Here is a 57,671-nt window from a genome sequence, read left to right on the forward strand (position 1 = left end):
CCTGTTGTTCTCGCATACACCGTTCCTGAGCTGTTTACATCTGCTGTAAAGCTGCCATCAGTGATCGACGTGCTGAAATCTGAATTCAAGGAATATTCTACTCCATCAAGCGCAGTGAACGTGATTGTTACTGTAGTAGCATCACATGCAGGAGCAGGAACATCTAGTACTGGTGCTGCCGGTGAAACTGGAGCTGGAGCTACTTCGTAGCCTGAGCTGATCACACAAGTAGTACCTATAGTTCTCGCATACACCGTTCCGTTACTGTTTACATCTGCCGTGAAGCTGCCATCAGTAATCGACGTGCTGAAATCTGAATTCAAGGAATATTCTACTCCATCAACTGCAGTGAACGTGATCGTTACCGAAGCCGCATCACATGCAGGAGCAGGAACATCTAATACTGGTGCTGCTGGCGTCACAGGTGCTGGAGCTACTTCGTAGCCTGAGCTGATCACACAAGTAGTACCTGTTGTTCTCGCATACACCGTTCCTGAGCTGTTTACATCTGCTGTAAAGCTGCCATCAATGATCGTAGTACTGAAATCTGAATTCAAGGAGTATGCTACTCCATCAACCGCAGTGAATGTGATCGTTACTGTAGTAGCATCACATGCAGGAGCAGGAACATCTAGTACTGGGGCTGCTGGTGTTACTGGTGCTGGAGCTACTTCGTAACCTGAGCTGATCGTACAAGTAGTACCTGTTGTTCTCGCATATACCGTTCCTGAGCTGTTTACATTTGCTGTAAAGCTGCCATCAGTGATCGTAGTACTGAAATCTGAATTTAAAGAATATTCTACTCCAACAACTGCAGTGAACGTGATCGTTACCGAAGCCGCATCACATGCAGGAGCAGGAACATCTAGTACTGGTGCTGCTGGTGTTACTGGTGCTGGAGCTACCTCGAAACCTGAGCTAATCACACAACTAGTTCCTGTTGTTTTCGCATACACCGTTCCTGAGCTGTTAACATCTGCTGTAAAGCTGCCATCAGTGATCGTAGTACTGAAATCTGAATTTAAAGAATACTCTACTCCATCAACTGCAGTGAACGTGATCGCTACCGTAGTCGCATCACATAATGGATCTGGAACTTCTAATACTGGGGCTGCTGGTGTTACTGGTGCTGAAGCAACTTCGTAACCTGAGCTGATCATACAAGTAGTACCTGTTGTTCTCGCATATACTGTTCCCGAGCTGTTTGTAGCTGCTGTAAAGCTGCCATCAGTGATCGTAGTACTGAAATCTGAATTCAAGGAATATTCTACTCCAACAACTGCGGTGAACGTGATCGTTACCGAAGCCGCATCACATGCAGGAGCAGGAACATCTAGTACTGGTGCTGCTGGCGTCACAGGTGCTGGAGCTACTTCGAAACCTGAGCTAATCATACAACTAGTTCCTGTTGTTTTCGCATACACCGTTCCTGAGCTGTTTACATCTGCTGTAAAGCTGCCATCAGTGATCGTAGTACTGAAATCTGAATTTAAAGAATACTCTACTCCATCAACTGCAGTGAACGTGATCGCTACCGTAGTCGCATCACATAATGGATCTGGAACTTCTAATACTGGGGCTGCTGGTGTCAGCGGAGCTGGATCAACTGTATAATTTGAATTGCTAACACAAGTAGTAGTACCAATAGTCCTTGCGTATACCGTTCCTGAGCTATTTACGTTTGCTGCAAAGCTACCGTTAGTGATTGTAGTAGTGAACCCTGAATTTAAGGAGTATTCAACTCCTGTAGCTGCAGTGAAAGTGATTGTTACTGAAGCTGCATCACACGTTGGTGCTGGCACTGTTAATACAGGAGCAACTGGTGTTACTCTAGCTGGCCCCACGGTATAAGTTGAATTACTAGTACAGGTGGTACCTACTGTTCTAGCATACACCGTTCCTGAGCTACTTACATTTGCTGTAAAACTGCCACCCGTGATCGAAGTACTGAAATCCGAATCTAAGGAGTATTCCACCCCGGCAGCTGCAGTGAACGTGATTGTGACCGAAGATGCATCACACAATGGGGTAGGAACTGTTAATACTGGCGCAACTGGTGAAATACCGTATAGTGTAACGGTCTTTTGAAGTGATTTGACAATACCCCCGCTAGTTACTTGAAGAGTAACATTATAAGAATTAGCAGATCCAAAATCTACATTTTGAGGATCAGAAGCTGCAGAGGTTGCTGGATTACCACCGGTAAATGACCAAGAATAAACATAATCTGCAGGATTTCCGCCAGTTGTCAAATTCTCAAAATCTACTGTGAAATCATTACAATTAGTTTCAAAATCAAAATTTGCTACTAGAGGAGTTCTTACTAAAAAAACAACTCCTGGGTAGGAGCATTGAGCGTTTCCTGCTGAAGTAGGGCAGGATTTATTGTTTGCTTGAGCACTTCCTGTATTCCAATTGATATACAAATTCTTTACTTCAAGCTTATCACCATATTCCCATGAAAAATTACCGATTTTGAAAACTTCATTGTTCACAACATTTCTTGTGTTTCCGCTGGCATCTTCTAGAACAACACAATTTGCCTGCGATGGGCCCTTCACATCATTGACATAAATATCATATTGGATATGCGGGTTATAGCCGTTACCACTGACCTGCCACTTCGCCCAAATACCCCCTACAATTACTGTCCCTATTGCAGTTCCATCCAAAGCATTTGGATCAAAAACATTACCGTTACTATCCCGAAATTCAATTTCGATAACCTTCAAGTTCTCTTGATTACAACCAGGATTGTTTAATACAAATGGTGTAGCAGGTGTGATAATCGTAGTCTGGGAAAATGCCTTGTTTGGCAAAACTGACCCAACGGCAAAAAAGAAGAATAAGGTTAAAAACCAAAGACTGCTTTTTTGAAATACACCCCTTTCGAAAAATCCACTGGATTGTGGTCGGGAGCCTAATTGACAATTGGAAATCCTGTCCATATCGTTATTATTTAAAATTTTTTGCTTTCGTAAACCTATTCTCTATATGGGATCGTTTTTGGATGGCTCTTTTAGCAGCCTAAAACTTTTCCTTTTTCCTTCAAAATTCTACCTAAAAGTTTGACGTGATGACTTAAAAAGATCGAATTAAACTTTGGTATTATTAATTATGCCCTAAAAATACACTTTTATGACTTTCATATCCAAACATTTACGCAAATTATTTTTACGTAATGCGTTTTTTTTTATGTGAAAATATTTTTAAGTGTGTTGAAAAGTATTTTTTGACCTATTTTATCATAATTCACCAGTACAAAATTTTACGTACAAAAAATCAAATCTCCTCATATCTATTGGCTTAGTTCAAGTTCTAGCGAAAAACATTTGTACCTTAATTACTCCCACAGGTACCTAATCGAAAATTTAAGACTTATAGAAATGCTCAATCACTCCATCTCAGAACAAAACAACACTGATCTTGAACATCTTTTTAAAAGCCAGCTCTTAACTTCTACCTTATGGAGGTCTTCATCTGCTGATGACAGAATAGCTAGACTAAAAAAAATAAGAACTTGGATAAAAGATCATCAGCAAGAAATTCGTAATGCATTAAAAAACGATTTTGGAAAGCCCGAATCAGAAACGGACCTCAGTGAAATATTTCCGGTAACAGCTGAAATAAACCATAGTATCAAAAAGCTGCATAAATGGATGACTCCAAAATCGGTGTCTACTCCTCTTCCTATGCTAGGGACTTCTGGTAGTATTTACCATGAACCCAAAGGAAGATCCTTGATCATTGCTCCATGGAACTATCCTTTCAATCTTTCGATTGGCCCGTTGATTTCTGCTTTGTCAGCAGGATGTCCTGTGATTCTCAAACCGTCAGAGATGACTCCTCATACGTCGGAACTCATATCAAAAATGATTTCCGAGCTTTTCGCCCCTAAAGAAGTAGCTGTCGTTTTGGGTGGCATAGAAACATCACAAGCCCTACTAAAGCTTCCTTTTGATCATATTTTTTTCACAGGAAGTCCTACAGTTGGAAAAATCGTAATGAAAGCAGCAGCAGAAAACCTAAGTTCTGTGACTTTGGAATTGGGAGGAAAATCACCTGCGATCGTAGATGAGGATGCAGACTGTAAAGATGCCGCTGAGAAATTGATTTGGGGGAAATATGTCAACTGTGGCCAAACCTGCATCGCTCCGGATTATCTTTTGGTTCATGAATCCAAACTGGAAAACCTCTTTTCGGAAATGAAAGTCGCCATTCAAAAAATGTACGATCCTGACTTTAAAGGAATCGAGAAATCTCCTGATATGGCTCGCATAGTTAATGACAAACATTTCAACAGACTGACAGAGAATATTGAAGACGCCTTATCAAAAGGAGCTCAACTTGTTTTTGGGGGAAATAGCGATCAACACACACGTTACATAGAACCAACTATTTTAAGAAATGTGTCTGATGAAATGCAGGTTATGGAAGAAGAGATTTTCGGCCCAATTCTCCCCGTTAAATCATATACCTCCTTAGGTGAAGCCATTGACTATGTCAATTCCAAACCAAAACCGTTAGCACTATACTTTTTTGGAGTAAATGCAGAGCAATCTTCGAAAGTACTTAGAGAAACAAGCTCTGGAAATGCCGTAATCAACGACTGTGTGCTTCATTACCTACATATGGAACTACCTTTCGGAGGAGTAAATAATAGCGGAATAGGCAAAGCACATGGCTATCATGGTTTTTTAGCCTTCAGTAATGAGAAAGGTGTGTTGAAGCAACGAGTGGGTCTAAACAATGTAACACTACTGAGACCTCCTTATGGAATCAAGGCAAAGCAAATCATTGCATCCTTAATCAAATGGTTTTAAACATGTACAAAAACACAATGAAGCTTTTCTGGAAATCATGCTTATATATAATAGCCATTTATACCCTCAGTAGCTGTATTTCGGATAAAGATGAAAATCCAACCGAGAATCTAGCGGCATTAGACTTATTTGATCAATCCTACGGGGCGGAGCAAAATCAGATTTTTGACATTTATTTACCTGCAGGAAGGTCCATCGCAAAAACTCCACTCCTTATATATATACATGGCGGTGCTTGGGTAGAAGGAAGCAAGGAGGAATTTAATCAATTCAGACAGGCATTATCCAGAGAATTCACTGAATATGCGTTTGCTTCAATAAATTACAGGTTGTACAACTTCAGCCAAGGAAACAATAAATTCCCCGCTCAAGAGGATGATGTCTTAGAAGCCCTAAGCTATTTTCAAAGCAAAGCTTCTGAATGGAATATTTCAGACAAATTAATCCTAGCTGGCGCAAGCGCCGGTGGACATTTGGCTTTATTACATGCCTACAAACATCCAACTGTAGGCAATGTCAGAGCGGTAATTGCCTTTTTCCCTCCCACCAATCTGGCCGAATTATATGACTTTAGTTTCTTCACCCAAACCGGCCTAAGTGGAATGCTGGGAGGAAACCCCAAAGATAAACCAGAAGCTTTTGCCGCTTCCAGCCCAATTACATTCATTAATAGTAAATCAGTTCCTACGATCTTTTTCCATGGCACTTCAGATATAATAGTACCTATTTCTCAAAGCCAGCTTTTAAAAAAAGCACTAATTGATGCAGGCGTGAAGTATGAATTTACAGAAGTGCCAAATCAAGGACATGGATTTACCTTAGACACCTATCCTAGTTTATTTCAGCAAGCTGCAAAGTTCGTTAAGGAACAAATGTAAAAAGGCTACGATTGGAGCCTTTTTACAATTCGTTTAGACACTACTAAAGAAGTTCATTTGCAAGATTTGCCAATTCAGACCGCTCTCCTTTTTCTAGTTTGATATGTGCATAAAGCGGATGGTCCTTCACTCGATCTATTAAATAGGACAAACCATTGGACTGTGAATCTAGATAGGGCGTGTCTATTTGAAACACATCTCCAGTGAAGATGATTTTGGTGTTCTCTCCCGCTCTTGAGATAATCGTCTTGATCTCATGCGGTGTCAAATTCTGTGCTTCATCCACTATAAAGAAGATATTTGACAGTGAACGTCCTCGTATATATGCCAATGGCTGAATTACTAGTTTCTCCTGATTTACCAATTCTGTAATCTTCTGAAATTCCTTATCTGTCTCCTTATACTGGTTTTGGATAAATTTCAGGTTGTCCCAAAGCGGCTCCATGTAAGGATTCAACTTTGACTTGATATCTCCTGGTAAATACCCAATATCCTTATTACTCAAAGGGACAATCGGCCTAGCCAAGTAAATTTGCTTATATTCTCTTCTTTGTTCCAAAGCTCCCGCCAAAGCCAGAAGTGTTTTACCCGTTCCGGCAACTCCTTGGATAGAAACTAAGCGGATATTAGGATTGGTAATCGCGTGAAGCGCAAAAGTCTGCTCGGCATTTTTAGGCTTGATATTATATGCCAGTTTTTTGTCAACTCGCTCTAGAATACTCTCATCCGAATTGTAATAAGCTAGAACTGAATTCTTATCACTTTTGAGGATATAATAGGCATTCGACTTTCTTTTTCGTGTTCCTAAGACAGTCTTCGCTTCAACATACCCCTGCTCGTATAGTTTATCAATATACTGTGGGTCAATATCATCCAGAATATACTTCCCTGTATTCTCGAGTTCGGTAATATTCTTAATCTTTCCTGTCTCGTAGTCTTCAGCAAGAAGGTCAATGGATTTGGCCTTTAAACGAAGATTAATGTCTTTGCTGACCAAGATTACTTTTCTGCCCTTTTCATGCTGTTTGAGGTAAAGCGCACAGTTCAGAATCTTGTGATCGTTCTTTTCCTCACCAAAAATCTCATTGGCGTTGATCTGATTTTCTGGATTCATCAGCACCCTAAAATTCCCCTTGGTCTTCCCGTTCAAAGGAGTCCAATTATGAATCATATGATCCTGTGATAGTTTATCCAGCAATCGGATAAATTCTCGCGCTTCAAAATTCTTGGTGTCATTGCCTTTCTTGAACTGGTCAAGCTCCTCTAGCACCGTGATCGGGATGACCACATCGTGCTCGGCAAAGTTCATAATGGAGTTGTGTGCGTAGAGGATCACCGAAGTATCCAGCACAAAGATTTTCCGATCTTTATCGGATTTGGCTCTAGGCATGCGCAGGTAGTGTAGTGGAACTATGTTATTTAATTTAGAAAAATAATCGGGCTATTGTCAAAGTTTAGATAAGAATTTATGGTTAATTAAATGTGACCATTCTCTATACAGTTGACTATCAATCCAATAAAAAAAGGGTAGAATTTATCATCCTACCCTTTTTAGAAAAATCTAAGTTTTTCAATCCAGCAATGCTGCAATATCATCCTGTCCAAGACTCTTCATAAAGCTTTCTTCGGTATTAATCAGCTCTCCAGCGAGTGCTAGCTTGCGGTCCTGAAGCGCCATGATTTTCTCCTCCACAGATCCACGCGTGATAAATTTATAGATAATGACCTTATTTTCTTGACCGATTCTATGTGCCCTATCAATTGCCTGAGCCTCCACAGCAGGATTCCACCATGGATCAAGTAAAAACACATATTCAGCTTTGGTCAAATTCAAACCAACCCCACCTGCTTTTAGGGAAATCAAGAACACTTTGATGTCTTCGTTTTCCTGAAATTTCTCAACCTGAGCCTGACGGTCTTTAGTGCTTCCATCCAAGTACGCATACGGAATCCCCTCTTTCTCTAGGTATTCCTTCACAATACCTAAATGCCTCACAAATTGACTAAAGACTAATACTTTATGACCTTCTGAAATAGTAGATTGAAGCATATATGTCACATCTTCCAGCTTACCTGATTCACCTTCATAATCATCTCTGACTAATTTCGGATGATTGGCAATCTGACGAAGCTGGGTTAGACCACGAAGCAATGTGAACTGCTGATTATTTCTACCTGTACTCTGGATGTCAGAAATAATCTTCTCTCGGTAATAGTTCTTAACTTCTTCGTAAACCTCCTCTTGCTCAACCGTCATATCAGAATACTTCACGTTGGTGATTTTTTCTGGTAGGTCAGTTGCAACTTGAGATTTCAGTCTTCTAAGAATAAATGGCTTAATCATGGCATGGAGCTTAGCAGATTTATTTGCGTCACCTTGCTTTTCTATAGGCAGTAAAAACTGCTTCTTAAACGAATTCTGATTGCCCAATAATCCTGGATTGATGAAATTCATCTGAGACCAAAGATCCATCGTGCTATTTTCCACAGGCGTACCTGTCAAAATCAACTTTTGCTTGCTCTTAAGCTGATTAACAGCTGCCGCAATATTACTCCCTGGATTTTTGATTGCCTGGGATTCATCTAAAATGATATAGTTGAAGTAAAAGCCTTTCAGCACCTCTACATCCAATCGGGTAATTCCATAGGATGTCAATACCAAATCGTATTCACCAAATCTCCATGGATCTTTGATACGCTGAGTACCCGAATAAACCAGAATCTTCAATTCAGGAGTAAACTTCCTCGCTTCAAGCTCCCAGTTATAAATCAGAGAAGTAGGCATCACCAGAAGTGAAGTTAAACCTGGATTTTCCTCCATCTCATGTGCTAGCAGAGCAAGAGTTTGAACAGTTTTACCCAAACCCATATCATCGGCCAAACATCCACCGAACTTAAACTCATTCAAAAATCTAAGCCAATTATATCCCGCATGCTGATAAGGACGTAATGTTCCCTCAAAACCAGTTGGCAGGGTATACTCTTCAATAGATTCAAAATCTCTAAGTCGCTCCAACTTCCTACTCAATGTAACCTGAACAAGATTACCTATCTCCATTTCTCTGGCTAGCGCCAAATGATGCTTGCGCAATACCATGGAATTCTCATCCCCACGATCTTCCATGAAGTTGAAAAGTTCAGAGTAATTCACAAACCAAGAGGCAGGAATCACAGCGATTTCGCCGTTTGGCAATTCAAATTCGGCCTTACCTTGAAGCAAAAGCTTTCTTAGCTTCGCAAAAGGCACTAGGTAAATCCCAAATTTGATTAGTGCTTTGACATCAAACCAATCAATATTTTCATTGACTTCTATAGAAATCTGGGCTTTACCTATATTATACACCTTGCCCTTAGCATTAGGCTTTTGGACGATCTTAATTTTCTCAGTTTCAAGAAATTCTTCATTTTCACCAATCCACTCAAAGGCTTCAGTCTTTGGCAAAGCATCTTTACCTATTTTGAACTCAAGTCCCTTGTCGCGTAATAGTTTTAGATAGGCTTTTTCTTTCTGAGTGCTACGAATCGTTTTATAGAACGTGTAGCTATCGTTTCCTTCTTCCAGCCTGACAGAAGCTCCATGTTTTTCAGAACTTGGTGTCTGCACCGGAAAATCAATATTGCCGTACTTGAACCGAAGCTCGAAAGCAATTTTATCCTCTTCTAACTTTTCTCCATCTTCTCCAAAGAGATTCTTCCCTGATCCTCCAGGCAAATCACTGATGTTGATAAACACCTCTGGTGTGCCACGCTCTATATTAATATCGAAACCGACTGACTCCACATCAAACTGTGAAATCAAATTGGCCATAAAACCGCGATAGTAATTCGGCTCAATTCGTTTGTCAATGACAATAAACTTCTTGTTTAAAAAAGCTTTCAGCTTTTTCCCATCAATTCCTTTCTCGAAATGGAACAACTGCCCTTCAACAACTAGCCATCCTGGCTCATTACTAATGAAATAGCCATTCTTGTATTGCCAATCGAGTTTTTCCCCTTTGAATTTAATCGTTGGCCAATAATGGGTGTTTTCTTCATTTTTATGAAAATGGAATAGAACACTTGCACGCTCTGCATTTACAGTTATTTCTTTCCAGACTGGATTACCATCACTTCCCATTTCAAATAGCCTTTTACCGATAAGTAAAGGCATTATTTTGGATCGCTTCTTCTCAATCACTTCTTCAATGGCATCCTGCGTCTTTTTATCTTCCGTTTTAGGATCAAAGATTTTCTCGAGGTATTGCTTCGGGCGAATATTTCCTCTTTTAATAAAAGGCTTTACCACCACTTCTGGGCTCATTGAATCCATGATCTTTATCAAATCATAATCTGCCTTATTCAATCCTGCGTCAAATTCGCTAGCATTAGCAGAACTAATATTTTGATAAGCCAAAGAGAGCCTTCCTTGAGGATCAATTTGTACCACAAAAGATTCTATCAGGAGACCAAGGGACTCGTGGCTGTAAATAGAATAAACTATCTGAAAAGGTTTATCAGAATCAACTATCATATAATTATCGGAATGACAAAACTTCCACAAGTCTGGGATCAAGCAAAAGGAAGTAAAGCCGGGGTTAAGTATCCCAAAAAAGGGAAAAGCAAGTTGCAAATTACAAAAAATACTGCTCAAATTCAGGATTTAAGCCAATTATCTCCCATAAAACAGCAAAAGTCTTCAAGATTAGATAATCTAATCTTGAAGACTTTTGGTGAAAATAACGTAAAAACCTACTCGGAAAGCTGATCTACTTCCTCTCTTACTGATTGGGTAGAATCGGCTGGTTTTTCAGGAAAAAATCTACTCTGAAACACCAAGATCATAGCAACGCCAATAAATATAGCTGCATCAGCCACATTGAAAATCGGCCAAAGTGCAGTATAACTACCTCCCCACACCGGAAGCCATTCGGGCAGATATCCTTCCCAAATATCAAAGTAGAACATATCGACTACCTGTCCATGAAACCAAGGAGTAGAAGCATTATACGGAGCATTATTTAGCCAAACACCATAGAAAACAGAATCAACTAAATTACCTATTGCCCCACCCAAAATCATAGCAATACATACTATATATAAGGCCGGCTGTTTTTTATCGATGATGTAGTATAGATAATACCCAATTCCCACCATCGCTACCAAACGGAATGAAGTTAGTAGCAGTTTACCATAGTCAGAGCCCAGCTCCATCCCAAATGCCATTCCTGGATTCGTAGTATAGTGCAGTTTAAACCAGTCTCCGAAAATTGGGATCTGCCCAGGTGAGCCAAAATCCATCTCGAAATGAACTAGCATTTTAACCGCTTGATCTATAAGGATCACCAATAGTGCGATGCCAAAGTATTTCAGGTATTTATTCATTATATACGATTAGCTATTAGGCTTTTTCCACCAAAACAGCGAGTTCAAAATCATCCATATCAAGTACTGTAGCACCATCCAACTCAGCAGATAGCTCTAGTTTCAACGCCTGTACTTCTGTTTGGATATATTCCCCAAAAGACTTTACCGCATTTTTCACTAATTCATTGTCATCTGCTAGGGTCACGTTGATCTTGTCTTGTACTTCCAGACCCATATCCTTACGAAGGTTCTGTATACGGTTCACCAAATCTCTCGCGATTCCTTCCTGCTTCAATTCATCAGAAAGTGTCACATCAAGCGCGACAGTTACTCCCTGATCAGAAGCTACAGACCAGCCTGGAATATCCTCAGACGAAATCAACACTTCTTCCAAAAGCAATTCTAGACTTTCGCCGTCCACATCAACCGAGATCTTACCTTCCCGCTCTATTTCAGCGATTTCGGCTTGTTCCCACTTGTTGATTGCAGCAACTACAAAGCGCATTTTTGGACCCAATTTCTTTCCTAAAACAGGAAGATTTGGTTTCACACTTTTCACCAAGATACCTGACGCATCATCGATGAACTCAATGTCTTTGATATTCACTTCAGATTTGATCAGTTCTTCCAAATGCAAAATCTGAGCTTTAGTTCTCTCCTTTAAAATCGGAATCAATATTCTTTGAAGCGGCTGACGCACTTTCATCTTCTCTTTCTTTCTCAGCGAGTGTACCAAAGAAGAAATCGTCTGAGACAACTCCATGCTTTCTTCCAGATCTTTATTGATCAACCCAGAATCAGCAGAAACCCAATCCGTCAAATGCACTGAAGCTTTGGAATCAGATCCCGACTCCGTCAAATTCTGATACAACCAATCTGCGTAGAAAGGCGCAAATGATGACATCAGCTGCGTAAGTGTCAACAAGGATTCATACAAAGTCTCGTAAGCTGCCTGCTTATCTGAATTCATATCACCTCTCCAGAATCTCTTTCTAGCAAGTCTCACGTACCAATTAGAAAGCTGATCGACCGTGTAATTCATGATCGCACGAGTAGCTCGCGTCGCATCGTAATTATTCATCGATTCCTCGACCTCCGCGATCAATGATTGAAGCTTAGACACGATCCACTGATCGAGCTCAGCTCTTTCTCCTACTGGTATCGCTTTGGATTTGTCATAGACAAAAGCATCCAAATTCGCATACAGCGCGAAGAAATTATAGGTATTCTGAAGTGTGCCAAAGAAGCGTCGTTGCACCTCAGTCACACCATCCAGATTGAATTTCAAGTTATCCCAAGGATTGGAGTTGCTTAGCAAGTACCAACGCACTGCATCTGGGCCGTATTCCTTAAGCGTTTTAAAAGGATCGACAGCGTTGCCCAATCGCTTGGACATTTTGTTACCGTTTTTATCCAGTACAAGTCCATTTGCAATCACGTTTTTGAAAGCCACGCTATCAAAAAGCATCACTGAAATGGCATGTAGTGTAAAGAACCAACCACGTGTCTGATCCACTCCTTCAGCGATATAATCCGCTGGATAGTTAGCTTTGAAAATATCCTCGTTTTCGAAAGGATAGTGCCACTGCGCATACGGCATGGCTCCAGAGTCAAACCAAACATCGATCAAATCAGCCTCACGGACCATTTTCTCACCCTTGGCAGAAACCAAAATCACATCATCCACAAATGGACGGTGAAGATCCAACTCGCGGCCTTCGTATGGAGATTTTTCCATGAAGCCCTTGGCAATGGATTCTTCAATCGCAGTTTCCAATTCAGCGATAGATCCGATGCAACGCTCTTCCGTTCCATCTTCTGTTCTCCAGATCGGAAGCGGCGTGCCCCAGAATCTAGATCTGCTCAAGTTCCAATCAACCAAGTTTTCCAGCCAGTTGCCAAAACGACCCGTTCCGGTAGCCTCAGGCTTCCAGTTGATCGTCTTATTTAGCTCTACTAATCTGTCTTTGTAAGCCGTGGTTTTGATAAACCAGCTGTCCATAGGATAGTAAAGCACAGGCTTATCAGTTCTCCAACAGTGTGGATAACTGTGCTCATATTTCTCAACCTTGAAGGCCTTATTTTCATTTTTCAGAATGATAGAAATGATCACATCGGTGCTTTTGAAGTCTGCTGCGCTCTCATCATCCTCTGTGTAGTTTTTCACATAGAAATCATCCACACCATATTCTTTATGGGCAGTGATCGCATGTTCAGCTACTTTATCCACAAGGTACTCACCCACCATCGTGATGAATTTTCCGCGTTTATCCACAATCGGAATATCTTTTCCTTGCTCATCTTTCACGAAGACGCCAGGCACATTATTCTGCGCCAATGTTCTAAAGTCATCCGCACCGAAAGCTTTCGCAAGGTGAACGATACCAGTACCATCTTCCGTAGTCACATAGTCACCAGAAACAACAGTGAAAGCTGGATGCGCAAGTGCCAAACCTGCTATCGGGAACAGTTGCTCATACTCCCAACCTAGCATGTCCTTTCCTTTAAACTCCTCGATTACTTCGAAAGGAATCAGCTTGTCACCACCTTTATAATCTTCCAATTTCAGCTCGGCTGCTTTTGGATTTAGGTATGTATTCATTCTAGCTTTCGCCAAAATCACCGTGCAGGCATCGAATGTATAAGGATTGAAAGTCTTCACTTTCACGTAGTCCAAATTCTCACCAATCGCCAAAGCCGAGTTGGCTGGCAAAGTCCAAGGCGTAGTCGTCCAAGCTATGATATAGGTATTTTCCTCACCTTTCAGTTTGAACTGAGCAGTGATGGAAGTGTCTTTTACATCCTTGTATGTACCAGGCTGATTCAGTTCGTGCGAACTCAAACCTGTACCAGCAGCTGGCGAATATGGTTGAATTGTATAGCCTTTGTAGATCAGATCTTTCTCGTAAAGCTTCTTCAGCAAACTCCAAACTGATTCGATGTAGTTCGGCTCAAACGTGATATACGGATCATCCAAATCCACCCAGTAACCAATTTTCTCAGTCAGGTCATCCCATTCATTTTTGAATCGCATGACCGTCTCACGGCACTTTTGGTTGTATTCTTCTACGGAGATTTTCTTTCCAATATCCTCTTTGGTGATACCCAATTCCTTCTCCACCTGCAATTCTACAGGCAAGCCATGCGTATCCCAACCGCCTTTTCGCTTTACTTGAAAACCTTGAAGTGTCTTGTAACGGCAGAAAATATCTTTCAAGGTACGCGCCATCACGTGGTGAATACCCGGAGTACCATTTGCCGAAGGCGGACCCTCAAAAAATGTAAATGTCTCCGCACCGTCACGGTTGGTTACTGATTGCTCGAAAATCTGGTTTTCTTTCCAGTACTTCAATACGGACTCCCCGATTTCGGGATAATCCACTTGTTTAAATTCCTGATATGTCTTCACTGTATCCTTTCTTAAGGGCAAGTAGGTAATAATTCATTCCAATTAGCCAGCCCCTATCCACAATGGATAAAGATTTATTTTGGCTGTTTTTATATACTTTTCAAGGGACTATACCCTCAAAAGCAGGCACAAAGATAGGAGAATTCCCCCTTTTTGGGAGGGTCAATTGGAAAAAATGGCAATACGTATTAGAAGGTAATCCAGCTTTAATATTTCAATCTTCAAATTTTGCAATCTTTCAATGCCTAAAGCACCAGCTTATAACTCACACTTCTTCCTCCACCCTGCGGTAAAAAGACCCCTAACTCTGCCAAGGCCTGCAAATCACGAGTTGCAGTGGCTTTGGAAGCTTTCGTGATCGCAATAAATTTCTTAGCGGTCATTCCTCCTTCAAAACCCGCTGGCCCTTCGGCAAGCATTCGATTGATGACTTTCACTTGGCGGTCATTGAGTTCACTTTTATAGCGATCAAAGAGTTTGACTTTTTGAAGTGTGAAGTTGATTAATCGCTCTGCGCTCAGCTGAGAATGATAAACTGTGTCCGAAAAGTAATCGAGCCAATCCGTAATTTCGTTAGCGCTTTGACCACTTTTCAGCGCATCGTAATACTCCTTTTTCTTAGCCTCTATCGTACTGGAAAGACTAATCAATGTGGCCTGCCCCAATCCTTGATGCAATGCCTTTTCTGCCAAAGCCCGACCAATACGGCCATTTCCATCTTCGAAAGGGTGAACCGACTCAAAATACAAATGCGTGATCGCAGACCGGATCAGCGGATTGTTTATCGTCGCTGTTTTCCCTGGAGCAGTTTCGTTAAACCAAGAAATAAAGGCGTCCATTTCAGCTGGAATCTGGGTAGAAGGAGGTGCTTCGAAATGCACGGTTTCCTTCCCCATTGCTCCTGAAACTACTTGCATTGGAGCAGAATCTGAACGCCACCGTCCTGCTCGAACGTATCGATTTCCTTCCATTAGCAATTCATGCCACTCGAAAAGTGCTTCTTCTGTCAATTCCTGCGCATAATCTGCTCGCACCTTGATCATCAATTTTGCGATGCCCTTAGCTCGCTGATCTTTGACTAATAAAGGCTGCTCCTCGTGAATGCCCAGGTTCTTTTTGATAGAAGACATCACGTCTGGTCGACTGAGAAATTCACCTTCGATCTCGGAAGTTTTGATTGCTTCCACTACCATCATTTCCAGTAGCAGTTCGGTCTGATTCCCCTCCGACAAACCAGTAAGCACGCCAGACATTTGTCCGGATTTCATGAGAAAATCAAGCAGTATTTTCCCAGACTTACCTTCTTTGTAGGTGAATTTTGGCCAATCCGACTGTTCCCAATTATAGCTCATGAGCCGAATATACAACTTATTCGGCTCATAATATCAAGTATTTTGAGCCGAATAAGAAGACTATTAGGCTCACGATTTAAAAAACTTCGAATTTCAGCACTTTTACTCCAGATGCACCAACATTTGAATCCCACTGCTTAAATTTCTAATTCATCCGATTTCTCTATGTATGAAATCGAGCCTCTCTTAGGCAGAAACATCATGACTTTTGAAAACAAATCTATGAAAAATAGCTACTCACTATTAGCGGGAAGTTTGGCTCTAGCTTTTGCCTGCTCCTCTCCAAAAACTACAGAAAAAACAGAAGCCCCTAAACTTTCTGGCAATCCTATTTTCGAAGGCTGGTATGCTGATCCAGAAGGAATTGTATTTGGAGACGAATACTGGGTTTACCCAACCTTCTCTGCTGGCTACACTGACCAATTGCACTTCGATGCCTTTTCCTCAAAAGATCTAGTCACTTGGGAAAAGCATGCAAATATCTTGGACACAGCTGCAATCAAGTGGGCTCGACAGGCGATGTGGGCACCTGCGGCAATCGAGAAAGACGGAAAATATTACTTATTCTTTTCTGCCAATGACATACAGCGCCCAAGTCGCGATGGCTGGGATCCAAACAATGACATCAATCATTTTGGTGGATTGGGAGTAGCGGTAGCTGATTCTCCCGGAGGACCATTCAAAGACCATATTGGCAAGCCTCTTCTTTCTGAATTCTATAATGATGCCCAGCCTATCGACCAGTTTGTTTTCAAAGACACGGACGGCACCTATTACATGCTGTATGGAGGTTGGAGTCACTGCAACATCGGAAAACTGAACGCTGATTTTACAGGATTTGAACCTTGGGAAGATGGTGAGCTTTTTCATGAAATAACTCCTGAAGGCTACGTAGAAGGTCCTTTTGTATTTATTAGAGAAGGAAAATATTATTTCCTTTGGTCGGAAGGCGGCTGGACAAATGACAGTTATAAAGTAGCCTATGCCATGTCCGACAATATCAATGGCCCATGGGATAGAATCGGAACTATCCTAGAAAACGATACCACCGTGGCTACCGGAGCTGGTCACAATTCAGTCATCCAAAAACCCGGTAGCGACGACTGGTACATGGTATACCATCGTCGACCAATCCCTAATGAAGGTCGTGACCATCGGGTGACAGCAATTGATGTAATGGAATTTAACGAAGACGGTACAATCAAGCCTATAAAGATGACTTTTGAAGGAGTGGAAGCGAATGCTATCTCACAATAAGTATTCTTTGAAAACTATTTCTACTTGTCCAGTTGTGAATTTCACAGCTGGACTTTTTTTTATTCCTTTTAATTCATAAAAAATATATATTTAAACTACTGAACGCCAACGCATAACTACACTTTTGTATCGAGAGCCATTAGTATTAAGATTTTGGCTCATTGTCAATTAAGATTGGTATTTTATGAAGCTTTTCCCAAAACTCCATTTGTGGTTAATACTACCATTTGTTATCACATTAATAGGATTTCAAGGCTACTGGTTTAGCTTTAAAAATGCCCCATTGCATTGGCATTTGCATGGACTCTCAGCCACTTTTTGGTATGTATGTTTGATTATTCAGCCTTGGATTTACCACAATCGACCTATTCAAATTCATAGAAAAGTAGGTATGCTTTCACTACTTATAGCTGGATTTCTCATTGCTTCTGCACTGAATATGATCCTGATAAGCTTACCTAACATGAGCGAATTCTCTCCTCTTTATCCTGTTAGGTACAGTCTTGCATTTGTAGATTTGATTTCAATTTCTGGCTTCACCTTGTCGATAGCACTTGCCATAGTCTACGCTCGAAATACACAAGTACATGCCCGATGGATGATTTCGACGGTATTTTGGGTTTTGGCTCCTGGCACTGTACGGTTCTCATTCATTCCATTAGATGCCATATTTCAGCCCAAGAAATTTTCTGACTTCCCATTTGAATGGACTGATGTTTTCATCTGGAATGAAGTACTAATTATTCTGATTATACTATTTCTGATGATTAGAGACTACATCAAAGATCAAAAAATCTATTTCCCCTATGTTTTGATCTTAATAGCAAATGTTCTTTTCATTCCCATCATCACTGGTTTAAAAGATGCAGCTTGGTTGAGGTCGTTCTTTGACTGAATAAAAAACTCATTAAAGTAAAAAGACATCCTAAAACAATGATTTTTAGGATGTCTTTTTTTTTAAAATCAAAAATCTATCACTCTTATAATTAGCTACTATAAAGTAACCTTCACTTCCTTTTTCTCCCCTCCTCTTTCATAACCAAGAAGTACTTCGTCCCCTTTCTGGAAAGCACTCAATGCTCGCATGTAACTCATCATATCCACAATAGTGGAATCGCCCATCTGAATAACTACATCACCTTTTAACAAACCAGCGGCTTGAGCAGGTTTGTCCTCTGACACACCGTCTATACGCATACCTTTTCCATCGTATAGATAATCCGGCACTACACCCAAGGAAACTGTAAATCGAGGAGAGTCGCCAGTGCTGTCTTTCGTCTTAGTGAAAGCAAGTTTTGGCTCAGCATCTAATTGATCAACCAAACGATCGATGTATTTCACCACAAGCAATAATCCATCATAATTGATCAATTCTGAATCGTCGGAAGGCTTGTGATAATCTTCATGCTGACCAGTGAAAAAGTGTAATACAGGCAAATCCTGAAGGTAAAACGATGTATGATCAGAAGGACCAACACCGGATTCTGAAGTAACCAATTTAAGGGTGTCCGTATTTGCCAATTCCAAGGAAGTAACGAAGCTCGGGCTAGTTCCAACGCCATTAATAGCTAAAGTTTTTTCACCATTCAAGCGCCCGACCATATCCATGTTGATCATGTAATTAACCTTGGTAAGGTCAATTGTAGGATTTTTCACGAAGTAATTTGATCCCCAAAGACCATTTTCCTCACCTGAGAAAGCTATAAAAAGGAAGTTGCTCTTGTGCTGCTCGTGCTTCAAGATTCTCGCCAAAGCTACCAACGCAGCTGTGCCGCTGGCATTGTCATCGGCTCCATTATGGATTGCGGAATCGCCTCGATGTAGAGATCCGTTTCCACCCATTCCCAAGTGATCAAAGTGTGCCCCAATCACTATAGTATTCTCAGACTTGTTATCGATATAACCAATCACATTTCTACCAGTCACACCTTCCCCATCTGTACCGATGACAGCTTCCTCATGTGGATTCGTTGGTTTTGACACGGTAAAAGGCTGAAAATAACCTTCAGTTCCTTTGGGCTGCAATCCGATTTCTTTGAATTCTGAGGCAAGATATTCCGCTGCTTTTCGCTCTCCGTCAGTACCTATAGCACGTCCACCAAGGTCATCTGCAGCAAGAAAAGTAACATCCGCTTTCAGGCTTGCTTTCAAACTTTCATCTGTTGGGGCAGTAGAACAGCTCCAAGTGACTAGGACCAGCGCTACTGCCACTACGCTATATTTAAGTAGATATTTCATGTCTTTTATCATATTTCGTCAAAGGTAATAAATGGTAACTTTGCGCAGCAATTCTAAAAATTCAAATCCATAATGAGACAAATCCTTGTTGCCCTGCTGCTACTTTCTTTTGCCTGCAGCTCAAAAACAGACGTTCAAAATGAAGCCCAAACTGAAGTGCATTCTGCTTCAGATTCTTTACTTCTGACTCCAGAAGAAATGAAGTATCTAAAAAACATCAAGCAACTGACTTTCGGAGGCAATAATGCCGAAGCATATTGGTCATTTGATGATTCTATGCTGGTTTTTCAATCTGACTATGCCGAGTGGGGAGTGGAATGTGATCAGGTTTATTATACAAATTGGAAAACCGATGATTTACAGAATAACAAGCCGAAGCTTCTAAGCACAGGTTTGGGAAGGACGACATGTTCTTATTTCCTTCCAGACAATAAAAGTATTGTCTATGCATCTACACATTTGGGTGGTGATAATTGCCCGCCTGTACCAGAGCGCAGAACGGATGGGAAATACGTTTGGCCTATCTATGATTCCTTTGATATTTTCACAGCAGACATGAATGGAAACATTCTCTCCCAACTGACAAATGAACCTGGATACGACGCTGAAGCGACAGTTTCTCCTAAAGGAGATAAAATCGTTTTCACTTCTTTGAGAACTGGTGATTTGGAGCTCTACACAATGAATATAGATGGTTCAGATGTGAAACAAATCACTTCTGATTTAGGATATGATGGTGGAGCTTTTTTCTCTCCTGATGGAAGTAAAATCATCTGGAGAGCCTCTCGACCAACTTCAGTTGAAGACGTCAAAGAATACAAAGACTTACTTAATGAAGGTTTAGTAATGCCAACAAGCATGGAACTATATGTAGCAAATGCAGATGGAACCGATGTGAAAAAAATCACAGATCTTGGCAAAGCCAACTGGGCGCCATTCTTCCACCCCTCTGGAGAAAAAATCATTTTTGCTTCAAACCATCAAACTGAAAGAGGCTATCCATTCAACTTATTTATGATCAACCTAGACGGAACCGGTCTTACGCGAATCACACATGACGGGACTTTCGATGCTTTCCCAGTGTTCTCAAATGATGGAAAATACTTGGTTTTCTCCTCCAATAGAAACAATGGAGGCACTAGAGACACCAACCTATTTGTAGCTGAATGGATTGGAGGCTGATCTCTAAAATCATCTTAATAACAAAAGACCGTCAGTATGGCGGTCTTTTTGTTTCTAATATTCTCTAACCTACTGGAAAGTCACTATGAAAGCTCTTACAACAGTATTTTTCGCATTATTAGTATGTGTAGCCTGCAAAGCTCCTAAAGAAGATTCCCCAATTGAAGTGGCATTTTCCCCAGATGCCGAACACATTGAAGAAATCAATACGGAATGTTTCAGATACGTGGGAAACAAAGACACTGTCCTACTTGCAACACATATAGATGGAACAAATATCACGGGTACCCTTGACTATGCACTGTTTGAAAAAGATAAAAACAGTGGAACAATAGAGGGAGTAATTAGAGATAATAGAATAATCGCAGAGTATACTTTTATGTCAGAAGGAGTTGCCTCAAAACGTCAAGTTGTCTTCAAGAATACTGACGAAGGCTGGAAAGAGGGTTTTGGTGAAATGAAAACTGTGGATGGAGTTCCTGTTCAGGTCAATATTGACTCACTGGATTATACTCACAAAATGGCCCTAACTCCAATTCCCTGCGACTAAAGTCCACTTCCATCAATTTGCCATTCTCACCTCAATTCCCTAATTTCTAAGCTCAACCCACCCATAACAACCTTTTTCAGTGGCTGAATTTTCAGTCCATATACTACTTATCCTTTTTAACTTGAGTTTATGAAATATTATACCCGCTTGGTTATCCCTTTATTGGTGACACTTGCTCTTGCCTTTTCCAAGCTTTATTATGGAGAAGAGTCGAAAGACTGGGAGGGAGTATGGTCTTATTTGCCTAATATCAATACTGTATTAATTATATGCGGCTTTACTTGGTGCCTGCTAGTATTAATGCAGATTTTGAAAAAACTCTTCATCAAGCAATATGATATTTCGCAAGAGGACAATCTAAAAGCTAGGAAGGTTCTCACTCAGATAAATATCCTCGTGAAGGTGGCTAATTTTATCATTATACTCCTTGGGATAGGTTTGATATTGATTTCTTTCGAATCAGTCAGAAAAGTAGGAGTCGGATTTTTTGCTTCTGCTGGTGTGGCTGGCATAATCATAGGTTTTTCTGCGCAGAAGGCTATCGGAACTCTGATTGCCGGCATTCAAATAGCTATCACACAGCCATTTCGTCTTGAAGATGCCGTGGTAGTGGAAGGTGAATGGGGATGGATTGAGGAAATTAACCTGAATTATATTGTAGTGAGAATCTGGGATATGCGGAGGCTCGTACTTCCGACTACTTACTTTTTGGAAACTCCATTTCAAAACTGGACCCGAACCTCAGCAGATTTACTCGGCTCAGTTTTCCTATACACGGATTACACGATTCCTTTCGATGAGCTACGCAAAGAGTTAGATAGAATTCTTGAAACCACTCCTCTTTGGGACAAAAAAGTGAAAGTCCTGCAGGTGTCTGATGCGAAAGAATTCACTGTAGAAACGCGTATTTTGGTCAGTGCCAAAAATTCACCTACTGCATGGGATTTACGGGTTTTTGTAAGAGAAAAAATGATAGAATTTATTCAGAAAAATTATCCTGAAAGCCTTCCTAAGACCAGAATTGAGATGACTCAAAAAGATATCAATAAAGCATGACGTACCAATTGCTGATGTATAGCCACTTGGCAACAGTAGTTCCCTGCATTTTTTTGGGAGCGTATATACTCGCTGCAAGAAAAGGCACCTATTTCATCGAAGTGATGTGAATAGTCGTGTTTAAAGGAAGTGATTTTCAGGATATCTCAAAGTATTTCCTGATCATGATCGGCTAAGCAGTGTTCTTTAATTTGAGCAATTCTAAATTATCGAAAGACTCCCTAAATCAATATTTAAAGCAAGGCATAGAGGTTGTTCTGCCAGCTCCACGCTTATTAGTAGCAAGGAAGCTAAAGCGTAAACTGATCTCATTTGCTCCGCCTGTGTTCGCGTTTCCCAAAGAAGACAAGGTGAAATCATGGCTATAGCCAATGTCTAAACCTCCACCAAGAGATATCCCTACTAGGCCAATGATAGCTTCGTGATTTGGCATATCATCTTTCTGTACAGGAATTCCTCTATACCAAACACCCAAAACAAGAGGCTGTATATTTATCTGAGCCCCCATATCTAGCTGAGAAAAAGCACCTTGATTCTTATAATTAAATGCTAAAGTCAATTCTCTTGTACCAGTTCTTTGGTTCAAAAGCTGAGATGAAGTACCACCAGAAAGGTCAAACTTCACCCCTCCATGTGCAGACACCTTAATAGGCAACTTGCTATTTTCACCATCGATGAAAGAGATGTTTGGCTGAGTCAAATGATGTCCAGCCAAGCCAAACCACATATTTTCATTGTGGTATACCATACCAAAGCTATAGTCCATAAACTGATGACTGATGCCGTCTCCAAGACTTTCTCCACTAGTACCTCCTACGGCACCAGTTTGGTCGTTGATCTGACTTCCAAAAACCATATCTCCAAAGTATGCATCGCGATCCATGTAGCTAACCTGACCACCCATTCTCAAGAATGACCTAAAACCCAATCTCATTCTATAGGAATAGGTAGCTCCGATCTCAGTCATGCTGAGATTTGCCATACTTTGCTCAGATCTGTTTACAATCAGACCCACTCCGCTATTTGCACTGAAGATATAATGATCAGCATACGCAGAATAAGAATTGAATGACTGATCAAGACCAGGCCATTGGTTTCGGTAATTGACACCAATCTGAGTCATTTCTGAAGCGCCAGTCATGGCAGGATTTAGATACAAAGGAGCAGCATAAAACTGCGAATACTGAATGTCCTGTGCACTTAAATTTAAGCTTAATAAGCTTAGGGTGATAAGCAAATAAACGTTTTTCATATTAACGAATTAGGGTAACTCCTCCTGTTCGGGTAAACAGTTGACCATCTCTAGAAGTGTAAGTAATCTGGTATAGGTAATTGCCAGGGGGTGAAACCTGACCTTGATAAACACCATCCCAGCCCTTGGATTCAAGGCCTGAAACGGAATACATTTTTTCTCCCCATGTATTGAAGATATCCATGGAGAAGGTGGAGACAGCTCTGAGTTTAGGGATAAACGTGTCGTTCAGACCGTCACCATTTGGGGTGAAAGCATTAGGTATGGCAATAAACTCTAAGGGTGTATTTACTTGGATGATATTTTTCTCAATACTAGAACAGCCATAAATATCATAAGCTGTAAGGGTGACTTCGAACATTCCAGAGGTTTGGAAAATGTGGATAGGGTCTTTCTCTTTAGATGCATTGCCATCTCCAAAAGACCATTCCCACCCTATAAAATCATCTGAAATAACGCTTTCAAAAATGATTTCTTCATCTACTTGAACTTCAGGCTCACTGCTGATTTCTAACTTTCTATAGTCGAAATCCAATCTTCCAGCCTTATTTATTTGACTCGGAAAATCTACGCGCACTTCAGTTTGAGAAGTACATCCCAAAGCATCTGTCACATTCACTTTCAAGCTGCCAGACGAATGGAAATTAATCTCTCGAGTAGCCTCTTCGCCTGAACTCCAGCTGATTTGGTAAGGCTGAACTCCTCCTTTGATCGAAACCCAAGCTACTCCAGTGATGGCACCGATGGCACAGTCAACATCTAAGACTGTTTCGATTCTTGCTTGTAAAGCTTGCGCTTCTGCAATAGTAAATGTCTTAGTCACATTGCAGCCACTTTCATCAGATACAGAGAGGTGATAGGTTCCTGCAGATAAATTCTCTCTATTTAGACCAGCTGATGGATCATCGGACCACTTAGTGCTATATTTTCCTGAAGCTCCTTTTATCGCTAAATGAATAGACCCAGCACTTGACCCAGCACACGCAGCTTTAGTTTGATCTAGAACCTCTAGCTCTAGAGCGGAATCGGTACCCACAGTAAATTTCTTTTCTACCGTACACCCAAAGGCATCAGTCACAATCAAAGAGTAATCGCCAGCATTCACATCACCTAATTTGGAAGTGCTCTGACCATTATTCCACTTATACATGTAAGGAGCAGTTCCTCCTTGTACACTCACTTGAATTGATCCATTACCAGCTCCAGCACAGCTCTCAGGCTGAACAGTTTCTTTAAGTCCCATCTGAGTAGCCGCCTTGACAGCATAAGATGCTTGGAATGAGCAACCCGTTTGATCTTTTATTATTACACTATAGTCTCCTTCAGTAATATTGATAAGATCTTTGGAAGTTGATCCGTTGCTCCATTGATAAGTATATGGTGCTTGACCACCTTTCACACTTAGGTTAATAGAACCGTTGCTTAGTCCTGAACATCCTAGGTCCTGAATAGCTTCAGAAACTTGCATTCCTTCAGAAGCGGCTTTGATTTCGAACGTAGTGGTAATGTCACAATTGAATTTGTCTGCCACAGTTACAGAATAAGATCCTGGCTCCAAATTAGTAGCTTCCCAAGTATCCGTCAGTCCATTGCTCCACGTAACTCTATAAGGCTCGCCTCTTCCTACTTTTACGCTAATCTTTGCAGAGCCATCATTACCCGAACTACAGCTAGCATCCGCCTTCTCCACTGGATTTAGAATCAAAGGATAAGGTGGCTGAACTACGATTCTTTCGGTATGGACTGTACCTACTGCATCAGTAATTACTACTGTGTATGTTCCTGAATAAAGGTCCGTACGGTCTTTGGTAGTTTGTAAGGTATTCCAACGATAAGTATATGGAGCTACTCCACCTTGCACATCAAGTATGATATGTCCTTTTTCAGCATGAGAGCAAAGAGCAAGCTTTCCCGAAACCCCAACTGTTATTCCTTTAGTAGCAAAAATTCTATTGTTATCAAAATTCAGTACTCCTCTTTCAATAGCATGCTGTGCTGAAACAGTAAAACTGATCATCACACTCCATAAGAGTGAGAGTATCATTAGGCAATATGTAGGATATACCTTTTTCAAGAGTTTTGTAGCTGTTGGAAGTTCGACGACTTTTCAACTTTCTTAATTTGTCTTACAAACGAGGATTAGTGTATTTCATTTTTAAGAACATTATTTTATGTAAATCATATACAACAAAATGATATTCTTAAATCAATAGCTTATACCGAAATAAGTGGAGAATTATTCTTAAAAACAACATTTGACAGAAAAGCACCTAAAACGAAATGCGACTTAAAAAAGTATTACTTTTCTTAAAATATTACCATAATCAAAAAACATGTGAAATGATGCTTTTTTGTGAACACCAAATAAAAAAAGCCTGTCATACAGGCAAATGAAAAAAAAGTATAAATATTTAAAGTTTTTTTCTTGAAAATCTATAATTGGTTACGAATCAGTTTAATACTTGAAACAAGGGATAGTTCTTCCTCTTTGGTTTCTGCTCTTAGCGTCACCCCACAAAAAAGTATAAGTAAGAGAAATCTCGTGCGCACCACCGCTATTTTTCAACCCTAGTTTTGAGATAGTTGCATCATAAGAATAGCCAATATCCAGCCCACTTTCAAGTGACACTCCCACCAAGCCTATGAATGATTCATTATTTGGTAGGTTATTTTTAGTTGGCAGTCCTCTATACCAAACACCCAGAACCAAAGGCTCCAGGTAAAACTGCGCTCCTACATCCAGCTGATTGAATGGATCCTGTTGCTTATAATTGAAAGCAAAAGAAACAGAACGCTCCGAATAGGCATGTGTGAAGTAATCCCTGCGACCACCACCCAAATCAAACTTTATACCCCCTTGAGCAGATAACTTCATCGGAAGCTTTGAGATTTGCCCTTCTACAAACGAAGTATTAGGCTCTGAAATATGATGAGCAGATGCTCCTAACCAGATTCTATTGGAGTAAAACATCCCCCCTACACTATAATCAACAAAACTATAATGGCTATCTATTGGCACTCCATTAAGTTCATCGGTAATACCACCAATTGTTCCATTGATAATATCGATCTGAGTTCCAAACACCAAGTCTGAGAAAAATGCATCACGTTGCATATAGCTCACCATCCCTCCAATTCTGAAAAACATATCCTCGCTTAACTTAAGCCTATACGCATAAGAAAGCCCTATTTCATTGGTTGAGAGATTTGCCATACTTTCCTGGCTCCCATTGAATATTAATCCTATACCACTATTGTAATCAAAAATGTAGTGATCAATGTAAGCGGAGTAAGAATTGAAATTATGATCTAACCCTGGCCACTGATTTCTGTAATTAACACCAACTCGTGTAAGCTCACTTGCGCCTGTAAGGGCAGGGTTTAGATAAAGAGGTGCAGCATAAAATTGAGAGTACTGGGTATCCTGAGCTATTACATTCGAAAAAATGCAACTAATAGCCCCTAAAATAATGAATACGCCGATTGTTCTCTTAAACATAGACAACTACCCCATTCCCACTCTCTAATTTAACAATTAGTAAAATGGCTTAGGTTAAATAATTATGATTTAAAGATTTGAAATTACTAGGGCTTATGATTGGGGCTTTCAATCATTCGAATTTCAAACCAATTCAAGCTGAGAAAGGCTACCCGTAGCACATTCTCGATTTGCCCCAGCAGTATTCAATAATTATACCAAAGGGGATAAGGAGTTGGAAAAGAGTTGGAATTAGAAAATTAAATATCCAAAATAACCTGGTGTCGGATCAAATCCTCAAAAATCTCTCGCTCACGAATCAGTTGAGCTTTGCCTTCCCAAACCAAAACCTCAGCTGGTCGCAATCTTGAGTTATAGTTGGAAGACATGCTAAAGCCATATGCTCCAGCATTTTTAAATACCAAGAAATCTCCTTTCGTAACCGAAGCAAGCATTCGATCTTTAGCAAGCGTGTCTGTTTCGCAGATATACCCTACTACGTTATATGGTTTTTGATCTCCCTCGGGATTGCTCAGATTATATACATCATGGAATGCATCATACATCATCGGTCTGATCAGGTGATTCAACCCAGAATCCACCCCAACAAAGGTGATCTGAGGCGTTTTCTTCACCACATTGGCTTCTACGATCAGGTATCCAGATTCACTTACAAGGAATTTCCCTGGTTCAAGCCATAGCTCAAGTTTTCGACCATATTTCTCACAGAATTCATTAAATGCCGCAGATACTTTTGCTCCAACTTCTGCAATGTCAGTAGCTGGATCACCGGACTTATACGCCACTTTGAAACCTCCACCAAAATCCAGAAAGGCAAGATCAGGAAAGTTCATGGCTGCTTCAAACAACACATTTCCTCCTCTTAAGAATATCTCTGCATCAAGAATATCGGATCCTGTATGAATATGAAGTCCTTTGATTTTAATATCAAAGTTCTTTACTACCTCTATAATCTCAGGAAGTTGTTGGATAGAAATACCAAACTTACTCTGAATGTGACCCACGGAAATCTTAGCATTTCCACCCGCCATAATATGTGGGTTGATTCGAATGCAGGCAGCAACCGTGTTTCCATACATCGCCCCAAACTCTTCCATCAGAGGAATACTGTCCAGATTAACGATGACTCCTAACGCAACAGCTTCCTCCACTTCGCGGAAATTCACCCCACTTGGAGTGTACATAATCTCCCCAGCGGTAAAACCTGCTTTCATACAGATCATAATTTCCTCGATAGAAACTGCATCTACTCCTTCTCCAGCTTTTTTTACCAACTTTAAGATATTGATATTGGAAAGAGCTTTAGTCGCATATTTGATTTTCAATGGAACAGTAGCGAAGGCAGACTGAAGCGATTTGATTTGACTTACTATCTTGTCTCCGTCATACACATAGACTGGAGAACCAAATTCTTGAGCAATAGTCTCGAGGTTTACTCCCTGGAGCTGAATAGGATGTTGAGATGCTGACATTATCTGAAATTTGCGGGCAAAGATAGCCAAATAACAAAAAAAGGAGGCCTTTGCCCCCTATTTTCATTAGTTATAGTGTAATTAAGAAAACGCAGTTTTCGAGCCTAAATATAGATGAAGGAGTTGAATATGAACTACTGTCCACTCTCCTTGAGGCGGTTAAATATTGTTAAGCTGCCTTTATAGCCTGATTATAGGTTTAAATTTGCACCATGTCGAAAAGTAATATCATCCTCATTGTCGTCTTGATGTCCCTGGCCAGCTTCGGTCTGATGGGATTCCAGTTCTACTGGGTGAAAAATGCAATTCGTATTAATAGGGAGAGGTTTGATCAAAATGTACATCTAGCACTTACCGGAACCATTGAACAATTGGAAAAAGGCGAGAATTCTGACGCCTTTTACAGTTTTCTGATTCAGGATTCTACTATTCAAAAGTCATTATTTGAAAGAATAGACCCGTTACAAATTCAATATAGGTCCAGACCCAACCCAGCTAATAGACCTTCTTTGGTTGATACATTTTTTCAGGAATCAGCTCCCAAAGTAAGCCCCACCTTCAAAAGAATTCTGGAATCCCGTGGTGTAGATAGCAATGTATTGGAAGATTTGGAGACTTTCTTTACCAATATGACACCTGAAGTCGCCTCAAAACTCTTTACACCTGATGAACTTGAGGTATTGCTCAAGGAAAAAGAACGTCGGTTTGAATACCTAAATAGAGTAGAGAACTCGACCAAGAAAAGAAATTCAGCCGCGTCAATGCAAAGCCTACAATATGGCTTGCCTGAAATGAACCTTACTCCTGATGCTTTAGAAAAAATCGCTAAAGCAAATAGGAAGATTGAATTTTTCAACAAAATGTGGGATGAAATGGCTGCGGGTCAGCAGGCCATTCTAGATAGACTAGACACGGCCCGTGTTAGACAATTATTGAGAGGATATTTACTTGAACAGAATATTTCTGAGGATTTCGAATTGGGCTTGCTCAAGGAGGACGGAAAAATCATGCCTATTGGGAACGTGAAAGAACAGTTTACTTTAGTGCAAAAAGGTATTCAAGCCAAGCTTTTCCCCAATGATATTTTAGGCAAAAACAATTACTTGTATGTGTATTTCCCAGAGAAAAGCACACACGTGATTCGTGAAGTCTGGTTGCCTATTTCAAGCTCTCTTCTTTTTATAGCAGTGATTATATCTTGCTTCATCTATGCCATCAAAGTGATCATTCGCCAAAAGGCGCTATCAGACACCAAGAATGATTTTATCAATAATATGACGCATGAATTCAAGACTCCACTGGCAACAGTGAGTCTCGCTGTGGAAGCACTTCAAGACCCTGAACTTTCCAGTCAAGACAAGTTTCGTTCGAGATATCTTGGCATTATCAAGGATGAAAATAAGCGCTTGGTATCACAGGTAGAAAACGTTCTTCAAGCCGCTGCGTTAGACAAAAAGGATTTTAATCTGAAAATTGAATTGCTGAATCTAGCAGAGGTTCTGGAAAATACAGTAGATCATTTTGGCCTACAAGTGGAGAAGAAAGGTGGACAAATCACATTTATAAACTCCCTGGAAGCTCCTATGATAGAAGGTGACCTTTTTCACCTCTCTCATATTTTCAACAATATGCTGGACAATGCAAATAAGTATTCACCCGAAAATCCTTTTATCATTATTGAAGCCAAAGATGATGCTGATCAAGTCTATGTCACGATCAAGGACGAAGGAATAGGGATGAATAAAGATGCACAACGGAAAATTTTTGATAAATTCTACCGAGTTCCTACCGGAAACGTACACGATGTCAAAGGCTTCGGTCTGGGGTTATCTTATGTTAAAGCCATGCTGGAAGCTCACAAAGGTGGGATTCAAGTAAGTAGCGAACTTGGAAAAGGAAGCTCATTCACCATTAACTTACCAAAGAAACAATGAGTAAAGCAAAACTATTAGTGGTCGAAGACGATCCAAATTTAGGAGATATCCTACAAGAATATTTGGAAATGAAAGGGTATGAACCAACGCTTTGCCGAGACGGTGAAGAAGGCTGGAACAAATTCAAGAAAGGCAAATTTGACCTTTGTCTTCTTGACATCATGATGCCGAAAAAGGATGGATTCACCCTAGCTAAAGAAATTAAGAAGGTGGAAGAAAACCTTCCTATACTTTTCCTAACGGCAAAAAATCAAAAGGATGATATCATCGAAGGACTCAAAATCGGAGCAGATGATTACCTGACGAAACCTTTTAGCATGGAAGAGCTTCTGCTTAGAGTAAATGCAATCTTAAGGAGAACTCATAAAAATGAAGAGATCAATCCACTCAAAGTCTATTCTTTTGGCGGCTTTGTACTTCACTACGATGAGCAACTGCTTGACGGCCCAAAAGGTCGCCATAAATTGACTTCGAAGGAAAATGAGCTGATCCGCCTTCTAGCTTCTGAAATCAACAACCTAGTAAACAGAAGTCATGCTCTAAAACAAATCTGGGGAGACGATAGCTACTTCAATGCGCGAAGCATGGATGTGTATCTAAGCAAAATCAGAAAGATCCTAAAAGACGATCCAAAAGTACAGATCATCACCGTTCACGGCGAAGGCTTCAAGCTGATCGTAAGTGAGGGGTAAACTCTGTAAAAAGTGAGAAGTAATTATTGTAAGTAGTATAAAACTCAAAAGCCAGAGTGATGTAAAATCGCTCTGGCTTAATTTTTTTCTAAGATCTTGACTCTCAATTCTTGACTCTCATATCTCAATATTTACGTCTAAATACTTACGTCTTGCTATTTGATACTTAAACAACCATTTCCGCTCCTATCCCATTTCCTTCTGGGAAAGTCACTTTTTCAGGCGTGATAATCACACCTTTCGCAGGATCTCTTGACAGCAGCATTGCGCCGTCCATATCTACATAATCCAAAAGTGGCGCTATGTGCGCTATGGCCGTGATTCCTACAGAAGACTCAGTCATACAACCTACCATGGTTTTCATCCCTAGTTTCTTTGCTTCATGAATCATTCTCAGACCTGGAGTGATTCCCCCAGCTTTCACCAGCTTCACATTGATTCCGTGAAATAGGCCATGGCATTTCTTCACATCGGACTCCACTATACAGCTTTCATCTGCGATGATTGGAAGTTTACTGTACTTGAAGACCTCCTTCATTCCCTCCAAATCATCCTTTCCAAGTGGCTGCTCCATAAACTCCACACCCAACTTCTCTAGCTCTACGGAGTAGTCGATTGCCTGCTGAGCTGTCCAAGCACAGTTGGCGTCAATTCTAAAAATAGCGTCCGTATGCTTTCTAAGCTCTCGGATAATTGCCAAATCATCCGAAGTTCCCAGCTTGATTTTATAGATCGGCCAATGTACTTCCTTCATTTTTGCCACCATTTTTTCGAGTGTATCAATACCAATCGTAAAGTTGGTCAGTGGGATATTGACGGGATTTAATCCCAGTAATTCATATAGCTTTTGACCCTGTTTTTTGGCATAAATATCCCAAGCAGCCAAATCCAACGCACATTGAGCAAAAGGATTGTCTTTAAAAACGTCTTTACCCAAATCCCAAAGTTCTGTAGGAGTTTCCCACCCACCTTTTTCTACGATAGGCCTGAAATTCTCCAAACATTCCGACATATTAGTAATCGTCATACCGTAGAAAGGATTGGTAGTGGATTCACCCAACCCGTAAAATGCACCATCTTGCAGTTTTACAATGATTGTATCTTGCACATCCCTGCTTTGATGCGCGATAGTAAACGTATGCTTGAGCGGAAGATCTACGACTTGAAAGGATAAATTCATTTGGGGGAAATATTCGATTTGAGGCAAAATTAACCTGTTTTTTACTTGAATGATAGGTAGATTTATATTTTATTCAAGGTAAATAGAAATAAGTATGAAAGTCAATTCTAAAATCTCGATAAGCTTGTTTTTGCTGTTTTCATTTTTAGCAATTAGTTGTAAAACAGCAAGCACTCCTTCTTCTAAGTCCACAGCGGTTGCAACTCTTGAATCCGCTTATTCCAAATTCAAAGAGCCAGCGATTACGCACAGACGATTTAAGCATGCAGATCTTCAGCCTTTGATTCAGAAGCATACTGATGCTTTTCAGATCACTAAACTTGGTGAATCAGTGGAAGGAAGAAGCATTTCAAGTTTGGACTGGGGCGACGGCAAAATCAAGGTCATGCTTTGGTCCCAAATGCACGGAAATGAGAGCACCGCTACCATGTCGCTTTTTGATTTATTCAACTTCCTCGAAGCAAACGGAGATGAGTATGATGAACTTCGAACGCTCTTGAATTCTAAGCTTGAGCTCAAATTTATTCCCATGATTAATCCTGATGGAGCGGAGGAATTCAAGCGAAGAAATGCGCTGGATATAGATTTGAACCGCGATGCTATTTCGCAGATTTCTCCTGAAGCTGTGATTCTCAAAGCTGCACGCGATGATTTTGATCCAGAATTTGGGTTTAATCTACACGATCAGCAGACTTATTACAATGCTTCGAGAACACCTAAGCAGGCTACAATTTCTGTTTTGGCGCCAGCCTACAACTACGAAACTGATGTAAATATGGTGCGAATGAAAGCGATGCAAACCATCGTAGGTATGAATGAAATTCTGCAGCAAGTAGTGCCAGGTCATGTAGGTAAATATGACGATGCTTTTGAGCCACGAGCTTTTGGCGACAATATTACCAAGTGGGGGACAAGCACCATTTTGATCGAGTCAGGCGGCTATCCAAATGACCCCGACAAGCAATATATCCGTCAGTTGAATTTCATGATTATCCTCAATGCTTTAGAGCAAATCGCTACCAGAAGCTACGAGCAATACACTACGGAAGAATACTTCGCCATTCCAGACAACGATTTACAACTCGTTGATTTACTAATCAATGAAGTACAAGTTCCTATGAAGGGAAAATCTTACCCAGTGGATATGGCGATCAGGCGAAGAGAGATGAGCGCTGGTGACACGTATTACGTGACGGGGTCAGTGGATGATTTGGGTGACATGCAGGTGTATTTCGGCATGGAGGAATTTGATGCGAAAGGGTTGAACTATGTAGCTGGAAAAGTCTACGAGTCCACTTTTGAGTCCATCTCCAAAATTGATTATGTAAAAGCGTTAGACTTACTAAAGCAAGGATATTTGGCAGTGAAAGTGAAGAATGGAGCAAAAGGTGACTTGCACCAGCTTCCAATTTTAGTGTTGAAAAGTAGGGATAATTTCGATTCTGGCTGGAAAACCGGGGAAGCGACTAACTTCTTTTTGGAGAAAGACGGGGTTAGAAAATACGCAGTTGTAAATGGCTATTTGATTGATCTAGAAAACCCAAAAGATCAGGAATTTAAGCAGCAAATTTATTAATAGTTAAATTTTCAGAATGTCTTAATTTAATCCACTTCTTGGCGGATTATTTGTTATCTGATTAACACAATTTACTTTCTACATCAACTTTTAGAACTTATGAAAAATAATTTATCCTCCATTCTTTTTGCAGTTGCCATCGTGATTGCTTCTATCGTCCTTGGAAATGCTGTTATCAACAGAAACCGGCCACAGGGCACGATCAATGTCACTGGTTTGGGAGAAAGTAATTTCACTTCTGATCTAGTGGTCTGGGAAGGCAATTTCAGCCGTGAAAGCTTTGACTTGAAGTCTGCCTATGCAGATCTGGAAAAAGACAGAAAACTGGTTACTGATTATTTAATTTCAAAGGGAATTCCTGCCGAAAAATTGATTTTCAATGCAGTAAATACCAATCCAAACTACGACCAGAATTATTCAAATGACGGAAGGTATTTGGGTCAAACTTTCAAAGGATACACGCTCAGCCAATCCTTGAAAATCGAATCTACAGAAGTGGAAAAAGTAGAGAAAATCTCCAGAGAAATCACTGAATTACTTAATCAGGGAATCGCATTTTACTCCCAATCTCCTCGCTATTATTACACCGAGCTGGAATCTCTGAAACTGGAAATGATCGCAAAAGCCACAGAAGATGCGCGTATCCGTGCGGAACGAATCGCCGAAAACTCCAAAGGAGATCTCGGCGATCTGATCTCAGCCAATATGGGAATCTTCCAGATCACGGGCCAAAACTCCGGAGAAGACTATTCTTGGGGCGGCACATTTAATACAGCCGACAAAAACAAAACTGCTTCAATTACGATGAAGTTGATTTTTGAGGTGGATTAAATACTCTCGATTCCAAACAATTTTAATTCTAATAGCTTTTACATGATGTGAAAGCAGTAATCCTTATGTCTTTATTATCGTCCTCCATTATACTTTATCAGTTTAACAAAAACTCGCCTACTTCAGATTGGAGAATAGTTGATGATGGAGTAATGGGAGGGAGATCATCAGGTGATTTCCATATCAATGAATCTGGGAATGGTGTATTTGAAGGGGTTGTATCTTTAGCTAATAATGGAGGGTTTTCCTCCGTCAGATATAGAAAAACGTTTCAAATTCAGTCTCTAAAGAACATTAGAATCCATTTAAAAGGAGATGGAAGTATTTACCAATTTCGAGTAAAGGCTTATTCTTCTGATCGCCATTCCTATATCTCTGAATTTCAAACAAGCGGAGAGTGGGAAACGATAGAAATTAAGCTGTCTGACATGCACCCCGCATATAGAGGTCGGAAGCTCTCCATCGCAAACTTTGACCAAGATCAGCTTGAGGAAATGGCATTTTTGATTGGAAATAAAAAAGAACAAGAATTTCACTTGGAAATAAAGTCCATCCAATTATTCTGAGTTTTTGAATCTCAATGGAGATAGGAAGAATGCTTTTGGGATTACGCGTTTAATATAAAAATCTAGCTACAGAAGATCCAGGCATTACTGTTTTTAAAATTCCTCAGGAGCTTTTATAAAACACAAAAAAGCCGGTTCCAAAAGGAACCGGCTTAGCAATTGGGTAACAAACAACGATTACATCTTAGGAAGAACCACCGTATCTACTGAGTGGATCACACCATTTGATTGCCATACATCAGCAATAGTAACTTTAGATTCTCCACCATTTTCGTCCGTGATATAAAGGTCTTTACCTTTCATCCAAGCAGTTAACTTTCCGCCTTGAACTGTAGTAAGAACAGCCTTACCATTTCCTTTTTTGATTGCAGCAGCGATTTCTTTTGATCCCATTTTACCAGCTACCACGTGATAAGTAAGAACAGCTTGAAGTGTAGCTTTATTTTCTGCCTTCAAAAGCGTCTCTACTGTTCCAGCAGGAAGTTTCTCGAAAGCCATGTTATCTGGAGCAAAAACCGTGAATGGTCCAGCTCCTTGAAGCGTTTCTACTAATCCTGCTGCTTTTACAGCTGCTACCAAAGTGGTATGGTCAGCGGAATTCACTGCATTTTCCACGATATTTTTAGAAGGGTACATTTCTGCTCCACCTACCATTTTTGTTTTTTCCATTTGAGCAAAAGCCATGTTTGCGGAAAGAAAAATAAAGGCTGCAATAGCCACTTTGAAGAAATTTTGAATTTTCATAATCTAGTTAGTTTGATGATTTTTTGGTTTCTTTATTTGGGGTGAGATACGAGCAACTTTACTTGGCTGGATTTAGTGAAGTAAAAAAAAATACGAATTACGATATTCGATTTACGAGCTCATCAGACCTTCATCCGTTCATTTACCTTTAGCCCTTTTGATCAATAGACATCATACAATTTTCTGATCTTCTAGCTTTTCAAAACCTAAAGTCAACCTTCAGGCTTTCCAAAAGAACCCAAAAGCCTTAGCTTTGTCATTCGAATAATTTGAATCCCATGTACCAAGAGAAAATCGAAGCTATCAAAGCAGCTATTTCAGCCGCTAACGCAACTAATCCAGAAGAGCTAGAAGCCTACAGAATGGAGTATATCTCCAAGAAATCTGTGGTGGGAGAGCTTTTTGCCGGCATGGGCAAAATTCCTAATGAGGAGAAAAAAGCCTATGGTCAGCTGGTAAATGGTGTAAAGCAATTGGCTGAAGAGAAGTTTCAGGAGTTGATAGAAAAAGTAAGCCAGGCCAATAAGAAGTCTAAATCGGCTGGTATTGACTTGACACTACCTCCTTCCAATCAAAATCTAGGTGGAATTCATCCACTGACAGCTACCCGTCAGCGCATTATCGAGATCTTCGAGCGTATAGGATTCAACCTTTCAGAAGGGCCAGAGATCGAAGACGACTGGCATAACTTCACTGCACTGAATTTCCCTGAAAATCACCCAGCTCGTGAAATGCAAGATACCTTCTTCATCGAGAAGAATCCTGATATCGCTCTGAGAACGCATACTTCCTCTGTGCAGGTGCGTGTGATGGAAAATCAAAAACCTCCGATTCGTACACTTTCACCAGGAAGAGTTTATAGAAATGAAGCCATCTCAGCTCGTGCACATTGTATTTTCCACCAAGTGGAAGGATTGTATGTGGACGAAAATGTAGGTTTCGCTGATTTAAAGAACACCTTATATCACTTTGCCAAAGAGATGTTTGGCAAGGAAACCAAAGTGCGCTTCAGACCATCTTATTTCCCATTTACTGAGCCAAGTGCAGAGATCGATATCACGTGTCTGATCTGCGGTGGCAAAGGCTGTAACGTCTGCAAAGGCAGTGGTTGGGTAGAGATCGGTGGATCAGGAATGGTAGATCCAAATGTGTTGGAGAATTGCGGAATTGATTCTAAAAAATATACTGGCTTTGCCTTCGGTATGGGTATCGAGCGAATCGCCATGCTGAAATATCAGATCAAAGATCTTCGATTGTTCACCGAGAATGATGTGAGATTCCTGAGGCAGTTTAAGCCACTATTATAAAATCAAAGGCGTTGATAAATCAACGCCTTTTTTGTGCTGGTCATTTTACCGCAAAGTTCACAGAGTTTCCGTAGAGAGCGCAAGAGAAGGTTATTGTTATCCTGCTTCTCCAGAAGGAAGATTTTATGGCTTTATAATTATAAATAACTGCTTTTTTCTATTCCTGGCAACAGGAACAACGTCAAATTGTAGGACAAAAAAACAGGTTCAAATCTACTGACGTGAACCTGTTTTTCTCTGCCTTCTCTGTGTAACCTCGGCGATCTTTTGCGGTTTAAAAAAAATTAGACCGCTTTTGCTGTTTCCATTTTATAGATAATATCCTCATAGTCGAGTTTATTCCAATTCTCCGTGATCAACGGATCAGCCATTACGCGATCCATTATTGCTTCCTGTAGCTTTCCTTGAATATATGCTTCAGAATACCTCATATTCGTGAAAGTCACCATAGAATACAGCGGAATCCAGTCATTAGGATACAATTCATACAGCTTGGCTTCGATTTTCTTGCGAAGAACAAACTTAGGATCTGCAACAGAATCTCTCATTTCTTCAAAATTCTCCATCGCTAATTGGCAAATAGCATCGGTATCAATTTTTCGCTTTTTCTGGAATTTTTCAAAAACCAAATCCCAGGAATTAGTCCCGAACTTATCGATCAAACCATTCAAAATCGAGCAATCTTCAAAGCCGCAATTCATGCCCTGTCCATAGAAAGGAACCATCGCATGACTGGCATCTCCCATCAACAAACTCGTGCCTTGAACCCATGGAAAACATTCAACATTGATCAACGCTGAGGTTGGGTTAGCAAAAAACTCAGTTTTCAAGTCTGGCATCAACTGATATGCATCGTCAAAATAATTGGAGAACAAGATCTCAAGATCATTCTCGTCATTGATTTTGTCGAAGCAAATTTTAGAACCGCTATGCGGCAAAAATAGCGTACAGGTAAATGATTTGTCAGGATTTGGAAGTGCGATCAACATAAACTTGCCTCTAGGCCAGATATGCAATGCATTCGGATCCATAGCAAACTCGCCATCAGCCGTAGCCGGAATCGTCAACTCCTTGTATTCGTGCGTGATGTATTCTTGCTTGTAATTGAATCTAATCTGCTTTTGCATCGCCAATCTAAGCGAGGAATAAGCTCCATCAGATCCAAATAGAACTGGTGCAAGCACTTTCTTTTCTCCTTCAGGAGTCTGGAAATTGATCTCCTGATTACGGAAATCAACATCTGTACATTTATATTCAAAATTAAATTTGACACCTAAATGCTCCCCCTCTTCTACAAGCAACTGATTAAATTTTCCTCTGGAAAGTGAGTATATAGCTTGATTCTCTTTTCCATAAGAAATAAAAGTAGTGCCTCCATGCTCATCATGAACCTTTCGACCATACATAGGAATGGCCAAAGGCATTACTTTATCCTTCAGTCCAACCTCTTCCAAAGCATTCCATCCTCGCTGGCTAAGTGCCATGTTGATAGATCTTTTACCCTCTTCGAAAGTTGACTTGCGCTTGTCAGGCCTTTTGTCAAAAACCTCGACTTCTAAACCTTGGCGCTTTAAATATATAGCCATTAGGGACCCGATTAATCCGGCTCCTAATACAGTAACATGATTCTTTTCCATTTGGATTGTTTTATCCACGCTTCCTTTAAGCGAATTTCTTCAGAGATTGTTCCAAAATCTGTGCAAAACGGAACACGTCTAGGAAGCTGTTATAGAGCGGTGTAGGTGCCAGACGGATCACATTTGGATTGCGCCAGTCGCCTACAACTCCTTGTTTATACCATTCATCGAATACGGCCTTGCCTCCGCGATGAATGTGCAAAGATAACTGACAGCCTCTTTCCGCAGGATTTTTAGGAGTAATAATTTCCAAAACCCCTGATTTTCCGCTGATTTCTTCGATTAAATAGGCTAAATATGCTGTCAACTGTTCAGATTTACGCCTCAAATCCCCCATTCCTGCTTCCTTAAAAATATCCAAAGATGCCTGATGTACTGCCAAACCTATGATATCTGAGTTGGAAAGCTGCCAGCCATCTGCACCATGCATAGGCACAAAGCCCTTTTCCATCTTAAAGCGCTGCTCCTGATCATGTCCCCACCATCCTCCAAAGCGATTTAAGTCAGGACGCTCCGCAAATCGCTCATGGATAAATACGCCTGAAACATTCCCTGGGCCTGAATTCATATATTTATAGCTACACCAAGTCGCAAAATCCACATCCCAATCATGGAGGCGCAGTGGAGCATTCCCGGCTGCGTGAGCCAAATCAAATCCTGCATAAGCTCCCACTTCATGTGCTGCAGCGGTTATGGCTTTCATGTCGAAAACTTGACCTGTGTAATATTGCAAACCTGCCATATTTACCAAGGCCAACGAATCCCCCTGTTTTCTTATCTCTGCCAAAATATCCTCAGTGCGAAGCGTGTGCTCCCCATCTCGAGGAGTAAGCTCGATTATAACATCTTCAGGATTTAAGCCATGAAATTTCACCTGTGTTTCCAGCATGTATTGATCCGAAGGAAAAGCACCGGCCTCCACAATAATCTTATTGCGACTATTGGTAGGCTGGTAAAATGAAACCATCAGGAGATGAAGATTCACCGATAGATTATTCATCGCCACCACTTCATGCTCATACGCGCCGACGATCTCAGCTAGCGCAGGTTTTGACTTTTGCTTCGCAAAAAACCAGGCATCTTCCCCATGGAAATGCCCATCTACACCCATTTCTGCCCAATTTGTCAATTCCTTTGCTATGTAATCTTTAGCTGATTTGGGTTGTAAACCCAGGGAGTTTCCGCAAAAGTAAATGGCGTCTTTTCCATCTACCTTCGGAAAAAGAAACCTATCCCGAAAATGTGAAAGAGTATCACTCTCATCCATCTCCTGAGCGAATTGGGCTGAATATTGGTAGTTCATTTTTGAAATGTTTGGGTATATAAATTCTTTATAGGTTCGCGAAACCATGAAAGTGATCAAATAGGATATATCGATTAAGATCCGAAGGATTGATACGATTCATGACCCTCGGCATAGCCGGGTGAAAAGGAAAAACTTGGTTAAGAAGCCCCGTAGGGGTGCTACTTTATAGTTTCGCCCTTTCAGGGCTCGAAATGAGATCGATTCTTTTACCCTGCACTTCGTACAGGGTCATGAATAGTTTTGCTCCTTCGGAGCTCTTCATAGAATTATGTGGCTTATATGGTGAAAATCAAATATTCTGTTGATGAATTTGGTATCTGGCGAAAACCCTATAATCACAGCTTTTAAGTAAGACAAATTATCTACGCTTTAAAGACAAAAGCATCCTAGGTTTTGTTCAACGACATCGATTCGGCAGCACCATTCAGCGGACATCATATCAATTCTCCATTACTGTTCCGCAATTTTTACAAGTGTGGTTCTCTGGGTTTCCCCAGAATCTCTCCTGAACTGGAGGCAGCTGCGTGACAATGTCTGTTACCTCGAAATATTCCTCGTAGAGTTTTTCACCACAATTTTCACAGTGCCAGATAAACCCATCTACTTCACCCGCTCTTCTGTAGCGCTCTATTACCAAACCAATCGTTTCTGCTGGACGGCGTGGTGAATGTGGAACTTTAGCAGGAAGTAGAAATATTTCTCCCTCTCGGATATGAATGTCTTTTGGCTTTCCGTCTTCGATTACTTTCAGCACGATATCGCCTTCTAGTTGGTAGAAAAACTCCTCTCCCTCGTTGGAATGATAGTCTTTTCTGGAATTTGGACCACCTACAACCATCACAATGAAGTCATCATTCCCCTTGTAAACCTGCTGATTTCCTATTGGTGGTTTAAGTAGATGTCTATTTTCATCTATCCATTTTTTGAAGTTGAAAGGTTGAGCTAAGGCCATATCTCTAATTTTTCTGGTAAAATTGAAAATCTATCCGAAGATTACTTAACTGTAATCCTCCCTAAAAGTATTAAAAAACGTACGCTTTTTTTGGCTTACTTTGTCTTAACCCCAAAAAACGATGAGCTTTCCGATAATCGACATGCACTGTGATTTGTTGTCTTATTTGGCAAAAATCCCGGGAGCGAACCCATACGCAAAAGATGAAATCGCCTGCGCGATTCCATGGCTTCAAGCCGGAAATGTTAGGATGCAAATTTTAGCGATCTACACCGACGTAAGGCCAGAAAGCATGAATCTAGCAACTAGACAGGCTCAGATCTTCTCTGAATTATTAGAAAAGCATGAGAACGATCTAGCTTTTGTAGATGCAGACTTTTTACAAAACTGGGAGAAGCAAAACTGTGTCGGGATCAAAGCTTCTGTAGAAAATGCTGCTGGCTTTGGTAATGAGTCGGCAAGCTGGAAAGAGATTTATAGCCAGTTTGATGCTATTTTGGAAAAAGTAAAATCGCTCGCTTACATCAGCCTGACACATCACACCGAAAATCGCTTTGGAGGCGGTAATTATACCAAAGGAATAGGCTTGAAAGACGATGGAAAGAAGCTGCTAGACTACATGGCTGGCAAAAGTATTCCGATTGACCTATCACATACCTCTGATATGCTTGCTGAAGGGATTTTATATCATATCGATAGCAATACGCTAGATATCCCAGTGATTGCAAGTCATTCCAATTTCAGAGAAATCTGGAACCATCCCCGCAATCTTACCGATGAGTTTGCCAAGGAAATCATCCATCGTGGTGGCATCATAGGTGTGAATTTCTTGAGAGCTTTCTTGGATCCTGAAGTTCCAGAGCGATTATTTGACCATATTCTTCGCGGTTTGGAACTTGGAGGAGAAAAGTCCATCTGCTTTGGAGCTGATTATTTTTATACCAAGGATTTTGGAGATCCAGCACGCTTCCCTTTCTATTTCCCGCTAGTGGAAAATGCCGGAAAATATCCTTCACTAATTGAAAGCCTCGAAGACAAATTAAGCGCAGCTGAATTAGAAGGCTTAGCTTATAAAAATTCACTGGAGTTCTATAGAAAAATCCAATCTTAATGTCATCTCACCATTTCGTAAAAGACAAACAAGAGCCAGCGGTACTAATTTTAGAAGTTGACCAGATCCGATTTGATCAAGTTTCTCCTCTGCTAGAATGGGTTCCAACTGTCCTTGTCAGCGAAAAAGTACTTGATCAAGTTATGAGCTGGGGAATAAAAATAGATGTCATTCTAGCTTCAGAGACTTATCAAGCAGATAATCAACATTTACTGGAAGAGCAATATCCTGTTAAATTCGTCAACTCCTTAGATGAAAACTATTTGCAAACAGGGGTAGATTATCTAGTATCTACTGAACACAAAGCAGTGCATTTGGTAGGCATTTCACACCTGAAAGCACTTGAGCTGCATGACAAACTTGAGCTGCTAAATCTTACCATTTTGGATGGTGATTGGAAATACTATCCTGTGAAATCAGGTGAATTCAAAAAGTGGTTTGCAGAAAGCAACATCCACATTCATGGCAAAGAGGGAATGCCTGTGCAAATTCAAAATGAAAATGGCGAATTGATCTTGCCTATTACTTACGCTACGATGCTGGAAGTGCCAGAGGGAAATACTACAATCAAAGCACCTGGGATTTTTTGGATTGGGGAGCAGGTTTATTCATAAACTTTAGAAACACTAAGGTTCCAATAACATAACAAACCACATCCAGTGGATCCGCAGTGTAAGTCGTTGATTTAAATGGCAATAAAACTTCAAAAACCAGAGAAAAATACACCAAGCCAACGACCACTTGTCTTGTGGTAAAAGTGAGTTCTTCGCCATTCGGGTGCCACCATCTCATTAATTGCAAGCAAATACCAAACACTACAGGCATCGCCATTAGATCATCCCCATAGGAATGGTAAACAGGCACAACTATTCCCAGCGCTTTTTCTAAGTATTGATTAATCCAAAAAGTGATGGAGGCAAAAATGAAAATCTGGTTTTTGAAAATACCCATCATCCCGGCAAGGCGGCTATAAACCACATAATAAAAGTCATGATAGCCATGAACACGGTGTAGAACAGGTTACCGGATTTCTTAAAGAATTTTCTAATCCCAGAATCCTCTGGATTGATGTAAAACATCCATTCCTTTTCTTGGCGATCTTGCTCCTTTCTGAATTTTTCCTTCCGCCCAATCTCTACGGGAGATAGAAACTCTCCGCAAAGCTCACAACGATCCTCGTAATTATTTGTCCAAATCGACCATTCTCCGCAATTCGGGCATTTCTTCTGGCTCATATGATTATGCTATTTCTTTGTCTGATTTACCTATTAAAACCTCAACAGGCAAACCAAGCTTTTCACTTAATCCACGAATCATATCAACAGTTAGGCTTCTTTTACCTTTTAATATCTTTGAAATATTTCCAGGATCACCCATAATCGGTTCGAGGTCTTTATTTTTCAGATTCAGATCTGACATCCTATTCTTTATTGCTTCAATTGGGTCTAATGCCGAAAAGGAAAACGTTTCTTGCTCGTATAGCCTGACCAAAGTCAAAAGCAATTCTAACTCATCTCCTTCTGAAGACTCTTTCTGAGCATCAAAAATCTCATCTATTCTGGTCAGATAGTTTTGATATGTTTCTTCATCTTGAATTACCTTAATCATAGTAAATCTGGTTGTATGGTTAATACATCAATTTTATCATACTCTTTATGTCTGCCAAACCATTTGATTTGTAAGACTTTGAAGCGAAAGCTAAACCTTACAATTAGTCTGAACTTATTTCCCTTTACATAAAAGACTACCCTATCGTCACCTATTTGATCTGCTGAAGGATAGGACAATTTTACAGCATTGAAATTTTCCCAATTTGCCTTTTCTGCAACTTCATACCAAGTGAGTAGCCAACTTGCAGCTTCTGGATAAACCTCCATATATTTTTGCAAGGTGCCCTTAGTGATGACATTCATTACGATAAAAATATGAATTTGTTGTCAAATTGACAATATTCCTTTTGCAATTCTTTCCTTTCCATTCAGATCCTTCAAAACCTGAACTTCGGAATAACCCAACTTCTGCATCAACTCAGCAACTTCTTTCCCATATTTTTCATTTATTTCAAAATAAAGCTTTCCACCTGACTTCAGTAACTGTTTACCCTTTTCAGCTATTTCTCGGTAAAAAATCAGCGGATCATCATTGCTGACGAACAAGGCCAATTCAGGCTCAAAATCCAGCACATTTCTGTGCATTTCAGATTTTTCCTGCTCAGGGATATAGGGAGGATTGCTTACCAAAACATCCAATTCCGAGACTTCTGGAGTCTGAGTCAAAATATCACAGGCAGAAAAAGTCACTTTTGCACCTAGCGCACCTGCATTTTGAGCAGCTATCTCCAATGCTTGTTCAGAAATATCCACTGCAAATACTTCCGGATTTCTCATCTCCAATGCCAAGGAAATAGGAATGCAGGCCGTTCCAGTACCTATGTCCAAAATTCTCAAACCAGCTTTTGGATTCTCTTTGATGATCATATGAACCAATTCCTCTGTTTCATTTCTTGGAATCAAAGTAGCTGAACTGACGAAAAACTCTCTTCCATAAAAAGGGCCTTTCCCCATGATATACTGAATAGGCTCACCTGTTTTCAATCGCTCAAAGTCTTCAAATAGCTTTGGAGGAAAGGAACTTTCATCGGCTTCATTCAAAATCTCCGTTCTGGTCCAACCTAGATGATGCTCAAAAAGCCAGCTAACGATTGATTCAGCCTCTTGCTTCTCGTAGATCGAAAGTTTTGTAGCCCAAGAAGAAAAGAGGGCTTGAAAGGTAGGCATAGCGAAATGGTGTTTGGAGGATTGAATTGTAAAGGTATTAAACCAAAATTTCTATTTTAGAAACTAAGATCACATTCTCAAGGCACAGTTTTTCAACCCTTTTAAAATCTCATTCTGACAGACTCAGAAAGAAAAACTACCTTTGTGCAGAATTTATTTCCTATGAGATCGAGCACGACTCAAAAGTCACCCAGAGAGAAGATTATAAATGCTGCGAGATTCTCCCGAAGAAAAATCGGGACAGGCTATGTAGGTTTTAAAAATAAATTATAAACACATGAAATTACACAACAACACCATCCGCGGAGTTCATACCGCACTTGCAGCAATTTTTGAAGAAGGTCAGTACGCTGATAAAGTGATAGAAAGAACACTAAAATCCAACCCAAAATGGGGTGCACGTGATCGCTCTTTCATTGCAGAAACTACTTATGAAATGGTTCGTTGGTGGCGTCTGATCAACTTTTTGAGCCCAAGTAAGGAGCCTTATGATCTATTTGGCACCTATTGGTTGATGCAGGGGCATACGCTTCCTCCATGGGAGGAGTTTGCAAGAATCAATCCTGACAAGCTGAAAGAAAAGTATGAGAAACTGGATGATCCTGCCAAGTTGGAGTCTGTTCCTGATTGGCTTTTTGATCTAGGAAAAAAAGAATTGGGTGACAAATGGGAGGCTGAAATCCACAGTTTGAATCAGGAAGCACAAGTGGTTTTACGTGTCAATACACTAAAAACTACACGTGAGCGCTTGAAAAACAGACTGGCAGAAGACAATATCCACACACACATTGTGAAAGGTTATCCAGATGCACTGATCCTTGATGAGCGAACCAATGTATTCCGCAACCCTGCTTTCAAAGAAGGGATGTTTGAAGTACAAGATGCTTCCTCGCAATTAGTTGCCGCAGCACTAGCAGTAGAGCCTGGAATGCGAGTAATTGATGCCTGCGCAGGTGCTGGAGGAAAATCCCTTCACATCGCAGCGTTGATGCAAAACAAAGGAAAAGTTCTTTCCATGGATGTGGAAGAATGGAAACTTCAGCAAACTAAATTGAGAGCTCGTCGTGATGGCGTAGCGATCATAGAGCGCAAGGTGATTGAAGGTTCTAAGACCATCAAAAGAATGAAAGAAACGGCTGATAGATTACTGTTAGACGTTCCTTGTTCTGGCTTGGGAGTTCTTCGTAGAAATCCTGATACCAAGTGGAAACTGAGTGAAGAATCTATAGAGAAAGTGCGTCAGACACAACAGGAAATCCTTCAAAGCTATCCATCCATGGTGAAGCCAGGTGGACAAATGGTCTATGCTACTTGTAGTATTTTGCCATCTGAAAATCAGGATCAAATCGCCAAATTCTTGGAAAGTGAAGCGGGAAAAGACTTCACATTAATCGAAGATCAAAAAGTCCTGGCGCAGGAAAGTGGCTTTGATGGATTCTATATTGCTAGACTTCAGAAGAAAGAGGCTTAATACTATTTCTTAAACTTACCTAAATATGGGATCTACAAAATATAATTGCGGATCCCATATTTTTTTGTACTTAACTGGTTTCGCTAAAGAATTTGTTTTTAACTTTGACGTGCAAATAGGGTTCCTACATACCAATATTTGCCATGAATACAAATTCAGATAAATTCCTTTACGAAGCACTCACCTACGATGACGTGCTTCTTGTCCCAGGTTATTCAGAAGTCCTTCCCCGCGACACGAATACCTCTACTCAACTCACCAAGAAAATCAGGCTAAACATTCCTTTGGTTTCCGCTGCCATGGACACGGTAACAGAGGCTGAATTAGCTATTGCCATAGCGCTAGAAGGTGGACTTGGATTTGTTCACAAGAACATGTCTATCGAGCAGCAAGCAGCGCAAGTACGCAAAGTAAAGCGCTCTCAAGCAGGTATGATTCTAGATCCTATCACGCTTCACATAGATGCAAAAGTTCGAGATGCTGAGAACATCATGCGCGAATTCAATATTGGTGGTATTCCGGTAGTCGATGAGAACAAAGTTTTGAAGGGCATTATAACCAACCGTGATCTTCGCTTCATTAAAGATCAGAATCGTCCTATTCGGGAGATTATGACAACTGAAAACCTGATTACTGCCAAATCTGGAATTTCACTGGAGCAGGCAGAGGAAGTACTTCAGGAATATAAAATTGAGAAACTTCCGATAGTAGATGATGAATATAAACTATCAGGACTCATCACATACAAAGATATTCTGAAAAGAAAGGACAAGCCAAATGCGTGTAAAGATGAGTATGGAAGACTTCGTGTAGGCGCAGCTGTAGGTGTTACTGCAGATATCGTGGAGAGAGTCGAAGCATTGAAAAATGCAGGAGTTGATGTAGTTTCTATCGATACTGCGCATGGCCATTCCAAAGGAGTAATTGACACTTGCAGAAGAATCAAAGATGCTTTCCCAGACTTAGAGGTAATCGTAGGAAATATTGCTACACCGGAAGCGGCTATCGCACTTGCGGATGCTGGAGCTGATGCCGTCAAAGTCGGAGTAGGCCCAGGATCAATCTGTACTACTAGAATCATTGCAGGCGTAGGTGTCCCGCAATTATCTGCGGTATATGAATGTGCAGAAGCTCTGAAAGGTCGTGGCGTACCTGTGATCGCAGATGGTGGAGTTCGCTATTCTGGTGACTTGGTCAAAGCAATTGCAGCTGGAGGAAGTTCTATTATGATAGGATCATTACTAGCAGGAACTGAAGAGGCTCCTGGGGAAATGATCATTTTCCAAGGAAGAAAATTCAAATCTTACAGAGGCATGGGTTCTTTGGAAGCGATGGAATCTGGTTCCAAAGATCGTTACTTCCAAGACGCTGAAGAAAATATCAAAAAGCTCGTTCCGGAAGGAATCGTAGGTCGAGTTCCTTTCAAAGGCTTGGTATCTGAAGTTCTATACCAACTTGTAGGTGGACTTCAGGCAGGAATGGGATACTGTGGTACAGCGACTATAGAAGATCTTCAGAACAATGGTAAATTCGTGAAAATTACCTCAGCTGGCGTGAAAGAATCTCATCCACACGACGTATCTGTAACCAGAGAAGCTCCTAACTACAGCCTAAAATCATAAATTAGCTCGGTTTTTTCAACCTAGTGAGTAATACCAAAAAAGACCGGGTTTTCCGGTCTTTTTTGGTATTACTTATTCCTTCGATGTTTATTTGAAAAGATTCATGGCAGTAATGTCTGAGTTTCAATTTTCGTAATTCCCCCTTTTTTTCAAAGGGGGTTAGGGGGATTTTCAATTCCCACTCTGAACAATTTTTCGAATCCTTACGAATTCACCTCAAAACTCACATCCCATTCGTCAACGACTTTTACTGAATTTTGAAAGTCAGCATGTAGCGGGTTGATCAAAAGATTATGCTCGGCAGGATAGCTATTTAGAGGAATTCGGCAAGATGGAATTTTAAGAACTGGAGATATCATTCCTTTTGCCCAGGCTGTACCAAACTCCTGAGTTGATCGAGGATGAGGTCTGTTTCTCCAGTCAGCTGGCAACTGCGAAGCATCTAATTCTGGAATTGGAGTCTGAATCTCAAGTACGACAAACTTCCACTTACTTTCAGTGACTACAGCTCCTTTGATACTTAGCAACTCTAGGAAGTTGAGTGAAGAAATACTGCATCCGTAGATTATCGGGGTACCGTATTGATTCCACCTTCCAGCTCCCAGACCAAAGCCAAGTGAACTTCTACCTGGAAGATTTTCAATAAGTCGAAAATATGTCACCACCTACAGAATAGCTCCCCAAGACATCGCTTCCATCGCCTCATCCACACGATCAACTCCATAAGGACTCTTCATTAGTGTAGATGGCTTTTGATCCCCAAGGGATGTGTTCTCAGTATGAAGCCATTGCGAAAGCAACTCCTCCGAACCGAATATCCTGATGCCCTTTGCTATCACCTGATCCATTTCCAAAATAATCTTCGTAAGCATCTTCGTAAGCTTTCTGTCTTCTTTGCGCCAGCGAGATAAGGTACTCGGATCCACTTCTAGCACCTCCGAGACATCCTGCTGGGTGAAATCCAGAAAGTCGAAAATCTCTCCGGTATCGTGAAAAGAAACAGCTACATCATAAACTGCTGCTGGCTCGCTTACCATAGAAATAGCTTCTTGAAAGAAATAATAGGCATCATTGCCTGTACGAATTGTCTCAGCTCCCGCCTCTCCAAATGATATTTTCCAAGTGTGTATCATAGCTATTCAATTAACCTACACTAAGTTAGAATAATTTATTGCAAATGCAATACTTACATATCGCATTTGCAATATTTTAATCAGCTCTTAATCGAGAATCTGTTTGATTTCATACTCTTGCAGGTGAGCATTTAGCCAGCCGGCTTCTAGTGTTGCGCCATATTTTCTGTAAAAATTGATTGCTGGCTCATTCCAGTCCAGTACTTGCCACATCATTCCAGTGCAATTTTCCTCCAGACCTTTCTTCATAATACGATCAAAAAGCAGTTTTCCAGCGCCATTACCACGTTCAGACTGAGTCACTACCAGATCTTCCAAGTAAATTCTACGTCCCTTCCAGGTGCTGTAGCGATAATAATAAATCGCAAGGCCGACGATCTCAGATGTTTCGTCTTTTACACATAGGTACGTTCCAAAAACAGGATTTTTACCAAACCCATCTTCTTCCATCATAGCAAGCGTATTCGTGACTTGCTCAGGCGCTTTCTCATAAAGTGCCAGCTCATTTATCAATTCCAGTACTCGAGGTAGGTCCTCGATTTTTCCTTCTCTTAGCGTATACATGTTCAAAGTTTATAAATCCGTTTAATTTTGGGAAAGGCTAATTTAATCAAATCCGAGAAACAATGTTTTTAGCAATCGATGCAGGAAATTCAAATGTGGTTTTTGCGCTCTATGATGAAGTGAGTAAAAGCTGGAAAAATCATTTTCGGATCGAAACGCATGCTGCGAAATTCGCCGCGCAACTTCACAAAAAAGTGCCTATGTACTTTTTGGAGCATGGTATAAGTCCTAATGATATAACACAAATAGGATTCAGCTCTGTAGTTCCGGAGATCAATGAGCAGATTCTTCAGTTTTGCGAAAATTACATCGGTACTCAGCCTTACCTTATTTCACCTGCCAGTTTTCAGAAGCTTCCTATAAAAAGCCTTCGGCCAAATGAAATCGGTACAGACCTGATTTGTAATGTGATGGCAGGCTATTCGAAATATGGTAAAGCCTTAATCGTAGTGGATTTTGGAACAGCACTCACCTTTACTGTGGTAGATGCTAAAGGTGAAATAATAGGAGTCAATATCGTTCCTGGGCTCAAAACTGCACTCAATTCACTTTTCCAAAACACTTCCAAACTACCAGAAGTAGAATTAAAAATGCCTGAATCTGCCCTAGGTAAAGACACCATCCATGCGATTCAAGCTGGTATTTTATACGGGTATACGGGTTTGGTCAAGGGAATGCTGGAAGCAATAACCAGTGAAACCCAGCAAAATTTTCAGGTAATCGCTACGGGAGGACTTTCTTCAGTTTTAACACCACTTGCCGAAGTTTTCGAGGAAATCGACAAAAATCTTACGCTGGAAGGATTGCGGTTAATCACAAAGGCCAATTCCTAAAGAACTTCGCTTCGCAAAATCAAATTGGGATCTGGACAAATCACCTTGTAATCATCAACTTCTCGCTGTGAACAAACGCCAGGAAAATCACCCATATTCCCCATCAAATCTCGCATTAACTGAAAATGCAAGTGTGGTGGCCAATCACCATTTTCCGGAAATGGGCCTACGTGAGCTAGCAATTCCCCCGACTTTACTTCTTGCCCAATTTCAATTCCTACTAGATCAGACAGAAAAAGATGTCCATAAAGTGAAAAAAGCTTTTCCCCAAAAAGCTCATGCTCCAAAATTATGGTAGCCCCATAATTTCCAAAGCCAACATTGTCCTGATAGCTATGGATCCGCCCATCCAAAGGTGAAAAAACTGGTGCGCCAGCTTCAGTCCAGATATCTATTCCTAAGTGAATATTTCGGAAATCAGCTTCTGCTGTCGCAAAGACCGTACTTCTACGATAAATAGCTCTGTGCTCTAGGTAGCCACCTATCCCATATTTGCTATTGGAATTTTTAATCTGCTGAGTAACGTATTCATCAAACGCAGCCGTATTCGCCAAATCCAAACTCTCCAACTCTGAATTCGTAGGACTAAAATCCAACTTGACAGTGTTATATACAGTTAGCTTTTCACCCATAACTGGGAAAAAATCAATCTCATTCCAATTCATGGCGAAAGATATATAATCATCTTAAAGTGCTGGTTATTTTCTCCAATCTCTAAATCTCTTTTCTCTTTTTCTCATTAATTTCAACCCATGCAAACCACTTTCCCTTCTCTCGCTGATATTCAAGCTGCACACGATCGCATTCAACCTTTTATTCACCGTACGCCTGTTCTAACATCTTCAGCAATCAATGAAATCGCAGGTTGTAAGATTTTTTTTAAATGTGAAAACTTCCAGAAAGTTGGAGCTTTCAAAGCAAGGGGAGCTGCAAATGCTGTGATGAAACTTACAGATTTACAGAAAGCAAAGGGAGTAGCAACACATAGCAGTGGAAATCACGCTGCGGCATTGGCCAGAGCCGCGAAAGTAGCGGGAATTCCTGCTTACATCGTCATGCCATCCAATGCGCCGGAGATCAAAAAGAAAGCCGTGAAAGGCTATGGTGGAGAGATCATCGAGTGCGAACCAAATCTCAAAGCACGAGAAACCACATTGGATGAGGTTGTGAAGAAAACTGGAGCCACTTTCATTCCTCCATATGATTTCATGGACGTGATCGAAGGTCAGGCGACTTGTGCTTTAGAGCTTATTGAAGATCAAGAAAATTTAGATATCATCATCGCTCCAGTGGGCGGAGGAGGTTTACTTGGAGGAACAGCTCTGACAGCTCATTACCTAAATCCAAACATTGAGGTAATCGCGGCAGAACCACAAGGTGCCGATGATGCATTCCAGTCTTTTCATGCTGGAAAAATAATTCCACAATCAGGCCCAAATACCATTGCAGATGGTTTATTGACTTCCTTGGGAGTTTTGAATTTCGAGTTGATCCAAGAATATGTCTCTGACATTCTACTTGCTTCTGACCCTCAAATCATCGAAGCCATGCGACTGATTTATGAGCGAATGAAAATCGTGATAGAGCCATCTTGCGCTGTTCCCTTAGCCGCTTTGCTTGCCAATCAAGATAGGTTCAGGGGCAAAAAAGTGGGGATTATCCTTTCAGGAGGAAATGTGGATTTAGCAAAATTGCCTTTTTAGAAAGACTATTTCTTACCCATTGCCTCATAAATGATATCATGGATATCAGTACGAATTCCTTCTTTCAATAATTTAGTATTCGTAGCATCGGGATAAACACGATTGGAGAGAAACACATAGATAAGATCATTTTCAGGATCCGCCCAGACACAAGTTCCAGTGAAACCAGTATGTCCAAAAGTAGATTTTGGAGCCAAGTCACCCGCTGACCCTCCACTGCCTACCTGAGTGTTTGGTTTATCCCAGCCCCAGCCTCTTCGGCTTTGACGAGATTGATTTTTGGTAAACTTCTTTACTGTTTCGGGACTAATCAGATTTACTCCTCCGTAGCTTCCTTCGTTGAGCATCATTTGCATCATCACTGCTAAGTCATTGGCTTTGCCAAAAAGCCCAGCATGTCCCGCTACTCCACCAAACATGGCTGCTCCAGGGTCATGAACGTAGCCCTGAACTTGTCTCTTTCTGAAAGTAATGTCATTCTCGGTGGGAGCGATATTATTAATAGGCATTTTCAAAGCAGGATTGAAAGTCATGGTACTAAGTCCTAATGGAGCATAAAAATTCTGATCCATGAATGTTTCCAAAGGCTGATTCACTACTCGCTCCACTACAGCCTGCATCAAATACATCGTAAGATCTGAGTACACATAGGCATGCTTACTAGCTCCTCGAGGTATGGGGGTAATCTTCGACTCCACTGTCCAGTGCCAGATACTATCACGAAGTGCATCCATTCCAAACATGTCATTGGACACTGGTCTTGTAAAACCAACTGAAGACATGGGCTTGTAATAATCCCCTCTCCATTGACCCGCTTCGACTGTGCGAGCATAATAAGGGATATAGGCAATAAGTCCAGCTTCGTGAGCCATCACATCACTGAGCACCATTTTCCCTTTATTTGTTCCTTTCAGTTCTGGTAAATAATCTTCCAAGGAATGTCTCATATCCAACTCGCCTCTGCTTTCCAGAAACATTACCGCCTGAGTTGTTGCCAAAACTTTAGTAATAGAAGCCAAGTCAAATACTGTTTCGGAATTCATAGCAGGGCTAGACTTGTATTCTAAGCTTCCATAGGATCTTTCGAAAACGACCTTTCCGTTTTTCACCACCAACACATTTGCCCCCGGAGTAGCTTGTATTCGTATTGCTTTTTCTGCTACTGCATCTATTTTGTTCAAGATTTTCCCGTCCAGACCAACGCTTTCTGGCGTGCCATAAGAAAGCCTATTGATAGACTTCATATATCCACCAACCCCATGTGAAAACTCACCATTTACAGTAACTGGCAATATTCCTTTTGCATCTCTAGCTCCAAAAAGTATCTGTGGTGCCATCTCCTGTGTCACAGCATTATTCTCATAAGCGAAAACAACATTCCCTATTCCATCCAACTGCTGGGCAGCATACGCATTACCAAAAAGCACCGTGACTACCTTTTGACGCTTTGCCAAATCTTTGATGAATTGCACATCACTTGGAGATACTCCAAATTTCCTTGATGGACTATTCGTCACTCCCATCAAACCTACTACCACCACATCGAAGTCTTCCAACTGCTTCATGGTATTGTAGTGAGTAGTTTCATTAGCCGCTTTGTCAATACTGAAATGCTCAAACTTCGCGTATTTACTCAGATACTTTTTGAAATCCTTTCCTTCATCTCCTATGCTCAAACTCGCAAAACTGGTTAGGTCCAAATTCTTGAAGGGCAAAAGATTTCCCTTATTCACAGCCACTGTCATAGCATCTGCATAGAGGTCCTCTATGATAGACTCAGTCTCGGGCGTATCCAGCCTTTCCACCAATTTGTACGTATTGATAGGTCTATATTCGTTCAATCCAGACCAATATTTAGCTCGCAAAATCTTCTTTACTCTGCGATCAATTTCCTTTTCAGATATTCTACCGTCAGCAACGGCTGCCTTAATTAGTATTTTAGCTTTTGCAACATCCTGAGAATAGAGCAATACATCATTTCCTGCCAATAAAGCCTTCAAATCCACTTCCCCAGGAGAATTTGCTATCGCCACGCCTCTCATATTAAGAGCGTCCGTGAAAATCAAACCCTGAAAATTCATTCGATTTTGAAGTAAATCTGTCACTACTTTTTTCGAAAGACTAGTGGGTATATTACCAGCATCATCTAAGCTGGGCACATTCAAATGTGCCACCATCACAGACATCAAGTTTTCTTTGAAAAGCTCCTGATAAGGATACAAATCCACATCCCAAATCCGCTGCTCAAGGTTCTTAATCACTGGCAATGAATAATGGCTATCAGCCTCTGTGTCTCCATGGCCTGGAAAATGCTTCGCATTCGCAATCACCCCATTGTCCTGCAGGCCTTTCATATAAGAAATCGCATGCGTGGTGACAACTTCTCTATCGCCTCCAAAAGCTCTATACCCAATCACAGGATTATCAGGATTGGAATTCACATCTACTACTGGGGCAAAATTGATGTGCATACCTAGCTCCTTAAATTGACGTGCCATTTCCTTTCCCATGGCATACACCAAATCAGGATTTTGCACAGCTCCCAAAGTCATTGCCTTTGGGAAATCAGGAATTGAATCGAGTCGCATACTGATTCCCCATTCTGCATCCATAGCAATGAACAGCGGGGTTTTGGACTGAGCTTGGTAGAGGTTAGTCAGGCGTGCCTGCCTATCTGGCCCACCTTGAAAAAAAATCAAACCTCCAAGATTCTCTGTTTTTATAAGATTACTGATTTCATCTACATGCTTTTGATCTTTATTAGAGTAAGCCGCAACCATAAAAAGCTGCCCCAAACGCTCATCAAAAGTCAGACTATTGAATACCGAATCCACCCAATTCAACTGAGCCATCGAGTCAGTCGTAGAAAGGGGATCACCTATTTTTAATGATTCATCGATTTTCCCGGAGGAAAAAGTAAGAGCTATAATACCAACTGCGAAAACTCTCCAAAGCTTACTGCTCATGCTTGAGTAAATTTTTAATCCTTAACTTTTAAAATAAATTTGTACGGGCGACCGATTCAGAAAGCGAATCTGGCTTTTCTCATCGCTTACCATATCTCAAGTTTACATCCTGTAGCTGGATGCATTAGCTTGATAAATGAAGTTACTAAAGATAAGGTAACATCGAACCGTAAATAGGGTTAAAAAGGTCATAAATTTGATATCTGGTGTATTGTACTGGAACTTATTCTCCCTTTGTGCTTTTACTTAACGTGAGACTAGAATTAATATTTAAAATGTCATGAAATCGAGCATGTGGAAGTCAGCCCACACCAAGAAGATTATAATCTATGCGAGATTCCATATGTCCTTTCAAAAACAAATTATAATCATATGAAATTTCCTTCTGTATTTCGTACTGCCGCACCGATGAGATTTGATATCAAACCTAGATATTATGATCCTGTACGGGAGGAAATCGAACAAAGAACCTCCCAAATCAAGAAAGACTTGGAAGCACAGGGACTTTTGGAAAAAAGTGACGGCTCTTCACATGATATTGGATCTTATGGCGCAGGTATCCGTGGATCTTTTGCGCAGCATAAAGGAATAAAGGAACGAGAAGGCGTAAATGTATTTGCCTCTACAGCCATGATCCGAACTTTCATTTTTCTATTACTCCTCGGATCCATCTTCGGCTATGTATATTTAGGCCCAGTGATATTTGAATATATGGGATACCTATTAGCGCTGGGAGCAGCTATCTATTTTTTCTTCAGGTTAAAACCCAAGAAGAAATATGAGTGATATTATCCAACTCCTTCCCGATGCGATAGCCAATCAAATCGCAGCAGGAGAAGTAGTTCAAAGACCAGCTTCCGCACTTAAGGAACTCCTTGAAAATGCGGTGGACGCTGGCGCTACCCAAGTACAGGTGGTCGTAAAAGAATCTGGAAAACAGCTCATCCAAGTAATAGACAATGGTAAAGGCATGTCTGGAACTGATGCTCGTATGAGTTTTGAGCGTCATGCTACTTCAAAAATCCGAAGTTCAGCAGACTTATTTTCTATCAGAACATTCGGATTCAGAGGAGAAGCTTTGGCCTCTATCGCTGCGGTCGCTCAGGTAGAACTGAAAACCCGCCAAGCCGAATCAGAACTGGGAACTTTGATCCAAATCGAAGGCTCAGAAGTAAAGAAACAAGAGCCATTTGCAGGAAATGTAGGAACCTCGGTTTCTATGAAAAACCTGTTTTTCAATGTGCCCGCCCGCAGAAACTTCCTGAAGTCAAATCCTGTAGAAATGCGCCACATCGTGGATGAATTTCAGCGAGTAGCACTTTCATATTCTGAAATCGGATTTTCTCTATTTCAGCAAGATCTAGAAGTTTATAGCCTCACTCCTGGCAAACTCAGCCATAGGATTGTAGGCCTTTTCGGCAAAAACTACCAAGGTCAACTCGTACCATGCGAGGAAATGACTCCACATGTAAATGTGAAAGGCTACATAGGAAAGCCTGAAAATGCCAAGAAAACCCGTGGCGAGCAATTCTTTTTTGTCAACAATCGCTTCATCAAAAGCAGCTACTTGAATCACGCAGTGAGCTCTGCTTTCGAAGGTTTATTGCAACCGGATCAGCATCCATTCTATGTGCTTTTCCTAGAAATCGATCCTTCGCATATCGATATCAATGTTCATCCAACCAAAACTGAAATCAAGTTTGACGACGAGCGTACTATCTATGCAGTCATCCGGTCTGCTGTAAAGCAGGCTTTAGGCGCACATCATGTCGTTCCTTCGCTGGACTTTAGTCTGGATGTGAATTTCAATGAGAAATGGGATAAAGATCCTGAGAAAAAAGCTCAAGTGGATCGTGAATACAGCTACAAATCATTCAATACCCCCGAATTCAAGCAAGCCAGCACTTCTGGCTGGGAAAAATTATTTGAAGGAACCCAACAACCCAGCAGAGATATCAACCGATCTACTCCAAACGAAGAAACAGAGGTTTTAACTTTTGAAAGTCGGGCAAAGCCAGACGAAGCCACTGAACTGATCCCTAGACGCGCTGAGACGGAATCTACGGGAGCTACTTTTCAGGTAGAACTTAGCTATGTGATCGCTCAGATGTCCACTGGATTTCTGATCATAGATCAGCAGACAGCTCATGAGCGTATATTGTATGAGCGCTATTTGCGCCAGTTGAAACTCGCGCAAGGGACTTCTCAGCAGTGTCTTTTCCCTCCTACCATCAATCTAGGGCCATCTGATTATGCATTGGTGATGGATATCATGCCAGAATTGCACAGCTTGGGCTTTATGGTCTCTGAGTTCGGCAAAGACACGGTATTGATTCAAGGTGTTCCGGCTGACATCCCAGTTAAAAATGAAAAGGAGCTTTTCGAAGGGCTTCTTGAGCAATACAAACATTTCAAAAGTGAGCTTTCGCTCGACACTCGAGAAAATCTAGCGCGC

Annotated in this window: 48 protein-coding genes (1 of these 48 running past the window's edge); 22 read left to right on the forward strand and 26 right to left on the reverse strand. The window is 40.8% G+C overall.

What is annotated here, in order from left to right; genetic code table 11:
- On the reverse strand, window positions 1–2,948 hold a 2,948-nt coding region (locus BM291_RS16725), incomplete at its 3' end, for a hypothetical protein (protein ID WP_139229124.1).
- Between the two features lie 438 nt (window positions 2,949–3,386).
- On the opposite strand from BM291_RS16725, the gene BM291_RS16730 reads away from it, so the two are divergent.
- Both BM291_RS16730 and BM291_RS16735 read left to right on the forward strand, forming a co-directional pair.
- Complete coding sequence (locus BM291_RS16730; protein WP_092899535.1) at window positions 3,387–4,823, forward strand: aldehyde dehydrogenase family protein; 1,437 nt, start codon at window positions 3,387–3,389, stop codon at window positions 4,821–4,823.
- A gap of 2 nt (window positions 4,824–4,825) precedes the next feature.
- The gene (locus BM291_RS16735; protein ID WP_175499732.1) at window positions 4,826–5,701 is read left to right on the forward strand and encodes an alpha/beta hydrolase; all 876 of its coding nucleotides are present in this window, start codon (window positions 4,826–4,828) and stop codon (window positions 5,699–5,701) included.
- Window positions 5,702–5,744: 43 nt separating this feature from the next.
- Here BM291_RS16735 and BM291_RS16740 read toward each other — a convergent pair whose 3' ends face one another.
- Window positions 5,745–7,091: a PhoH family protein gene (locus BM291_RS16740; protein WP_092899539.1), complete on the reverse strand. Its 1,347-nt coding sequence runs from the start codon at window positions 7,089–7,091 to the stop codon at window positions 5,745–5,747.
- A gap of 180 nt (window positions 7,092–7,271) precedes the next feature.
- Window positions 7,272–10,211, reverse strand: coding sequence for a DEAD/DEAH box helicase (locus BM291_RS16745; protein WP_092899541.1), 2,940 nt, complete (start codon window positions 10,209–10,211; stop codon window positions 7,272–7,274).
- A 12-nt stretch (window positions 10,212–10,223) separates the two neighbouring features.
- Here BM291_RS16745 and BM291_RS16750 point away from each other — a divergent pair, with 12 nt between their 5' ends.
- Entirely contained in the window at window positions 10,224–10,445 is a 222-nt protein-coding gene (locus BM291_RS16750; protein WP_092899543.1) for a hypothetical protein, read from the forward strand.
- On the opposite strand, the gene BM291_RS16755 is transcribed toward BM291_RS16750, so the two are convergent.
- From BM291_RS16755 to BM291_RS16765, 3 genes are all read right to left on the reverse strand, one after another.
- Complete coding sequence (locus tag BM291_RS16755; protein ID WP_092899545.1) at window positions 10,430–11,062, reverse strand: lipoprotein signal peptidase; 633 nt, start codon at window positions 11,060–11,062, stop codon at window positions 10,430–10,432. The two genes, BM291_RS16750 and BM291_RS16755, sit on opposite strands and share 16 nt — an antisense overlap.
- A gap of 16 nt (window positions 11,063–11,078) precedes the next feature.
- Entirely contained in the window at window positions 11,079–14,453 is a 3,375-nt protein-coding gene (gene ileS / locus BM291_RS16760) for an isoleucine--tRNA ligase (RefSeq protein WP_092899705.1), read from the reverse strand.
- Window positions 14,454–14,698: 245 nt separating this feature from the next.
- Window positions 14,699–15,805 carry a Fic family protein gene (locus BM291_RS16765; protein ID WP_092899547.1) on the reverse strand — a complete coding sequence of 369 codons (1,107 nt, stop codon included), beginning with the start codon at window positions 15,803–15,805 and terminating at the stop codon, window positions 14,699–14,701.
- A 222-nt stretch (window positions 15,806–16,027) separates the two neighbouring features.
- On the opposite strand from BM291_RS16765, the gene BM291_RS16770 reads away from it, so the two are divergent.
- Window positions 16,028–17,062, forward strand: coding sequence for a glycoside hydrolase family 43 protein (locus BM291_RS16770; protein WP_092899707.1), 1,035 nt, complete (start codon window positions 16,028–16,030; stop codon window positions 17,060–17,062).
- Window positions 17,063–17,453: 391 nt separating this feature from the next.
- Window positions 17,454–17,957, forward strand: a complete 504-nt coding sequence (locus BM291_RS16775; protein WP_139229126.1) for a hypothetical protein — start codon at window positions 17,454–17,456, stop codon at window positions 17,955–17,957.
- A 98-nt stretch (window positions 17,958–18,055) separates the two neighbouring features.
- On the opposite strand, the gene BM291_RS16780 is transcribed toward BM291_RS16775, so the two are convergent.
- Window positions 18,056–19,300 (reverse strand): M20/M25/M40 family metallo-hydrolase, encoded by a 1,245-nt coding sequence (locus BM291_RS16780; RefSeq protein WP_092899551.1) that lies wholly within the window; start codon window positions 19,298–19,300, stop codon window positions 18,056–18,058.
- 72 nt (window positions 19,301–19,372) lie between these two features.
- On the opposite strand from BM291_RS16780, the gene BM291_RS16785 reads away from it, so the two are divergent.
- The 3 genes from BM291_RS16785 (at window position 19,373) to BM291_RS16795 (ending at window position 22,088) form a co-directional block, all read left to right on the forward strand.
- Entirely contained in the window at window positions 19,373–20,482 is a 1,110-nt protein-coding gene (locus BM291_RS16785; protein ID WP_092899553.1) for a TolB family protein, read from the forward strand.
- A gap of 85 nt (window positions 20,483–20,567) precedes the next feature.
- Window positions 20,568–21,032: a hypothetical protein gene (locus tag BM291_RS16790; RefSeq protein ID WP_092899555.1), complete on the forward strand. Its 465-nt coding sequence runs from the start codon at window positions 20,568–20,570 to the stop codon at window positions 21,030–21,032.
- Between the two features lie 129 nt (window positions 21,033–21,161).
- Complete coding sequence (locus BM291_RS16795) at window positions 21,162–22,088, forward strand: mechanosensitive ion channel family protein (RefSeq protein WP_092899557.1); 927 nt, start codon at window positions 21,162–21,164, stop codon at window positions 22,086–22,088.
- A 226-nt stretch (window positions 22,089–22,314) separates the two neighbouring features.
- On the opposite strand, the gene BM291_RS16800 is transcribed toward BM291_RS16795, so the two are convergent.
- From BM291_RS16800 to lysA, 4 genes are all read right to left on the reverse strand, one after another.
- Window positions 22,315–23,340, reverse strand: a complete 1,026-nt coding sequence (locus BM291_RS16800; protein WP_092899559.1) for a PorP/SprF family type IX secretion system membrane protein — start codon at window positions 23,338–23,340, stop codon at window positions 22,315–22,317.
- A 1-nt stretch (window position 23,341) separates the two neighbouring features.
- Complete coding sequence (locus BM291_RS16805; protein WP_092899561.1) at window positions 23,342–25,384, reverse strand: T9SS type B sorting domain-containing protein; 2,043 nt, start codon at window positions 25,382–25,384, stop codon at window positions 23,342–23,344.
- A 411-nt stretch (window positions 25,385–25,795) separates the two neighbouring features.
- Window positions 25,796–26,839: a PorP/SprF family type IX secretion system membrane protein gene (locus tag BM291_RS16810; RefSeq protein ID WP_092899563.1), complete on the reverse strand. Its 1,044-nt coding sequence runs from the start codon at window positions 26,837–26,839 to the stop codon at window positions 25,796–25,798.
- Between the two features lie 239 nt (window positions 26,840–27,078).
- A complete protein-coding gene (gene lysA / locus BM291_RS16815; RefSeq protein ID WP_092899565.1) occupies window positions 27,079–28,311 on the reverse strand; it encodes a diaminopimelate decarboxylase in 1,233 nt (410 codons plus the stop codon).
- A gap of 212 nt (window positions 28,312–28,523) precedes the next feature.
- On the opposite strand from lysA, the gene BM291_RS16820 reads away from it, so the two are divergent.
- Both BM291_RS16820 and BM291_RS16825 read left to right on the forward strand, forming a co-directional pair.
- Window positions 28,524–30,245 (forward strand): sensor histidine kinase, encoded by a 1,722-nt coding sequence (locus BM291_RS16820; protein WP_175499733.1) that lies wholly within the window; start codon window positions 28,524–28,526, stop codon window positions 30,243–30,245.
- A complete protein-coding gene (locus BM291_RS16825; protein ID WP_092899567.1) occupies window positions 30,242–30,937 on the forward strand; it encodes a response regulator transcription factor in 696 nt (231 codons plus the stop codon). Before BM291_RS16820 ends, BM291_RS16825 begins: the two co-directional genes overlap by 4 nt.
- A 166-nt stretch (window positions 30,938–31,103) precedes the next feature.
- On the opposite strand, the gene BM291_RS16830 is transcribed toward BM291_RS16825, so the two are convergent.
- Window positions 31,104–32,117: a dipeptide epimerase gene (locus tag BM291_RS16830; protein WP_092899569.1), complete on the reverse strand. Its 1,014-nt coding sequence runs from the start codon at window positions 32,115–32,117 to the stop codon at window positions 31,104–31,106.
- A gap of 94 nt (window positions 32,118–32,211) precedes the next feature.
- Between BM291_RS16830 and BM291_RS16835 the strand changes: the two genes are divergently transcribed.
- The 3 genes from BM291_RS16835 to BM291_RS16845 all read left to right on the forward strand — a co-directional run bounded on the left by BM291_RS16835 (window position 32,212) and on the right by BM291_RS16845 (window position 35,090).
- Window positions 32,212–33,693 (forward strand): M14 family zinc carboxypeptidase, encoded by a 1,482-nt coding sequence (locus BM291_RS16835; protein WP_092899571.1) that lies wholly within the window; start codon window positions 32,212–32,214, stop codon window positions 33,691–33,693.
- Between the two features lie 99 nt (window positions 33,694–33,792).
- A complete protein-coding gene (locus BM291_RS16840) occupies window positions 33,793–34,524 on the forward strand; it encodes an SIMPL domain-containing protein (protein ID WP_092899573.1) in 732 nt (243 codons plus the stop codon).
- A 65-nt stretch (window positions 34,525–34,589) separates the two neighbouring features.
- Window positions 34,590–35,090, forward strand: coding sequence for a CIA30 family protein (locus tag BM291_RS16845; protein WP_092899575.1), 501 nt, complete (start codon window positions 34,590–34,592; stop codon window positions 35,088–35,090).
- Window positions 35,091–35,267: 177 nt separating this feature from the next.
- On the opposite strand, the gene BM291_RS16850 is transcribed toward BM291_RS16845, so the two are convergent.
- Window positions 35,268–35,834 (reverse strand): fasciclin domain-containing protein, encoded by a 567-nt coding sequence (locus BM291_RS16850; protein WP_092899577.1) that lies wholly within the window; start codon window positions 35,832–35,834, stop codon window positions 35,268–35,270.
- Between the two features lie 278 nt (window positions 35,835–36,112).
- Here BM291_RS16850 and pheS point away from each other — a divergent pair, with 278 nt between their 5' ends.
- Entirely contained in the window at window positions 36,113–37,141 is a 1,029-nt protein-coding gene (pheS, locus tag BM291_RS16855; RefSeq protein WP_092899579.1) for a phenylalanine--tRNA ligase subunit alpha, read from the forward strand.
- A 284-nt stretch (window positions 37,142–37,425) separates the two neighbouring features.
- Here the strand turns inward: pheS and BM291_RS16860 are convergent, their stop codons facing one another.
- From BM291_RS16860 to BM291_RS16870, 3 genes are all read right to left on the reverse strand, one after another.
- Window positions 37,426–38,778 (reverse strand): FAD-dependent oxidoreductase, encoded by a 1,353-nt coding sequence (locus BM291_RS16860; RefSeq protein ID WP_092899581.1) that lies wholly within the window; start codon window positions 38,776–38,778, stop codon window positions 37,426–37,428.
- Between the two features lie 25 nt (window positions 38,779–38,803).
- Complete coding sequence (gene kynU, locus BM291_RS16865) at window positions 38,804–40,081, reverse strand: kynureninase (RefSeq protein ID WP_217647337.1); 1,278 nt, start codon at window positions 40,079–40,081, stop codon at window positions 38,804–38,806.
- A 442-nt stretch (window positions 40,082–40,523) separates the two neighbouring features.
- The gene (locus tag BM291_RS16870) at window positions 40,524–41,036 is read right to left on the reverse strand and encodes a 3-hydroxyanthranilate 3,4-dioxygenase (RefSeq protein ID WP_092899583.1); all 513 of its coding nucleotides are present in this window, start codon (window positions 41,034–41,036) and stop codon (window positions 40,524–40,526) included.
- Between the two features lie 121 nt (window positions 41,037–41,157).
- Between BM291_RS16870 and BM291_RS16875 the strand changes: the two genes are divergently transcribed.
- A complete protein-coding gene (locus BM291_RS16875; protein ID WP_092899585.1) occupies window positions 41,158–42,147 on the forward strand; it encodes a dipeptidase in 990 nt (329 codons plus the stop codon).
- Window positions 42,147–42,761, forward strand: coding sequence for a thiamine pyrophosphokinase (locus BM291_RS16880; protein ID WP_092899587.1), 615 nt, complete (start codon window positions 42,147–42,149; stop codon window positions 42,759–42,761). The genes BM291_RS16875 and BM291_RS16880 overlap by 1 nt, the downstream gene beginning before the upstream one ends.
- On the opposite strand, the gene BM291_RS16885 is transcribed toward BM291_RS16880, so the two are convergent.
- From BM291_RS16885 to prmC, 5 genes are read right to left on the reverse strand one after another with little or no spacing between them, the layout of a single operon-like run.
- Window positions 42,715–43,101, reverse strand: coding sequence for a magnesium citrate secondary transporter (locus BM291_RS16885; protein WP_092899590.1), 387 nt, complete (start codon window positions 43,099–43,101; stop codon window positions 42,715–42,717). The genes BM291_RS16880 and BM291_RS16885 overlap by 47 nt on opposite strands.
- Window positions 43,098–43,382 carry a hypothetical protein gene (locus BM291_RS16890; RefSeq protein WP_092899592.1) on the reverse strand — a complete coding sequence of 95 codons (285 nt, stop codon included), beginning with the start codon at window positions 43,380–43,382 and terminating at the stop codon, window positions 43,098–43,100. The genes BM291_RS16885 and BM291_RS16890 overlap by 4 nt, the downstream gene beginning before the upstream one ends.
- Before the next feature lie 4 nt (window positions 43,383–43,386).
- Entirely contained in the window at window positions 43,387–43,755 is a 369-nt protein-coding gene (locus tag BM291_RS16895; protein ID WP_092899594.1) for a helix-turn-helix domain-containing protein, read from the reverse strand.
- Window positions 43,752–44,060: a type II toxin-antitoxin system HigB family toxin gene (locus tag BM291_RS16900; RefSeq protein WP_245786903.1), complete on the reverse strand. Its 309-nt coding sequence runs from the start codon at window positions 44,058–44,060 to the stop codon at window positions 43,752–43,754. Before BM291_RS16900 ends, BM291_RS16895 begins: the two co-directional genes overlap by 4 nt.
- 24 nt (window positions 44,061–44,084) lie before the next feature.
- Window positions 44,085–44,924, reverse strand: a complete 840-nt coding sequence (gene prmC, locus BM291_RS16905; protein WP_092899598.1) for a peptide chain release factor N(5)-glutamine methyltransferase — start codon at window positions 44,922–44,924, stop codon at window positions 44,085–44,087.
- Window positions 44,925–45,201: 277 nt separating this feature from the next.
- Between prmC and BM291_RS16910 the strand changes: the two genes are divergently transcribed.
- Together BM291_RS16910 and guaB are read left to right on the forward strand one after the other, a co-directional pair.
- The gene (locus BM291_RS16910; RefSeq protein WP_092899600.1) at window positions 45,202–46,395 is read left to right on the forward strand and encodes a methyltransferase domain-containing protein; all 1,194 of its coding nucleotides are present in this window, start codon (window positions 45,202–45,204) and stop codon (window positions 46,393–46,395) included.
- 143 nt (window positions 46,396–46,538) lie between these two features.
- Window positions 46,539–48,017: an IMP dehydrogenase gene (gene guaB, locus BM291_RS16915; protein WP_092899602.1), complete on the forward strand. Its 1,479-nt coding sequence runs from the start codon at window positions 46,539–46,541 to the stop codon at window positions 48,015–48,017.
- A gap of 203 nt (window positions 48,018–48,220) precedes the next feature.
- Here guaB and BM291_RS16920 read toward each other — a convergent pair whose 3' ends face one another.
- The 3 genes from BM291_RS16920 to BM291_RS16930 form a co-directional block, all read right to left on the reverse strand.
- Window positions 48,221–48,679 (reverse strand): RES family NAD+ phosphorylase, encoded by a 459-nt coding sequence (locus tag BM291_RS16920; protein ID WP_092899713.1) that lies wholly within the window; start codon window positions 48,677–48,679, stop codon window positions 48,221–48,223.
- 3 nt (window positions 48,680–48,682) lie between these two features.
- The gene (locus BM291_RS16925) at window positions 48,683–49,150 is read right to left on the reverse strand and encodes an MbcA/ParS/Xre antitoxin family protein (RefSeq protein WP_092899604.1); all 468 of its coding nucleotides are present in this window, start codon (window positions 49,148–49,150) and stop codon (window positions 48,683–48,685) included.
- An 87-nt stretch (window positions 49,151–49,237) separates the two neighbouring features.
- Window positions 49,238–49,714, reverse strand: a complete 477-nt coding sequence (locus BM291_RS16930; protein WP_092899606.1) for a GNAT family N-acetyltransferase — start codon at window positions 49,712–49,714, stop codon at window positions 49,238–49,240.
- Window positions 49,715–49,776: 62 nt separating this feature from the next.
- On the opposite strand from BM291_RS16930, the gene BM291_RS16935 reads away from it, so the two are divergent.
- Window positions 49,777–50,547 carry a type III pantothenate kinase gene (locus BM291_RS16935; protein ID WP_092899608.1) on the forward strand — a complete coding sequence of 257 codons (771 nt, stop codon included), beginning with the start codon at window positions 49,777–49,779 and terminating at the stop codon, window positions 50,545–50,547.
- Here BM291_RS16935 and BM291_RS16940 read toward each other — a convergent pair.
- Window positions 50,544–51,212 (reverse strand): peptidoglycan DD-metalloendopeptidase family protein, encoded by a 669-nt coding sequence (locus BM291_RS16940; protein ID WP_092899610.1) that lies wholly within the window; start codon window positions 51,210–51,212, stop codon window positions 50,544–50,546. The genes BM291_RS16935 and BM291_RS16940 overlap by 4 nt on opposite strands.
- 87 nt (window positions 51,213–51,299) lie before the next feature.
- Between BM291_RS16940 and BM291_RS16945 the strand changes: the two genes are divergently transcribed.
- The gene (locus BM291_RS16945; protein WP_092899612.1) at window positions 51,300–52,250 is read left to right on the forward strand and encodes a pyridoxal-phosphate dependent enzyme; all 951 of its coding nucleotides are present in this window, start codon (window positions 51,300–51,302) and stop codon (window positions 52,248–52,250) included.
- Window positions 52,251–52,255: 5 nt separating this feature from the next.
- Here the strand turns inward: BM291_RS16945 and BM291_RS16950 are convergent, their stop codons facing one another.
- Entirely contained in the window at window positions 52,256–55,216 is a 2,961-nt protein-coding gene (locus BM291_RS16950) for a serine hydrolase domain-containing protein (protein WP_092899614.1), read from the reverse strand.
- 372 nt (window positions 55,217–55,588) lie between these two features.
- On the opposite strand from BM291_RS16950, the gene BM291_RS16955 reads away from it, so the two are divergent.
- Window positions 55,589–56,002 carry a hypothetical protein gene (locus BM291_RS16955; RefSeq protein WP_092899616.1) on the forward strand — a complete coding sequence of 138 codons (414 nt, stop codon included), beginning with the start codon at window positions 55,589–55,591 and terminating at the stop codon, window positions 56,000–56,002.
- Window positions 55,995–57,671, forward strand: the 5' portion of a protein-coding gene (mutL, locus tag BM291_RS16960) for a DNA mismatch repair endonuclease MutL (protein WP_092899618.1). The gene runs 171 nt beyond the window's last position; only the first 1,677 of its 1,848 coding nucleotides appear in the window; the start codon lies at window positions 55,995–55,997; its stop codon lies off the right edge, out of view. Before BM291_RS16955 ends, mutL begins: the two co-directional genes overlap by 8 nt.

Origin of the sequence: Algoriphagus aquimarinus (assembly GCF_900112005.1) — a bacterium.
In the GTDB taxonomy this organism is placed as follows: Bacteria; Bacteroidota; Bacteroidia; order Cytophagales; family Cyclobacteriaceae; genus Algoriphagus; species Algoriphagus aquimarinus.

Excerpts from the sequence above, each read along its gene's own strand:
- BM291_RS16730 (WP_092899535.1), top strand. The coding sequence starts at position 3,387 with ATGCTCAATCACTCCATCTCAGAACAAAACAACACTGATCTTGAACAT.
- BM291_RS16735 (WP_175499732.1), top strand. The coding sequence starts at position 4,826 with ATGTACAAAAACACAATGAAGCTTTTCTGGAAATCATGCTTATATATA.
- BM291_RS16740 (WP_092899539.1), bottom strand. The coding sequence starts at position 7,091 with ATGCCTAGAGCCAAATCCGATAAAGATCGGAAAATCTTTGTGCTGGAT.
- BM291_RS16745 (WP_092899541.1), bottom strand. The coding sequence starts at position 10,211 with ATGATAGTTGATTCTGATAAACCTTTTCAGATAGTTTATTCTATTTAC.
- BM291_RS16750 (WP_092899543.1), top strand. The coding sequence starts at position 10,224 with ATGACAAAACTTCCACAAGTCTGGGATCAAGCAAAAGGAAGTAAAGCC.
- BM291_RS16755 (WP_092899545.1), bottom strand. The coding sequence starts at position 11,062 with ATGAATAAATACCTGAAATACTTTGGCATCGCACTATTGGTGATCCTT.
- BM291_RS16765 (WP_092899547.1), bottom strand. The coding sequence starts at position 15,805 with ATGAGCTATAATTGGGAACAGTCGGATTGGCCAAAATTCACCTACAAA.
- BM291_RS16770 (WP_092899707.1), top strand. The coding sequence starts at position 16,028 with ATGAAAAATAGCTACTCACTATTAGCGGGAAGTTTGGCTCTAGCTTTT.
- BM291_RS16775 (WP_139229126.1), top strand. The coding sequence starts at position 17,454 with ATGCTTTCACTACTTATAGCTGGATTTCTCATTGCTTCTGCACTGAAT.
- BM291_RS16780 (WP_092899551.1), bottom strand. The coding sequence starts at position 19,300 with ATGAAATATCTACTTAAATATAGCGTAGTGGCAGTAGCGCTGGTCCTA.
- BM291_RS16785 (WP_092899553.1), top strand. The coding sequence starts at position 19,373 with ATGAGACAAATCCTTGTTGCCCTGCTGCTACTTTCTTTTGCCTGCAGC.
- BM291_RS16790 (WP_092899555.1), top strand. The coding sequence starts at position 20,568 with ATGAAAGCTCTTACAACAGTATTTTTCGCATTATTAGTATGTGTAGCC.
- BM291_RS16795 (WP_092899557.1), top strand. The coding sequence starts at position 21,162 with ATGAAATATTATACCCGCTTGGTTATCCCTTTATTGGTGACACTTGCT.
- BM291_RS16800 (WP_092899559.1), bottom strand. The coding sequence starts at position 23,340 with ATGAAAAACGTTTATTTGCTTATCACCCTAAGCTTATTAAGCTTAAAT.
- BM291_RS16805 (WP_092899561.1), bottom strand. The coding sequence starts at position 25,384 with ATGATACTCTCACTCTTATGGAGTGTGATGATCAGTTTTACTGTTTCA.
- BM291_RS16810 (WP_092899563.1), bottom strand. The coding sequence starts at position 26,839 with ATGTTTAAGAGAACAATCGGCGTATTCATTATTTTAGGGGCTATTAGT.
- lysA (WP_092899565.1), bottom strand. The coding sequence starts at position 28,311 with ATGTCAGCATCTCAACATCCTATTCAGCTCCAGGGAGTAAACCTCGAG.
- BM291_RS16820 (WP_175499733.1), top strand. The coding sequence starts at position 28,524 with ATGTCGAAAAGTAATATCATCCTCATTGTCGTCTTGATGTCCCTGGCC.
- BM291_RS16825 (WP_092899567.1), top strand. The coding sequence starts at position 30,242 with ATGAGTAAAGCAAAACTATTAGTGGTCGAAGACGATCCAAATTTAGGA.
- BM291_RS16830 (WP_092899569.1), bottom strand. The coding sequence starts at position 32,117 with ATGAATTTATCCTTTCAAGTCGTAGATCTTCCGCTCAAGCATACGTTT.
- BM291_RS16835 (WP_092899571.1), top strand. The coding sequence starts at position 32,212 with ATGAAAGTCAATTCTAAAATCTCGATAAGCTTGTTTTTGCTGTTTTCA.
- BM291_RS16840 (WP_092899573.1), top strand. The coding sequence starts at position 33,793 with ATGAAAAATAATTTATCCTCCATTCTTTTTGCAGTTGCCATCGTGATT.
- BM291_RS16845 (WP_092899575.1), top strand. The coding sequence starts at position 34,590 with ATGTCTTTATTATCGTCCTCCATTATACTTTATCAGTTTAACAAAAAC.
- BM291_RS16850 (WP_092899577.1), bottom strand. The coding sequence starts at position 35,834 with ATGAAAATTCAAAATTTCTTCAAAGTGGCTATTGCAGCCTTTATTTTT.
- pheS (WP_092899579.1), top strand. The coding sequence starts at position 36,113 with ATGTACCAAGAGAAAATCGAAGCTATCAAAGCAGCTATTTCAGCCGCT.
- BM291_RS16860 (WP_092899581.1), bottom strand. The coding sequence starts at position 38,778 with ATGGAAAAGAATCATGTTACTGTATTAGGAGCCGGATTAATCGGGTCC.
- kynU (WP_217647337.1), bottom strand. The coding sequence starts at position 40,081 with ATGAACTACCAATATTCAGCCCAATTCGCTCAGGAGATGGATGAGAGT.
- BM291_RS16870 (WP_092899583.1), bottom strand. The coding sequence starts at position 41,036 with ATGGCCTTAGCTCAACCTTTCAACTTCAAAAAATGGATAGATGAAAAT.
- BM291_RS16875 (WP_092899585.1), top strand. The coding sequence starts at position 41,158 with ATGAGCTTTCCGATAATCGACATGCACTGTGATTTGTTGTCTTATTTG.
- BM291_RS16880 (WP_092899587.1), top strand. The coding sequence starts at position 42,147 with ATGTCATCTCACCATTTCGTAAAAGACAAACAAGAGCCAGCGGTACTA.
- BM291_RS16885 (WP_092899590.1), bottom strand. The coding sequence starts at position 43,101 with ATGATGGGTATTTTCAAAAACCAGATTTTCATTTTTGCCTCCATCACT.
- BM291_RS16890 (WP_092899592.1), bottom strand. The coding sequence starts at position 43,382 with ATGAGCCAGAAGAAATGCCCGAATTGCGGAGAATGGTCGATTTGGACA.
- BM291_RS16895 (WP_092899594.1), bottom strand. The coding sequence starts at position 43,755 with ATGATTAAGGTAATTCAAGATGAAGAAACATATCAAAACTATCTGACC.
- BM291_RS16900 (WP_245786903.1), bottom strand. The coding sequence starts at position 44,060 with ATGAATGTCATCACTAAGGGCACCTTGCAAAAATATATGGAGGTTTAT.
- prmC (WP_092899598.1), bottom strand. The coding sequence starts at position 44,924 with ATGCCTACCTTTCAAGCCCTCTTTTCTTCTTGGGCTACAAAACTTTCG.
- BM291_RS16910 (WP_092899600.1), top strand. The coding sequence starts at position 45,202 with ATGAAATTACACAACAACACCATCCGCGGAGTTCATACCGCACTTGCA.
- guaB (WP_092899602.1), top strand. The coding sequence starts at position 46,539 with ATGAATACAAATTCAGATAAATTCCTTTACGAAGCACTCACCTACGAT.
- BM291_RS16925 (WP_092899604.1), bottom strand. The coding sequence starts at position 49,150 with ATGATACACACTTGGAAAATATCATTTGGAGAGGCGGGAGCTGAGACA.
- BM291_RS16930 (WP_092899606.1), bottom strand. The coding sequence starts at position 49,714 with ATGTATACGCTAAGAGAAGGAAAAATCGAGGACCTACCTCGAGTACTG.
- BM291_RS16935 (WP_092899608.1), top strand. The coding sequence starts at position 49,777 with ATGTTTTTAGCAATCGATGCAGGAAATTCAAATGTGGTTTTTGCGCTC.
- BM291_RS16940 (WP_092899610.1), bottom strand. The coding sequence starts at position 51,212 with ATGAATTGGAATGAGATTGATTTTTTCCCAGTTATGGGTGAAAAGCTA.
- BM291_RS16945 (WP_092899612.1), top strand. The coding sequence starts at position 51,300 with ATGCAAACCACTTTCCCTTCTCTCGCTGATATTCAAGCTGCACACGAT.
- BM291_RS16950 (WP_092899614.1), bottom strand. The coding sequence starts at position 55,216 with ATGAGCAGTAAGCTTTGGAGAGTTTTCGCAGTTGGTATTATAGCTCTT.
- BM291_RS16955 (WP_092899616.1), top strand. The coding sequence starts at position 55,589 with ATGAAATTTCCTTCTGTATTTCGTACTGCCGCACCGATGAGATTTGAT.